Source organism: Mesorhizobium sp. M7A.F.Ca.US.008.03.1.1 (genome assembly GCF_003997495.1).
Taxonomy (GTDB): domain Bacteria; phylum Pseudomonadota; class Alphaproteobacteria; order Rhizobiales; family Rhizobiaceae; genus Mesorhizobium.
The window spans coordinates 47,905-104,600 of the sequence record NZ_RZRU01000008.1 but is presented as its reverse complement, the minus strand read 5'-3'; the positions used below and the strand labels follow the sequence as shown (position 1 = coordinate 104,600).

Here is a 56,696-nt window from a genome sequence, read left to right as displayed (position 1 = left end):
GGCATCCTGTTCGTTCCCGAAGTGCTGCTTTCGGCCAACGCGATGAAGGCCGGCATGTTCATCCTGCGCCCGCTGCTCGCCGCCACCGGCGCGCCCAAGCAGGGCAAGATGGTCATCGGCACCGTCAAGGGCGACATCCACGACATCGGCAAGAACCTCGTCGGCATGATGATGGAGGGTGCCGGCTTCGACGTCATCGATCTCGGCATCAACAATGCGGTCGAGAAATATCTCGATGCGATCGAGCAGCATCAGCCCGACATCATCGGCATGTCGGCACTGCTGACCACGACCATGCCTTACATGAAGGTCGTCATCGACACGATGAAGGAAAAGGGCATCCGCGACGACTATGTCGTGCTGGTCGGCGGCGCGCCGCTGAACGAGGAATTCGGCAAGGCCGTCGGCGCCGACGCTTATTGCCGTGACGCGGCGGTGGCGGTCGAGACCGCCAAGGACTACATGAAGCGCAAGCACAATGTGCGCGCTTCGGCCTGATTGGCCCATTCGGCACGGACAATGAGAAAGCCGCGCCTTGCAGCGCGGCTTTTTTGTTCCCAGATGATGGAGAAGGCCGCGCGGATCAGGGCTTGGTGACGGTGTCTTCGACCGCCTTGGCAGTCGATTTGACGTCCCTGCCGACGCCACGGACGGTGTTCGCGCAAGCCGCAAGGGCCAAGGCGCAGGCAAGGATGGCAATCGGCGTGATGCGTAGCAGTTTCATGGACGGTGTCTCCCTCAATAGATAAATTAGCGCCACAGCAACGAAGGCCGGCTCGACGGGTTCCATGGCCAAGACGCAAAAAACGAAACCGAATCAAGACGACAGGCTGCTCGTTATCGCCTGCGGGATGATTGCGCGCGAAGTTCTGGCCGTCAAGGAACAGCTCGGACTGGATCACCTCGACCTGACCTGCCTGCCGGCGGAATTCCATTTCTATCCGGACCGCATCGCTCCGGCCATGGACAAGGCAATCGAAAAGGCCAAGGCTGAAGGCTACACCAACATCTTCGTCGGCTATGCCGATTGCGGCACCGGCGGCCTGCTCGACCGCATCTGCGAGAAGCATGGCGTCGAGCGCATGGCCGGCCCGCACTGCTTTGCCTTCTACCAGGGCATGGATGCCTACGCGAAAATCGCCGACGACGACATGATGTCGTTCTACATGACGGATTTCCTCTGCCGGCAGTTCGACGCTTTCTTCATGAAGCCGCTCGGCCTCGACAAGCACCCGGAGCTGATCAAGGACTATTTCGGCAACTATGAGAAGCTGATCTATCTGGCCCAGACCAATGATCCGGAGCTCGACAAGGTCGCCGAAAAGGCCGCCCAAATGCTCGGTCTCGTCTACGAACGCCGCGCCACCGGCTATGGCGACCTGACGGCCGGAATGGCGCAGGCGGCTGCCGTCACGAGCTAGGCAGCCCCTCTTCCGCCCGCAGCGCCGCAAGCACATCGGCAAAGCCCGTCTTGCAGACGAAACCCAGCCTGTCCCTCGCCCGCGACGCGTCATAGACGCGGTCGATGGAGGAAAACATCGTCCAGCCCCTTCGCGCGTAAAGTGCTGGAAAATCCGGAAAATAGCGCGCGACGACCGACGGAGCATCGGCGATCAAGGCCGCGCAATCATCCGGGTGGAACGGCGTCAGTGCCGAGACGATGAAAATGTCAAAGCCCAGCTGCGGCGCCTTTTCGAGAGCAAGGATGTGGGCATCGGCCGCGTCTTCCACTGTCAACCGGCGAAACAACAGCTCGTTGGCCTTGGTGTTGGCGTCCGATTGTTCGATCGCATGCGCCATGTCGTCGGCTTCGGGGAAGAAGCGGGCCGTTCGCAGCACCACCACCGGCAGCCCATGCTGGATATGATAGAGACGGCAGAGATGCTCGGCCGAAAGCTTGGTGACGCCGTAGATGTTGCGCGGCTCGGGCGACATCGCCTCCGTCAGCCAGGCAGCTTTCCGAGCACCGCCGCTGAACCCGTCGCGTATCGCTTGCGAAATCATCAGCGAGGTCGTCGACGTGAAGACGAAGCGCTGCACGCCGGCCGCCACCGCCGCGTCGAGCAGGTTCAGCGTGCCTTGCACATTGGTGGCGACGAAATCGCTGTTGGCGCGGTTTTCGATGTTGGGCTTGTGCAGCGCGCCGCTATGGATGATCGCCTCGATCCGGTTGCCGCGGACCGTGTGCAAGACAAGGTCACGGTCGGCGATCGAGCCGACGATGTGGGTCTCCACCGATGGCATGGGATCGAGCCCGATGACGTCGTGCCCAAGCGCGCGCAGACGCGGCGCCAGCGCGCCGCCCAGCCAACCCGACGATCCCGTGAGCAAGATTCGCATTCGTCACACCATGATTTTTGAACGTGACGCTGTTAAGCACGGATGACAGGCGCCAGCGACCCGATAAGTTATGCACCAGGTGGCAGCGGCGCTGTCCCAGACATCAACCGGGAGGCCTCCGATGACACTTCGCCCGCTGCTCGCCCTTGTCGGCCTGCTCTGCTGCACTCTCCCCGCGCTCGCCGATGGGCAGGTGCAGAAACTCATCACCCCAGCCGACAAGACGCGGCTCGACAAATATGGCGAGACCCGCAAGGCAGCCCTTGCCGAGGCGAAGGCAGGCAACCCGTCCGAGGTCAAGCAACTCGATGCCCTGCTGGCAAAGCCGCTGGTGGCTTTTTCCGACAAGGACCTGACCGGCAAATGGCAGTGCCGCACGATCAAGGCCGGCGGACCTTTGCCGCTCGTCATCTATGGCTGGTTCAAGTGCAAGGTGACCGATGACGGTTCCGGCTGGCGGCTGGAAAAGATCAGCGGCTCGCAGCGCACCAAGGGCCGCTTCTTCGACGATGGCGAGAAACGCGCGATCTATCTCGGCTCCTTTTATGTCAACGATGATCCGGCAAAGCCCTATGGCAGCGGCCCGCAAAGCGACCAGGTCGGCTACGCCTTCCGCAATGGCGCCAAGGAATGGCGCATCGAATTCCCGGCGCCCTACTACGAATCGAAGCTCGATATCATCGAATTCAAGCGCTGACGGTGTATCGATGAGATGATCACCAAGGATTAACCCGGACACCCTAGCATCCCGTCCATTGTCGAGAACGGGTTGCTTGGAGGGGGCAGGATCCATGGCAGCAGGAAGATCCAGTACACGTCCGATCGTGGTCGTCACCGGAGGCGGCCAGCATGTCTGGGCTATGATCAATGCAATCGCCGATCGCGTTGGTCCTGTCAGCGTCGTCCTCGAAACCCCTGAATCCAAAAAGCAATTGCTGCGCGGCCGGGCTCGCCGCCAGGGCTGGATCTCCGCCATGGGCCAGCTTGGCACGATGGTGCTGAGCAGGTTGGGCAAGCGATTCCTGGCCGGCCATAGCGCGCGATTGATTGCCGAGGAGCAGCTGGAGGTTGAGCCGCGACCAGGCCAGGAGATCATCCAGGTAGCCTCGGCCAATGGGCTTGAGTGCCTGCAGGCGATCCAGAAGATCCGGCCAGGCGTTGTGCTGCTCAACGGTTGCCGACTAATCTCGGCTGAGATGTTGAGCAAAATGCCCTGCCCGGTGCTCAACTACCATGCGGGCATCACGCCGAAATATCGCGGCATGAATGGCGGCTATTGGGCTCTGGTATCAGGCGATGCGCAGAATTTCGGCACGACTGTCCACCTCGTCGACGCTGGCGTCGACACTGGTGGCGTGCTGAAGCAAGCGCGCGGCAGATCGAAAAAAGGCGACACCATCTCAAGTCACGCGCTACGCCAGACGGCGTTCTCGCGCGACATCTGCGTCGAGGCGGTCAGCGATGCTCTGGCTGGAAAACTCACGACGATCGATCCCGGCCTGCCTTCGAAACTGTGGTATCATCCGACGATCTGGTTCTACGTCTGGACGGGCCTCAGAACCGGCATCTGGTAGCGCGTTTTTCGTCCCGGACGGCATGCCGCGCGCCAGCTTTTCCGACGCGTCGAGCCTGCTGCCGGCGGACGCCGCAAACGAATAAACGCACCTTTCATTTTACGACATTGAAATGCGTCGCTTTTGAATGCGCGCGCGTCGTCCCATAACAAGCGGCCCCACTGCGCTTGCGGCAATGCTCGATACTTCGAGGAGTGAGAATTCATGGCCGACCTGATCGTCGTCTACTGGCGCGATATTCCCGCCCAGATCATCGTCAAGAAGGGCCGGCAGAACGCCAAGCGTGAACTGCCGCTGCGCTTCACCGAGGCGATCGACATGTGCGCCATGCGCACCGGCGCCGGCGGCACCGACGACTATCTGGCCGAATGGCGCAAGGCCGATCCCATTCCGGTCGGCGACGACCTCGAGGCCGAGGTCGAGAAGGCTTTTCAGGACATCGACACGAAATATGACCGTGAGCGGCTGGTCGCGCTGGTCAAGGCGGGCGGCAAAGAAAATGTCTGAAACCATTCCTGCCAAGGATGGCCAGAGGGTTGTCCAGCCAGTTACCCAGGCCACTCTGGTCAAGAAGGCAGCGCCGAAATCCGACTACAAACCGGCCGACGTGTCGCCGCAGCGGCGCGTGCAGCGTTCCTTTGCGGTCCGGCTTTGGTCGATCAGGCATTCGCGCCTGCTCGAATGGTTCTACGCCAAATTCGCCGATATGTTCCTGCTCCTCCATCCGCTGTGGAAGGGCATAGGCTACGGCCGCGTCGAAGGACCGATCAAATTTGTCGAGAAGCGCGTCAAGGGCTTCATGTTCGACTGCCGCATGTGCGGCCAGTGCATCTTGTCGTCGACCGGCATGTCTTGCCCGATGAACTGCCCCAAGCAATTGCGCAACGGCCCTTGCGGCGGCGTCCGCGCCAACGGCAATTGCGAGGTCGAGCCCGATATGCCCTGCGTCTGGGTCAAGGCCTGGGAAGGCTCGCAGAACATGGTGCACAGCGACAGGATCCTGACTGTACAGAAGCCGGTCGACCAGTCGCTGCGCGAAACCTCGGCCTGGCTGCGGGTGACCGCACAGGCGGCCACCGCGCGCGAAGCGGCCGCTGCCGCCAAGAATGAGACGGCCAACACCGGAGCGTCGGCATGATCGGCCGCCAGCGCGACGAGAACCCGGCCGGCATCCACCTGCCGCTCGAACCCCTGCCCGGCCACACCTCGCGCGGTCGGCTGGAGCGCGTACTGCGGCGCGGCGAGTTCGCGGTGACGACGGAGCTCAACCCACCCGATAGTGCCGATCCCGAGGACGTTTACAACCGGGCGAAGATTTTCGACGGCTGGGTCGACGCCATCAACGCCGTCGACGCATCGGGCGCCAATTGCCACATGTCGTCGGTCGGCATCTGTGCGCTTTTGACCCGCATGGGCTATGCACCGATCATGCAGATCGCCTGCCGCGACAAGAACCGGATCGCCATCCAGGGCGACGTGCTGGGTGGTGCCGCCATGGGCGTCGCCAACATGCTGTGCCTGACCGGCGACGGCGTGCAGGCCGGCGACCAGCCCGGCGCCAAGCCGGTGTTCGACCTCGACTGCATGTCCCTCCTGGAAACCTGCCGCATCATGCGCGACAACGGCAAGTTCCTGTCCGGCCGCAAGCTGACGACGCCGCCGCAGCTTTTCCTGGGTGCCGCGATCAATCCGTTCGCGCCGCCGATCGATTTCCGTCCGCATCGGCTGGGCAAGAAGATCGCCGCCGGCGCGCAATTCGTACAGAGCCAGTATTGCTTCGACGTGCCGATGTTCCGCACCTACATGCAGAAGGTGCGCGACCTCGGCTACACCGAAAAATGCTTCATCCTGGTCGGCGTCGGCCCGCTCGCCTCGGCCAAGACGGCCAAATGGATCCGCTCGAACGTGCCGGGCATCCATATTCCCGATTCTGTCATCAAGCGGCTGGAAGGCGCCCAGGACCAGAAAAAGGAAGGCAAGCAGCTCTGCATCGACATCATCAACGAGGTGAAGGAAATATCCGGCGTTTCCGGCGTTCACGTGATGGCCTACCGGCAGGAAGAATATGTTGCCGAGATCGTCGATGAATCGGGCGTGCTGAAGGGCCGCCAGCCATGGAAACGTGAGATCCGCCGCGACGATCAGCTTGTCGCCGACCGGCTCGACAGCATCTTGCACGACGACATCACCGAAACGCAGGTGGACATGGTGAAGACTGCGCACTGACGGCGCGGACGGCCACCCATTCGCTTGAACGAAAACAGACAACGATATAAAGAAATCTTTATATCACGGCGGAGAGAATTCATGACCCGTACCATCGTCGCTTCGGCGACACGAGAAATCATCATCGGCTTCGACCAGCCGTTCTGCGTGATCGGTGAACGCATCAACCCGACCGGCCGCAAGAAGCTGGCCGCCGAGATGATCGCGGGCAATTTCGAGACCGTCATCAGGGACGCATTGGAGCAGGCAGCCTGCGGCGCCACCATGCTCGACGTCAACGCCGGCGTCACCTCGGTCAATCCGAACGAGACCGAACCCGGCCTTTTGGTGCAGACGCTGGAGATCGTGCAAGGGCTGGTCGATCTGCCGCTGTCGATCGACAGTTCCGTCACCGCCGCGATCGAAGCCGCACTGAAGGTTGCCAAGGGCCGCCCGCTGGTCAACTCCGTCACCGGCGAGGAAGAAAAGCTCGAAGCCATCCTGCCGCTGGTCAAGAAGTACAACGTGCCTGTCGTCGCCATCTCCAACGACGAGACCGGTATTTCGATGGACCCGGACGTGCGCTTTGCCGTCGCCAAGAAGATCGTGCAGCGCTGCGCCGATTTCGGCATTCCGGCGCATGACGTCGTCGTCGACCCGCTGGTGATGCCGATCGGCGCGCTCGGCGACGCCGGTCGCCAGGTGTTCGCGCTGCTGCGCCGCCTGCGCGAGGAGCTCAAGGTCAACACAACCTGCGGCCTGTCCAACATCTCGTTCGGCCTGCCGCACCGCCACGGCATCAACGCCGCCTTCATCCCGATGGTGATCGGCGCCGGAATGACATCAGCCATCATGAACCCGGTGCGTCCGCAGGAAATGGAAGCCGTGCGCGGCGCCAATGTGCTGAACGGCACCGACGAGAACTGCACCAACTGGATCCGCACCTACAAGGACTACAAGCCGGCCGAAGGCGGCCAGGCGGTCGCCGCCCCGACGCAAGTCAACGCGCCGGGCGACGGCGCCAACAATGGCGGTCGCCGCCGTGGCGGCCGTGAAGCCCGGATGGGCCGAGGATAAGCGCGCAATCGTGAATTCACCTGCCAACATCACCGATCCGCTCGTGCTGTTCATGCCGTCCGGCAAGCGCGGGCGTTTTCCAGTCGGAACGCCCGTGCTCGATGCCGCGCGCCAGCTCGGCGTCTATGTCGAAAGTGTGTGTGGCGGACGTGCCACCTGTGGGCGCTGCCAGATCGAGGTGCAGGAAGGCAATTTTGCCAAGCACAAGATCACCTCCTCCAACGACCACATTACGCCCAAGGGCGCCAAGGAAGAGCGCTATGAGCGCGTCCGCGGCCTGCCCGAACGGCGCCGCCTCTCCTGCTCGGCGCAGATCCTCGGCGACCTCGTCATCGACGTGCCGCAGGACACGGTTATCAACGCGCAGACCATCCGCAAGGATGCCGACACGAGAGTGATCGCCCGCGATGCGGCGATCCGCATGTGCTATGTCGAGATCGAAGAACCCGACATGCACAAGCCGCTGGGCGATCTCGACCGCCTGAAGATCGCGCTGATGCACGATTGGGGCCTGAAAAGCCTCGATTTCGATTTTTATCTGCTGCCGCAGGTGCAAGGCATCCTGCGCAAGGGCAACTGGACCGCGACCGCCGCCATCTACAAGGATGCCGACAGCGAGACAGCGCGCGTCGTGGCGCTGTGGCCCGGCCTCAAGAACGAAGCCTATGGGCTGGCTTGCGACATCGGCTCGACCACCATTGCCATGCATCTGGTGTCGCTGCTGTCGGGCCGCGTCGCAGCCTCGTCGGGTACGTCGAACCCGCAGATCCGCTTCGGCGAGGATCTGATGAGTCGCGTCTCCTATGTGATGATGAACCCGGACGGCCGCGAAGGCATGACGGTCGCCGTGCGTGAGGCGATCTCGGGTCTCGTCGACAAGGTCTGCGCCGAAGGCAATGTGCAGCGCAACGACATCCTGGACAGCGTCTTCGTCGGCAATCCGATCATGCATCATCTGTTCCTCGGCATCGATCCGACCGAGCTTGGCGGCGCGCCCTTTGCTCTGGCCGTCTCAGGTGCGGTGCACATCAAGGCATCCGACATCGGCCTGAAGCTCAACCAGGGCGCCAGGCTCTACATGCTGCCTTGCATCGCCGGCCATGTCGGAGCGGACGCGGCGGCGGTGACGCTGTCGGAAGGCCCGCATCGCCAGGACGAGATGATGCTGATCGTCGATGTCGGCACCAATGCAGAGATCGTACTCGGCAATCGCCAGCGGGTGGTTGCGGCCTCCTCGCCCACCGGCCCTGCCTTCGAGGGTGCCGAAATCTCCGGCGGCCAGCGGGCAGCACCCGGCGCCATCGAGCGCGTGCGCATCGATCCCGATACGCTGGAGCCGAAATACCGCGTCATCGGCTCTGAGCTGTGGTCCGACGAGCCGGGCTTCCTGGAAAGCGTCCAGGCAACCGGCGTCACCGGCATCTGCGGTTCCGGCATCATCGAAGTGGTGGCGGAGATGTATCTCGCCGGCATCATTTCCGAAGACGGCGTCATCGACGGCGGACTTTCGGCCCGCTCGCCGCGCGTCACCGCCAACGGCCGCACCTTCTCCTATGTGCTGAAGGAAGGCTCCGCCGCATTGACGGAAGATGGGCCGAAGATCACCATCACCCAGACCGACGTGCGCGCCATCCAGCTTGCCAAGGCAGCGCTTTATGCCGGCACCAAGCTGTTGATGGAAAAGCAGAATACCGAGCATGTCGACCGCATTCATTTCGCCGGCGCCTTCGGCTCCTTCATCGATCCGAAATACGCCATGGTGCTCGGCCTGATCCCGGATTGCGACCTCGACAAGGTCTCGGCCGTCGGCAACGCCGCCGGTGCCGGCGCCCGTATGGCGCTGCTCAATCGCGGCTATCGCCGCGAGATCGAGGACACGGTCAGCAAGATCGAGAAGATCGAGACGGCGCTGGAACCGAAATTCCAGGAGCATTTCGTCTACGCCATGGCGCTGCCCAACAAGGTCGATCCGTTCCCGAAGCTGTCGGCGGCGGTGAAATTGCCGCCGCGCAAGACGGTCAGCGAGGACGGCGTCGTCGGTGACGCCACCCCGCGCCGGCGTTCGCGCGAAGGCCACGAGGGGCGGCGGCGCGGCCGGGAATAGGCGGCCGCGCTCGAGCCGCCGTCTTTCCAAACTCGTTTGCATGCAAATGTTTCCGCATCGCTTGATCCGGAAACAAAAACGCTGTTTTCGTGAAATTGGCCAGATACATGGCAGGCGCATTCAACCGGCATCGAACGGCAGGCAGGAAATATCTTTCAGCCGCCGCAACGCTCCAGGGAGACAACGATGTCAATGCTCGAAAGCCTCGGCCGCTATGGCACGGCCATCAAGAATGCTCACGACCGCAGCAAGGCGCGGCGCCTGCTGAACAGTCTGCCGCCTGAAATCCAGAAGGATATTGGTTGGCCGGTATCGCCGCGATCCAGCGAAAAGGCAGCGCTCATCAACACCATCTGGAGCGCCGCACGCTGATGACCTTCGCCGACAAATGCAAATTGCTCGGCATGCGCCAGGGATCTCGCATGTCCCCGGCGACGAGCAACCGGCTGCGTGCCGCACTTTTACCGCGTCGCTGACCACCACGGCGCGGATCACACCGCCGTGTAGACACGGGCGTAAATCTTGACATTTTCAGCCACGGCACGATCTTCCAATTTAGGGGGTTCTCTTAGTCGGCTTTGGCCGAAGTTCGTGTATCCGCATGCCAAGCTTGAAAAGCCATGTCGTGTCTTTTGTCCTGCGGCACAGCCGTAAGCAGGCATTTGCCAGTCCGGAAAATCTGCAGCGCTGGATCGCGGCCGCGCGCAAGACCGAGAACCACCGGCCGCCCGCCTCGCTGTATCAGCGTCTCGACATCCAGACACATACCGTGGACGGCTTTCCTGTCTACGAAATCGCCCCCAGAGCCGACGAGCAGAAGCGGATTCTCTACTTGCACGGCGGCGCCTATGTCTTTGAAATCACGCCCTATCATTGGCACCTGATCGCCGACATGGCGGATCGATTGGGCTACGCAATCACGGTGCCGATCTATCCAATCGCCCCCGAACACGATTTCCATGCCATGTTCGGAATGGTTGGCGATGTCTACCGGCAGATGCTCGCCGAGACGGAGGCCGAAGACATCGTCTTCATGGGCGATTCCGCCGGCGGCAATATGGCTGTGGTCCTGACCATGATGGCCGCCGAAGAAGGACTGTCCCTGCCGTCGCGGCATGTGCTCATTTCGCCGGGTCTTGACGTGTCGCTTACCAATCCCGCAGTGTTCGAGGCGGAACGCAACGACCCTTGGCTGGGCATAGCTGGCGGACGAGAGGCAATTCGTCTGTACAGTGCCGGCATCGATCCCAGCGACTGGCATATCAGCCCGGTCTATGGAGATCTGTCAGTGCTGCCAAGAACACTGCTTTTGACCGGCTCGCGCGATCTTTTGACTCCCGACAATCTGATCTTCGCCGAAAAAGCCCGCGCCGCCGGCGTTGAAATCGATCTTGTCTATGAGGAAGGCATGTTCCACGTCTGGCCGCTGATCGACATGCCGGAAGCGCGGCGCGCCCGCGAGCGCATCGTCGAATTTCTCGGGGAGAGCCGGATCGTGCAAGACACGAGAATAAGGACTGAAGAGCGCCCCGCCGAAGCGGCGGAGTAGCTCTATATTATCATCCTTACCAGCCGGTCAGAACTTGCCGGTTTCCCGGAAGACTTCGAAAGTCGCGCGAATGTGGTCGGCAACGGCCTTGACCGGGGCGCTGGCGTCCGGCGCCACCACCATCGCCAGATTGTAGGTCCCAATGTCGGGCATGCCGTCCTTCGGGCAGAGTTCGACCATGTCATTGCCGAGGAACGACTTCGGCAACGGCGCCACGGCGAGATCGGACATGATCGCGGCGCGCTGGCCGGCCGTGTGCGCACTCATATAGGCGATGCGGTAGTTGCGGCCCTCCCGGCCAAGCGCATCGAGCGCTCCGGCGCGCCAGGCGCAGCCCTCTTCCCAAAGCGACACCGGCAACGGCTCGCGCAGATGCGCGCAGCCGCCCTTGGCGCCGGCCCAGACGATCGGCTCGGTCAGCAGCACCTCGGCGCCGAGCGCGCTGGTCTTGTAGGAATTGGTCAACAGCGTGATGTCGAGCGCCCGGTCGTCCATGCGCCGGCGCAAATTGCTGCTCTGGTCGATGGTGACGTCAACGGCGATCGACGGATGCGACTGCGCAAAACGCTTCAGCACATGCGGCAGCACGCGCTCGCCGTAATCGTCCGGCGAACCAAGTCGCACCACACCGACAATCTCGGGAATGATGAACTTCGACACCACCTCGCGGTTGATCGACAGCAGCCGGCGGGCATAGCCGAGCAGCATTTCGCCGTCCGTGGTCAGCGACACCGAACGGGCGTCGCGGGCGAACACCGAGCGGCCGAGAATATCCTCCAGCTTCTTGATCTGCATGGAGACGGCCGACGGCGTGCGGTAGACGGCATTGGCTGCGGTGGTAAAGCTGCCGGTCTCGGCAATCGCGACGAAAGTGCGCAAAACGTCGAGATCGAGCAGCGGCAGCGGATGATTGAGCGGGGCGTTCATGGGAACCGACCTTCAATTTTTCTGATACAAAGCATCATTCCATTTCGTTTGATTGAACATCAGATTGGGAGGATAGTCAACTCCATCGAGGCAGGTTGCTGCCACAAGCAGCCATGAAACGACCCCGACACAGACCTGCATTCGACACGAAATGAAGTTGAAACAGACCCGACGTAACCAACTCGCCACCAAAGGAGAATGAAATGTCTATCCTGTCGTCCCTCGGTCGCATCGCGACCGAATTCAGCGCGGCCCGCGCCCGCTATCAGACCGAGCGCGCCATCCGCTCCCTGCCGATCGAACTGCAGAAGGATATCGGCTGGCCTGAAGCGTCCGACACCAAGACCGGTACTCGCAATGGCATCGGATCCTGGGCTGGAGCAAAGTAGATCGTGTGTACCATGTGCTGAAGGCCTGCCGCGCAGCCCGCCCGGCAGGCCTTCTCTGTTTCATTTGTATTCAAATGAGTTTTTGGAGCCATGTCGCCGGCGCATGACGCATATGAGAAAGCCGCATAGCAGCTCCTGCTTCCAATTAATGCCTTGTAAACAATCGTAAATTTTGGGCACCTTGCCCAAATCTGTCGCAATCGATGTCGCATTTCATATCAAGCGCTTCGCTTTTGCGATTTAGTTTCTGCTTACACAAACCTATATCAGCGCCAGCAAACGAGCTGCCCCACTCCATCAAGCGAAGGCGACCCGTCTGAGCAACAAATGGAGATGATTATGAAGCTTTTTGCACGCCTCTTTGCCCGCCGCGAAATGAACCTGACCACCGCTCTCGAGCGTCAGCGTCTTGCCAACACCATGCCCGGCCAGACCGGCGCCATGAATGCGGCGCGCCTTGGCTTCGTCGCCTGAAGATTTTTAGAGGCAGCGCATCCCTGCCGCTGCTTTAAAACCGTAACGCCGCCTGGCTCCAGCCAAGGCGGCGTTTTTGTGCTGCGCGCAGGCCGTACGTTGCCCGTCCCTTGAACAGTTGGTGCCACTTCCAGGGCTGGCTGCACGCCGATTGCCCATTTGCGACCCATGTCGCAAATTTAATCTTGTCGTAGCGGCGTAGCCGATTGACAGACATGGTTTTTCCTGATGTCGCTATGCTATTCGCGACATCCTGTTCGCGCCATGGCTGTGAGGTTCCCTTGAACGCCGTAAAGCATCCGATCAAGCGATCGTTTGTATTCTTCCTTATTCCCGATTTCACCATGATCGCTTTTGCGACCGCGCTCGACCCGCTGCGCTCGGCCAATCGCATGCTCGGCTACGAGGCCTATCGCTGGCGCCTCGCCAGCATCGACGGCAAGCCGGTGCGCGCCTCGAACGGGGTCGAATGCGCGGTCAACACCTCGCTCGAGGATGAGCGCAAGAAGATGGCAGGCCCCGACCGGCCGAACATGGCCATCGTCTGCAGCGGCATCAATGTCGAGCGCTACCAGAACAAGTCCGCCTTCGCCTGGCTGCGCGAGGAATACAATCGCGGCGTCGCGGTCGGCGGCTTGTGCACCGGCGCGCATATCCTCGCCGCCGCCGGCCTGCTGTCCAACAAGCGCTGCGCCATCCACTGGGAGAACCTGCCGGGCTTTTCCGAGGCGTTCCCGAAGGCCAATGTCTTTGCCGACCTCTTCGAGATCGACCAGAACATCTACACCTGCGCCGGCGGCACCGCCGCACTCGACATGATGCTAAAGCTGATCGGCGACGACTTTGACGAGAACCTCGTCAACCGCGTCTGTGAGCAGGTGCTGACCGACCGCGTGCGCAGCCCCACCGACCGCCAGCGCCTGCCGCTACGCGCCCGCCTCGGCGTCCAGAACTCGAAAGTGCTGACCATCATCGAACTGATGGAGGGCAATCTGTCGGAGCCGCTGTCACTGATCGAGATCGCCGACCATGTCGACCTGTCGCGCCGCCAGATCGAGCGGCTGTTCCGCACCGAGATGGGCCGCTCCCCTGCCCGCTACTATCTGGAAATCCGGCTCGACCGCGCCAGGCATCTCTTGATCCAGTCCTCGATGCCGGTGGTCGAGGTGGCGGTCGCCTGCGGCTTCGTCTCGGCCTCGCATTTCTCCAAATGTTACCGCGAGCTCTACGCCCGCTCACCGCAGCAGGAGCGCGTCGACCGCAAGCAGCTGCTGGCGGCCTGATCCGATACGCAACCGTTCTGCGCTCCGCCGCGCCGCCTGAACCTCAGTAGTCGTCGCAGGTGCATTCCGCCGAGGAGATACGGTCGTTCCAGTCACTGCCGCCCAAATTGCGGATCCTGCGCGTGATCTCGATCGAGCGGCCGCCCATCCGAGAATCCTCATAGGCCACGAGCGTGCAGCCGCGGCGAACGATCACCGACGACACACGGTCATTCCAGAACTGGCCGCCACGAAAATTCACGGAGTCCTCAGCACCCATGCCGATGGACCGCCCGCGAAAATTCCCGTTCTCGAACATGATGCAGGCAGCCTGGTCGTTGTATTGGGCGCTGGCGACGTCGGCATAAAGCACGGACGCGACTGCGGTCAGGATGGCAAGATGTCTCATCGGTGTTTCCTCGGTTCGGCCGCGCTCCTGGCTGGGTCACGCGCGCTGCCCAGTTTGCCACTGCTTCGGTCGCGGAGGCAAGCCTGGAGCGTAAGCCCGAACAGATGGGCAGCGGGCAAGAATGGAGCCGGTTTGGCCAAAGATCACGCTCAACGGGAAGAGCTTTAGCGGCTGTCGAACATCCAGCTGCGGTTCCGCCACATTTTCTCGCCGACCAGACAGTCGGTGGTGGATCTCTCCTGCGCCAATATCACCGGCGGATGCGCGGCTTCTTCCGCCGCCCATTGCGGCGAGGCCGGGCCGGCGAGTTCCAGCACCAGCTTGCGACGGATGGCTTCGGGAAACTGCGTCCAGTCATTGACCGGGATCATGAAGGCTCCGGGACCACCGATGACGCAGTCGCTGTAGTAGCGATCGAGATTATTGACGTCATAGGCGCCCGAAAAACCGCCTCGCGTCATCAGCGGCAGGCCGTTGATGACGATGCCTTGCTTGATTAGATCGTCGCGGGTCAGATTGACCGGCGCACCCTGGTTGTTGGGGCCGTCGCCCGAAATGTCGATGACCCGCTTCGTGCCCTGGTAGCCGCTTTCGGCGAACAGGTCGTTGCCGAACTCCAGCGCTCCGGAGATCGAGGTGCGCCGCGCGCTGTTGGGCGGTTGCGCCGACAATTGCGCAACCACGCGCTCCGCGTCGGTGCGGCTGGCGATTACTGTCCACGGCACGATGACGCGCTGCCAGCTGGTGCCGGCCCATTCGACATAGGTGACGGCGATCTTGCCATAAGCACCGTCGGCAATGGCCTGAAGCACATTGTCGTGTGTCAGTGCCGCTGCGTAGCCGTGACGCTGGATCTCGAGTTCGTCCGGAGACATCGACAGCGAGACATCGACGGCCAGCACCAACTCGACGTCGACCGGCACGTCCGCGAGGGATACTGGCGTCAGCCAAAGCGTCAGCGCCAGCGCGGCGCAGCATGAAAGGAAATGTCTTGCGCAGGCAAAAGCAGACATGCCGCAAGGCTAAGCGAAAACAGCCTGTTTAAAAAGAGAAAAGCCGACGGCCAGGCTTTTGCCTTCATGCCCTTTGCGCCGGCGCGCAATCAGCTGCGCGGCTTCAAATTCTCCGGATCATAGAGCGGCTTGTAGCCGACGGCCGCCACTTCGACCGGATAGGTCTCACCGAAATACTCGATCGTGAGCTTGCGGCCTTCCTGGGCGTACGCCCACGGCAGGTAGGCGAGACCGATGTTCTTGCCGATGGTCGGACCGTAGGCCATCGAGGTGGTGAAGGACCGCCGGCCGAGTTCGTCGACCAGCGTCTCGCCGGTCTTCGGGTCCATCACCGGCATCGTGCCGACCGGATAACGGGCAACGCCTTTCGCATCGACGTTTTCGGTCATCACCAGCGTGCAAAGCATGGCCGGCTGGTGCTGGCGGGCGCGGTATTCGACGTGCTTGGCCTTACCGCAGAAATCGTTCTCCTTGACCTTTGGACGAGCGAGATCCGCCTCGAGCAGATTGTATTCGGTCAGAAGGTCGGCGTTCTGTAGGCGCAGGCTCTTTTCCATGCGGCGCGTGTTGGCATAGGTCTCGACGCCGAAAGGCATCACGCCGGTCGAGCGCAGCGCGTCCCAGACAGCGAGACCGTCCTCGTAGCGCATATGCAGTTCCCAGCCCTGCTCGCCGACATAGGAGATGCGGAAAGCGGTGACGTCCTTGCCGCCGATCCTGACTGGCTTGATCGTCGCGAAGGGGAAATTCTCATGCGACAACCCATCAGGATTCTCGACCTCCTTCTGCAGGGTCGCCCGGGCGTTCGGACCCCAGATGCCGATGGTGACATACTTCTCGGTCACATCGGTGATGATGACATCAAAGCCTTTGTCCTGCGCCGTGCGGCGCATGTACTGGAAGTCGCGCGGGCCGGCATCCGCCCCGTCGATCAAACGACAGCGGTCGGCCATGCGGATGACGGTAAAGTCGGCCCGCACCATGCCTTCCTCGTCGAGGAAGTGGGTGTAGATGCCCTTGCCGATGTTGTTGTCGCCGCCGATCTTGGCCGCGCACAGCCATTCCAGCAGCGCGACATGGTCCGGACCTTCGATATCGTACATGGCGAAGTGCGACAGGTTGACGATGCCGCAATCCTCGCTCATCGCGAGATGTTCGGCATTGGACACGCGCCAGAAATGGCGGTTGTCCCACTCGTTTGCGCGCACCGGCACCCGGTTGCCATACTTCTCCAAAAGGTGCTCGTTGGCGGCATAACCATGCGCGCGCTCCCAGCCGCCCAGCTCCATGAAATAGCCGCCGAGCTCCTTCTCGCGCTCCCAGAACGGCGAACGCCTGATGTTGCGGGCCTTGGAGAACGGCTCGCGCGGATGCACCGCCGGATTGTAGACCTTCATCGCCGTCTCGGTGCAGCGATCCCAGATGAACTGCTCCTTGGTCTGGTGCGGATAGAAGCGCGCATAGTCGATAGCGTGGTGGTCGATTTCCGTGCGGCCGTCGGTCATCCAATCGGCGATGAGCTTGCCCATACCGGGACCATCCTTGACCCAGATGGCGACGGCATACCACAGGCCCCGCACCTTCTGGCTTTCGCCCATGGACGGGCCGCCATCGGCCGTCACCTGGAGAAGCCCGTTGAAGGAATGGCTCTCGTTGTAGCCGAGTTCGCCGAGGATCGGCGTCAACTCCATGGCGCGTTCGAGCGGGGCCAGGATCTGTTCCATGTCGAGGTCGCGCTGCGAGGGTGAAAGCCGCGCCTGGTCCTTCTCCAAGAGGTCGCGTGGATGGCAAAGGCGCGGGTTGGTCTCTTCGTAATAGCCCCATTCGATCTGCCCGCCCTCGGCGGTCTTGGGATCGCCGGTGTCGCGCATATAGGCCGAATTGCCCTGGTCGCGTAGCAGCGGCCAGCCGATCTCCTTGCCGGTGCCGGCGAACTCGTTGTAGGGGCCGAAGAAGGTCAGCGGATGGTCGATCGGCATGACCGGCAGGTCTTCGCCCACCATTTCCGCGATCAGCCGGCCCCAGATCCCGGCGCAGACGACGACATAGTCGGCCTCGATGGTGCCGCGGTCCGTCATCACGCCTGATATGCGGCCGTCCTTGACGACAAGCGACCGGGCCGATGTGTTGGCGAAGGATTTGAGCTTGCCCGACGCTTCCGCCTGGTCGACCAGCTTGCCGGCGACCGTCTGCGAGCGCGGGATGACCAAGCCGGCATCAGGATCCCACAGGCCGCCCTGCACAATCGCTTCTTCGATCAGCGGAAATTTTTCCTTGATCTCGGCCGGCTCGATCAGGCGGGCGCGCGTGCCAAACGCCTTGGCCGAGGCGATCTTGCGCTTGATCTCCTCCATGCGGCTGTCATCGCCGACACGCGCGACCTCGAGGCCGCCGATACGCGCGTAATGGCCCATCTTCTCGTAGAAATCGATGGAGTAGAGCGTCGTCCAGCAGGACAGGAAATCGTGGCTGGTCGTGTAGCAGAAGTCGGAGGCGTGTGCCGTCGAGCCGATGTCGGTCGGGATGCCCGACTTGTCGATGCCGACAATGTCATCCCATCCGCGCTCGATCAGGTGATGGGCTATCGATGCGCCGACAATACCGCCGAGGCCAATGATGACGACCTTCGCCTTTTTCGGAAACTCTGCCATTGCCCGCGACTCCAAAGCGTTTTGCGGGCGGACTATAGGGCGGAGCGGCAGCAGGATTGAAGCCTGTTTGCGACATTGGCAAAAAGCCGAGCGACCAGACGGCAGAATGCTTCACACCGGGCGCCGGGACGGTTCGCTTTTCGGTGGGCTAACTCAGGCGAAGGCCCAGACATCCTCGGCCTGGAACCCCACCTGATAGCCTGCCGTCTTGAGCTTGACCACGACCTGGCCGATCTCGGCTGCCGGCAGCGCGCCGACCTCGACCTTGATCATGCCGGGGCGGTAGCGCTTGAGGTCAAGCTGTTCGAAGACGATCCAGTCGGCGCCCTCGCAATCGACGAGGAAGGCGTCGATATGGGTGATGCCGTTGCGGTCGAGCAGCGTCTGCAAGGTCTCGGATGGCACCTCGATGTCCCTGAGATGCGGCGCGAACTTGTTGAAGTTGGCGTCGGCCTCGCCCCAGGCATTCTTGCCCGACATCAGATTGGTGTCGGTAACCGACGAGCAGCCGATGAATTCGATCGGCAGCGTGCCGGCCTCGAGCGCGGCGGCATCGAAGGTATGGACGGTGATCGTCCCCCTGGTCTTTGTCACCGCCACCGGCTCGATGATGAACCGGCCGGTGTCGGGATAATTGGCGCGCAGTCTCTCCTGGTTGTACGGGATCGGCTCGACAAGCATGGCCCGTGCACCGGGAATCCGGTGTAGCCACGGTGTCACATCGTCGAACAGCGCGCCGTCGCAGGCGCCGACATTGACCATCTGGAACGGTCGCCCTGCCCCACCGAAGCGCGCCTTCAGCGCCGCCTTGGCCAGGAATTTCGTGCCGCGCAGCGACGGGCCGCGATCGAGAACGCCCTTGGGAAGACCAAGCGACAAGGCAACGCGCGCCAGGCTGGATAGCGAACTCATGACTTGTCTCCGGGAATGATTTGCATGGCAGCGCGATTCTGGCCGCGAGCTACGGCTGCCCACAGCGCCATGAACGGCGTCGCCAGCAGCAGGAATGGCGGGATCAGATGGGGGAAATAGATCCGGGTGTCGTGGATCGGGAAGACGGTGAACTTCGCCAGCGCACCGAGCACCAGCGCCGCAAACAGGATGCCGGCGCGGCGATCGAGGCGGAAGCCCGCGCGGGCGGCGGCAAACCAGCCGGCCAGTGCCAACACCGACACGCCGACCCAGCTGTTCAGGCTGACGGCGCGCAGCAGCGAGGTAGCAAACGCCCTGAGATAGGCCGTGACCGAGAATGGCGGCTCGAACCCATCCATATTGTAGTGCTGCTCGATGCTGGAGAACCACAGATGCGGCCACCAGCCGGGATGATGGGCCCAGTGCGAGATGGCGAAATAGGCGACGAAAGAAGCCGCGAAACCGGCCAGCGCGCCCCATGTCCACTGCCGGTACGCGACCAGCAGCACAGCGAAAATTGCAAGGAAAACAATATTGTCCGGCCGCACCATGAAAGCGAGGAAGAGCAGGATCGCGGTCGCCATCTCGCGGCCGCGAACATAGGCATAGAGCCCGCCAAGCAACAGCGCCGATGTGAGCAGATCCGGCGTCGAGGCACGCGCCGCATCGCCGAAATCGGCCATGATCAGCACCGCGCCGACCGCCGGCGCTAAAGCCAGTGCCTTTTCCGAGCGCAGCCAGAGCAGCGTGATCGCGCCGAACAGCAGCACCGAAAACACCTGCACCAGCCGCATCGCCTCGACCGGCGACATCACCGCGCTCAGTGTCGACAGGATCTCGGCATAGAGGAATTTGATCCGGTACATGCCGAGCAGCGAGTGGAAGTCGGCGGCATTCTCCGCCATGTGGCTGCGGAAGCCGCCGCCATCATCGGTCAGCGCCTTGTAGTCGCCAGCTGAAACGCCTGATTTGACGGTGTTGTAGGCGTAGTCATGCAGCGCCTGCGCATCGGGATAGGTGCCTTCCTCCGATATAGCGAGATAGGGCAGCATGTCCCAGTTGGCGTCGGGCATCACCCATGCCGTGAACCCCGTAAAAAGGATATAGAGGGCAAAGGCCGCCGCGCCGATCGGTGCCGCCAGCCGCGCATAAGTCCCCTCGCCCCACGCCAGGCCGGCCCCGGTGAGCCGGTCGAGTAGGTTGTCTGGTGCGGGCGACCTGGTCAGCATTGTCGAACTCGGCGAGCTTCGTTTCTAACGGACTTGGCTTTTGACGAAGTCCTTCACGATTCCCACGATGCCGCGCGACAGCAGGCTGTCGAAGGCATTGACGAAGCGGTCGACATGCTCGCGCTGGCAGATCAACGGCGGCTCCAGCCGGATGACGTTGCGGTTGTATTCGGTGAAGGCGACCAGCACGTCGTAGTCGCGCAAAAGCAGCGCCCCGACAAAGCCCGACAGCGAGCCCTTCAGCTTGTCGTCGAGCACGCTGACGATCGGCCGCAGCACCATCGGCAAGGTCTGCGAGAAGTCGTGGAACTCCAGGCCGACCATAAAACCCTTGCCGCGCACATCCTTGATGATCTTCGGGTACTTTTCCCTGAGCGTCTGCAGGCGCTGCAGCAAATAGTCGCCGGTGACGGCGGCATTGTCGATCAGCCCCTCGTCGTAGAGCACGTTGAGCCCCTCGATCGAGGTGACGCAGGCCTCGCCCATGCCGCCGAAGGTGGCCATGGCATGGATCATCGCCGTTTTCGGCGTGCCATAGGCCTTCATGTAGACCTCGCGCCGCGCGATCATGGCTCCCACCGCCGCCTTGCCGGCGCCAAGCGACTTGGCCAGCGCGGTTACATCGGGAATGACGCCGTAATGCTCGAAGGCGTAGAATCGGCCCGAACGGCCGTAGCCGCACTGCACTTCGTCGGCGACCCACAGCACGCCATACTGGTCGCACAACGCGCGCAGCTTCTGCCAATATTCGGCAGGCGCCTGGATGATGCCGCCGCCGCCCTGGATGGTTTCCAGCACGATGACGCCGACCTCCGGGTCGGAACGGAACAGGCGCTCGACCGCCTCGATGTCGGCAAACGGGATGCGGACCGTGTTTTCGGCCACCTTGAAGTCGGCCCGGTAGAGCTGGCCGTCGGTGATACCCAGCACGCCCTTGGTCTTGCCGTGGAAGGAATTCTCGGCATAGACGATCTTCGGTCGCTTCGGACCGGCGGCGCGCTCGGCGAGCTTAACCGCCGCTTCCATCGCTTCCGAGCCGGACGAACCCAGAAACACCATGTCGAGATCGCCGGGCGAGCATTTGGCGATGTTGTGCGCAAGTGCCGCCGCATATTGCGACATGAAGGCGATGGCGATTTCCTGGCGCTTCTCCTCCTGGAACTTCTTGCGTGCTTCCAGAATGCGCGGATGGTTGTGGCCGAAGGCCAGCGAACCGAAGCCACCGAAGAAATCGAGGATCTTGCGGCCGTTCTGGTCGATGTAGAACATGCCTTCGGCGCGCTCGATCTTGATCTTGTGGAAGCCGAGCAGCTTCATGAAATGCAGCTGGCCGGGGTTGAGATGCGCCTTGAACAGATCGGTCATGCGGGCGACGTCCATCGCCTTGGCCTGCTCGACGCTGATCAGGTCGGGCTTGGCGATAGTGGCGGGCGACAGCGCCGGCGCGCTGACCATGGTGCGCAAATTGATCTGTTCGGGCTTGGCCATGACGGTCATTTCGATCTCCTGTCTGCGCGCACGACCAGGATCGGGCGCAACGAAAGCTGTTTTGCGAGCCGCTATTCGGCGGGCACATGTGTGGTGGCGACTGCGTAACCGGCCTTCTTGGCGCGGTACTCGCTATAGGCAGCGATCAGCATGTCCTCGTCGCGATATTGCGGAACCCAGTCGAGCTGACGCCCGGCCTTGGACACGTCGAGCACGCACTCCTCGTCGGCGATCAGATACTGTTCCGGGTCCATGATCGGCATGTTCATCAGGTCGAGCAGGTCGAGCGTGCGCTTGACCGCCCAGCCCGGTGTCGGGATCAGGATCGATTTCGAGCCGGCATGCCTAATCAGATCGCCGAGCAGCTTCTTGACCGGCGGCGGATTGAGCGAACCGAGATTATAGGCCTCGTTTGGCACGCCGGCCTTCCAGGCCGCGCGGGCGGCCTCGGCGCAGTCGAACACCGAGATGAACTGATAGGGATTCCTGCCCGAACCGATCATCGGCACCGGAAAATTCCAGTCGATCAGCTTGAACAGTTTTTCCAGGATGCCGAGCCGGCCGGGACCGATGATCAGGCGCGGGCGAAACAGCGAGATCGACATGCCGCGCTTGCGCCATTCGGCGGCAAGCTCCTCTGTCTTCTGCTTCGACCAGCCATATTCGCCCAGCGGCGCGACCGGATGTTCTTCGGTCATCGGCTGCGTAACCGTGTGGCCGTAAATCATGTCGGTCGTGTAGTGGACGAGTTTTGACGCACCGGCTCCGTCCATGGCCTGCATGATGTGCTCGGTGCCGTGGAAATTCACAGGGAAGAAAAAATCGTGCCGCTTGGCGCGCACCTGGATCGGCGACAGCATCTTGGCCGACAAATTGTAGACCATGTCGTCGGCCTCCAGCCCAACCGCGGCGACCGAGGCCGGATCGGTGACGTCGCATTGGATAAAGCGGACGCCGCGGTAATGCGGCAGGTCGCTTTTGACGATGTCGGCGACGACAACCTCTTCACCATCGGCCACGAGCTTCGGGGCAAGATGGCGGCCGACGAAACCGTCGCCGCCGAAAATCACATGTCTCATCGAACGATCTCGTTTGCTTGGATCTTGTCGGGTGTGATGGAAGCGGTCTGGTCCTCATGCCCTCGCCCACTCTGCGCGATCAGCACCGTGCCGACGCAGATGAAGGCGATGCCGGCGATGCGCCAGCCATTGAGATCCTCGCGGAAGACGAAATAGGCGAAGATCGCGACGGCGACATAGGCGAGGCTGAGGAACGGATAAGCGAAGGAGAGCTCGACCTTGGACAGCACGTAGAGGTGCGAGGCCATCGAGATGACGAAGGTGCAGAGGCCCAGGAACACCCAGGGGCTGAAGACGATCTGTAGCAGCTTGACGAGCGGATTGCCCCCCTCGAACGAGATCGGCCCGAGCGACATCATGCCTTGCTTCAGCATCAGCTGTGCAGCAGCATTGGTCATGACCGTAAAGAGAATGAAGACGATGTATTTCATGTGTTCCAAGCCACCCCTTCACGCTTCCTATTACAAACCCGCAAACATTTGGTGAAGTCCCAACAATATTTTGAGTGAATCGTATTATTAACCATCAATTAGCCAAGAATTATTCGAATTTTATCTATTCGGCCGCCTCGACCGAGTCTCGTCACGCATCCAATCTCTTCGCAGTGCGCGCCCAGAAGTCAGACATGAAGGCGTGGTCTCGGAGCGCTTCCAGCCGCTGCCATTCGGGAAAGGACGAAGCGAAGATTTCGGCCCCCATGCGGGCGTCCTTGTACGGATTGACCGCGCCGCCGGCCTCGACCGTGATGCGGTCGAGTTCCCGCAGCAGTGTCAGCGTCGCGGCGCCCTTGTTGGGGAAATCCAGTGTCAGCGTGTAGCCGGGACGCGGAAACGACAGCAGCGCCGGCGAGCGGATGGAGCCAAAGCGTTTCAGCACGGTGAGGAACGAGCCCTGCCCGGCTTTCCTTGCAGCCGCAAGCAATGCCGGCACGGCCTCGCGCGCCGTCTCTTCCGGCATCCCGCTCTGGTGCTGGAAAAGCCCTTTCGGCCCATAAAGCCGGTTCCAGTTGCGCACGCCGTCGAGCGGGAAGAAGAAGCCCTGATATCCGGCCCGGCGCGGCACCGTTGCCCGGCTCTTCCTCCACCTGTAGGCAGCGTTGAAGGCGGTCAGGAACGGCCGGCTGAGCACATTGAACGGCGGCTGGACCGGCACCGAGAAATTGCCGCCGACGCGCGAGGCGGCATGCGAGCCGTGCTCGGCGTGATTGCCCGACAACAGCAGGCCGCGACCGCTGTTGCGGCCGCCGGCCAACTGGTCGATCCAGGCGACCGCATATTCGTTGGCCTGATCGGCAGCCTCGGCCAGGTCGAAGAATTCGCCAAGATCGCGAAACGGCGTCGCCTTTTCGACGATGTCGAGGGAATGCACCCGCATCAGCCGGATCGAGGCCGACAGGATGAGACCGGTCAGGCCCATGCCGCCGATCGTCGCCGCAAACAGCCGCGCATTGTCTGTCGCCGAGCAGCGATGGGTCCTTCCATCGGACCTGAGCAGCGTGAAGCTCTCGACATGGCAGCCGAAGGTGCCGCGCCGGTGATGGTTCTTGCCATGCACGTCATTGGCGATGGCGCCGCCGAGCGTGACGAATTGCGTGCCTGGCACAACGGCGGGGAAGAAGCCGTAAGGGGCGGCGTGGGCGATGATGTCGGACAACAGCACGCCGGCATCCGCCTCGAGAACACCGGTTTCGGCGTTGAAGGCGTGGATCCGGTTCAGCGATCGCATATCGACGACCGCTCCGGCCTGGTTCTGGCAGGAATCGCCGTAGGAGCGGCCATTACCATAGGCAAGCAGCGACGCCGGCTTGGCCTGACCGCCCTTCAGCAGCGCGATCGCCTCGTCGGCACCGATGGCGCGCGGCGCCGGCGGTGTGGCAAGGCCGAAGCTTGGGAACCGCTCGATGGCCATGCCTACCAGCCCCCGATGACCAGCATCACCGCACCGATCAGCACCACGATCTGGCTGCGCCAGTCGCGGATGATGAACACGACTGGATCGTCATGCATCTCGTTGCGGCGCGCCAGGATCCAGACGCGCATGGTGAGATAAAGCACGATCGGCGCCAGCGGCCAGATCAGCCATGGATGCGGATAGAGTTCCCGCACCGCGACACTGTCCATGTAGAGTGCCAGTACCAGCGCCGAGGAAAAGGCCGAGGCCATGCCGGCCTGGGCGACGATCTCCTGGTCTTCGGTGCGATAGCCGCGACCGGCAATGCGCTCGCCAGGCGGGATGGCGGTGGTGCGCAATTCGACGAAGCGCTTCACCAGCGCCAGCGACAGGAAGAAGAAGATAGAGAAGGCCAATAGCCAAAACGAGACGTCGACGCCGGTCGCCGCCGCGCCGGCCAGGACGCGGATCGTGTAGAGGCCGGCGAGCGTCAGCACATCGACCAGCAGCATGCGTTTGAACGACAGCGAATAGGCAGTGGTGACGACCATGTAGCCGCCGAGCACAGCCAAGAATTCGGGCGACAGAAACAGCCCGGTGCCGATGCCGATCGCCAGAAGCACCGCGATCGCGCCAAGTCCGAACGGGATCGACAGCGCACCGCTGGCGAACGGCCTGTTGCGCTTGGTGAGGTGTTTGCGGTCGAGCGCGAGGTCGAAGAAATCGTTGAGGATGTAGATGGCCGATGCCACCGCGCTGAACGAGACGAATGCCAGCAGGCATTCCCAGATCATGTCGGTGTTGAAATATTCATGCGAGAGCACCATCGGCACAGCGATCAGCGAATTCTTCAGCCACTGATGCACGCGCAGCATCTTGACGATGGTCCGCAAAGTCGGCTTCGGCACCGGCACCGTCTCGGCGCCACGTGCCGCTTGCCAGCGCGCGGCATGGCGGTCGGGCGCGACGACAATCGCGTTACGTGCGGCATCGAAGACCTGGAGGTCATGGCGGCTGTTGCCGGCATAGTCGAAACCGCCATCGCCATAGGCTGCGATCAGCGAGGCGCGCTTCCTGCCCGAGGTGAGATTGGCGAGACCATCGGTGGCCAGCACCTGGTCGAAAATGCCGAGATGGGCCGCGATGGCGTCGGCGAACTTGCGCGGCGTACCGGTCGCCAGCACGATCTTGCGGCCTTCGGCGTGCTCGGTCCGGAGACGGCAAAGCAGCACCTCGCGATAGGGCAGCGATGCCGGATCGATGTCGATGCGTTGCGCGATCGCCTGCTTCAGCCGCGCCGGTCCGCCTGCAATCCAGAACGGTACGAGGAGGATATAGAGCGGGTTCTTCTTGAGAAGGATGAACAGCCCTTCCCACAACAGGTCGGTCGCGATCAGCGTGCCGTCCAGATCGACCGCAAGCGGTATTGCGTTCCTGTCCGACCGCGCATCCATGTCCGTCTCGCCCTGCCCGCGTAGAGTTGCGCGCCGCTTTTCGGCGTCTTGAGAGGCTGGTATAGCGGGCGATGGCGTAGCGAACGTTAAAACGCACGGTTGCAGACGGCTGCCATGGCGGTATTTCCGGCGTCATTGTTAAACAACCGCTACCGGAAACGATAAAAGGCCGGGCAAATGCCCGGCCTCTGCAATCATGACGCTATTACTTGATGCGGGCGACACCGCCCGAGATCTCGACGGTTTCCGAACCGGTCAGGGCTTCGAGGTCGCCATTGGGCAAGGTGACGAAGCAGCCATTCGGGCAGAACTCAACCGTTTCGCCACCGGCCAGCGCAAGGTCGGTCTTGCTGCCGCCCTCCGTCACGACCAGCGTGCGGGTCTCGGCGTCCTTGTTGACCGCGCTCGCGGCATGGACCGAACCGATGGCGGCGACCAGGGCGACGGCAGCGACGAGAGACTTCCACATGGTGCAATATCGGTGTTCCCACCGCCTCTGTTGCATTTCGCAAGGCATTTTCGCCTTGCATGGAGCTTATATGAGATGAAAGCTGAACCGCAACTGAATGCCCCATTCATGCCGCAATCGATTCCGGCAGGATTGGGGTCGACGGAGTCCGAGCCTAGTCCGGATCCGGTTTCTTGGTTTTGCGGGACTTGACCAGTCGCTTCTTCTCCGCCTCGGCTTCGGCCCTTATCTGCTCCTGTTCGGCGAAGTCGGCCTCGATCTTGTCGTCGTCTGTCGGCCAGGCCTTGGGCTTGTGGGCCTCGACCACGGCGCGCGGCGTCGAGGGGATCTCGATGTGTTCGCTGCTGAATTTTTCGAGGACGGCAAAACGGATGTCGTTCTGCGCGATGTTGCCGTTCATCACATCGGCCAGGAACACGCGGATCTCGAATTCCAGGGCGGCAGGGCCGAAATTGGAAAACAGCACGAAGGGTTCGGGGTTCTTCAGCACCATCGGGTGGCTGCGGGCGATCTCCAGCAGGACGGCATGAACCTGCTTGACGTCGCTGCCATAGGCGACGCCGACCTTGATGTCGACGCGGCCGAGCTTGTTGCGGTGCGTCCAGTTGCCGACGGCGTTGTTGATCAGGTTGGAATTGGGCAGGATCACCGATTGCCGCTGGAAGGTTTCGATCTCGGTGGCGCGCACGCTGATCTTCTTGACCGTTCCGCTGACATCGCCGGCGACGATCCAGTCGCCGACCTTGAACGGCCGCTCGGCCAAAAGGATCAGGCCGGAGACGAAATTGGACACCACATTCTGCAGGCCAAAACCGATACCGAGGGAAAGAGCGCCGGCGACCAGCGCCAGGCTGGACAGGTCGATGCCCGCCGCCGAGATGCCGACCAGGGCCGCGAGCGCGACGCCGGCATAGCCGACCGCCAGCCTGATCGAGTTGCGCACGCCGGTATCGACCTTGCCACGCGCCATCACGGAACCGTCGAGCCAGCCCTGGAACCAGCGCGTCAGGAAATAGCCTATGACGAAGACGACGATGCCGGAGAGGATGCCGGTGACCGAGATCGTCACCGAGCCGATGTTGATCCCGGTTGCGAGCTTGTAGGCCCAAGCCTGGATATCGCCGGGCTGGAAACCCCACATCAGCAGGATCAGCGGCAGGAAGACCAGCACGATCATCACATTGATGGCGACGCTGACGACAAGGCCGAGCTGGTCGAGTGCGGTGTCCTCGTAGCTCGAATTGTCCGACAGCCAGCGCCCGACAGACGTGTTGGCGAAAGCGCCCTCCTCGCCGATCGCCCGCGCCGACAGGAAGCCGATATAGGCGGTGATTAGCGCGGTGCCGGTGACGACCACCTGCAGCGAGACGAACAGGGCAAGGCCGATGTAACCGAGCAGCGCGGCGACGATGGTGAAAAGACCGAGCGCAAGCGCTGTATAGCGCAGCCATGCCGGCCACGGCCGCCAGCTTCCGTCACGCGCCCTGAACGGCCTCAGCATCGCCATTAGGATCAGGATGATGCCGACGATGATGGTGGCGCCGAAACTGCGGGCGATGGTCAGCGACAGCGGCGAGCCCATCTTGTCGTTGATCACCGACAGGAAATAGTTGACGCCGATGACCACGGCCATGGCGGTCGTCAGCCGCACCAGCCAGCGTGCCGGACCTGTCTCGACTGGGATAAGGCGCCAATTCGGCAGCCGCGGCTCGAGCGCCGCATTGGTCAACCGGTTGACGCAGAACACCACCCCGATGACGGCCGCGAGCGCATTCAGGAAGAGGCCGATGTCACCGCGCAACACATTGTAATAATTGAAAAAGAACACTGTAGAGGCCAGAAACACGCCGACCGCCAGCGTCGGCAGCAAGGTCGACCAGAAGGCAACCGACAGACGACTGAGATAGGACGGGTCTTCATTGGAAGGGTCGGCTTCGAACACACGCCCGAACAGGCGCCTGCCGCCGACCAGCAGCACCAGCGCCAGCCCGAGCGCCACGAAGGTTGCCGCCAGGATGGCCTGGAACTTGAACTTGAAGGCGAAGCTCAGCCAGGACGACACCGCCTTGTAGAAATTGCCGAATTCGTCCCTGGCGTCCGAGAAGACCTGCGGGCTCAGTGCATCGGACAGCACATAGCGCTTGGTGAGCACATTGCGGAACAGCTCGCTGCGCATGTTGCCGATCTTGTCGATCAGCCCGCTGATACGGATCGAAAGCGATTGGGCTTGCGCAATGACGGCGTTGATCTCCGCCTTTTCCGACACCAGCGCCTCGCGTTCGCCGCTGACGATGTCGGGCTCCGGCGGCTGACCTGCCGCAGGTGCCGCGCCAAGCTGCTCGAGACGGCCGTTGATCTCGCCAAGACGCGTGCGGAAGGCCAGTGCGCTGTTCAGCGATTGCCGCGACAACTCCTCGAGCTGCAAGCGGATATCGACGAGGCTGCTATCCTCCTCGGCGTCCTGCTGGATCTGCTTCTCGAAATTGTCGGTCTTGGTCGTCAGCGCCTGGATGATCTTCTGCTGGTCGGCGACCAGTCCGGCAGGCGCCTGGCCAAGCCCCTGTGCCACCGCATCGAACGACAGCGGCGCCGAGACGGCAAGCGTGAGGATCAAAATGAGACGAAGCAATCGGAAAAGCATGATTTGTTGGCGACTCATCGGCGGCAAAGGCAAATTGAAAGCCTGCTCTTGATAAAGACGGCCCTATCATGGGGCAAGCCGTCGTATCGCGAGCCCACCCGATCATTGGCCTCAACCGATCACTCACTCCGATTGATCCCATCCCAAGCGTCGGCCAGTCGAAAGGCGATGGCGCAATATTGGCTTTGCGGATGCGGCCTGCTCTATAGTCTGCCGCATCGCCCGAACCGGATGACATCATGGCAGAGTACTCGGCCTTTTCGCTGCTCGCGAACGCGCTCAAGGGAAACAAGGACTGGAAACCGGCATGGCGCAAGCCTGACCCGAAGGCGTCCTATGACGTCATCATCATCGGTGGCGGCGGTCACGGGCTGGCGACCGCCTATTATCTTGCCAAGGAACACGGCATCACCAATGTCGCCGTTGTGGAAAAGGGTTGGCTCGGCTCCGGCAATGTCGGCCGCAACACCACGGCCGTGCGCTCGAACTATCTGCTGCCGGCCAACACCCGCTTCTACGAACACTCGATGAAGTTGTGGGAGAACCTGTCTCACGAGCTCAACTACAATGTCATGTTCTCGCAGCGCGGCTGTCTGAACCTGGCGCACACGCCGGCCCAGTTCGACGACTATGCAAGGCGCGGCAACGCCATGCGCCATCTCGGCGTCGACGCGGAATTGATGACACCGGCCGAAATCAAACGTCTGATCCCGGCGCTCGATATCTCCCACAGCGCCCGCTTTCCGGTCGTCGGCGGCCTGATGCAGCGCCGCGCCGGCACCGCTCGCCACGATGCTGTGGCCTGGGGCTATGCGCGTGGCGCCGACCGTCGCGGCGTCGACATCATCGAGAATTGCGAGGTCACCGGCTTCCTGCGCGATGGCGACCGTATATCAGGCGTCGCCACTTCGCGCGGCGACATCCGCGCCAGGAAGGTGGCCGTGGCGGTCGCCGGCAGCACCGGACGCGTCATGCAGATGGCAGGCATCGAGACGATGCCGATCGAGAGCCATGTGCTGCAGGCCTTCGTGACGGAATCGCTGAAACCCTTCATCGACACGGTCGTCACCTTCGGCATGGGCCATTTCTACATGTCGCAGTCGGACAAGGGCGGCCTCATCTATGGCGGCGACATCGACGGCTACAACAGCTACGCCCAGCGCGGCAATTTGCCTGTCGTCGACGAGGTGATGAGCGAAATGCTGGCGCTGTTTCCGGGCCTCGCGCGCGTGCGCATGCTGCGCTCCTGGGGCGGTGTCTGCGACATGTCGATGGACGGCTCGCCGATCATCACCACCGGTCCCCTGCCCGGCATGTATCTCAACTGCGGCTGGTGCTATGGCGGCTTCAAGGCGACGCCGGCTTCCGGCTGGTGCTTTGCCTGGACCATCGCCAAGGACCAGCCGCACGACCTCAACGCCCCCTTCACGCTCGACCGCTTCCACCGCGGCTTGGTGATCGACGACAAGGGCCAGGGTGCAAACCCGCGGCTGCATTAGGCAATAGGTAGAGTCCAATGTTGATCACTTGCCCCTATTGCGGCCCGCGTGACGTCATCGAGTTCACCTATCAGGGTGACGGCAATCGTGAGCGTCCCGACCCCGCCTCGCAGAATTTCGAGGCGTGGAATGCCTATGTCTATGACAGGCTGAACCCGGCCGGGGATCACAACGAGATCTGGCAGCATTCCGGCGGTTGCCGCACGCATCTCAAGGTCGTGCGCAACACGCTGACGCATGAGATTTCCAGCGTCGCCTTCATGCGGGGCGATCATGGGCGCGGCGATCATGGCTCGGCCGCGCGCCGCAAGGCTGAGGACAAGTCATGAGCCCGCGCCGCACCGACACTGGCGGCCGCGTCGATCGGCTGAAAACCATCCGCTTCACCTTCGATGGCGCGCCCTACACCGGCCATGCCGGCGACACGCTGGCGTCAGCCCTGCTGGCCAAGGGCGTCACGCTGTACGGACGTTCGTTCAAATACCACCGCCCGCGCGGCCTGCTCACCGCAGGCGTCGAGGAACCCAACGCCCTGGTGACGGTGCTGAAGGGCAAGGTCCGCGAGCCCAACATTCCGGCGACCATGGTCGAGATCCATGACGGGCTGGTCGCCATCAGCCAGAACCGCTTTCCCTCGCTTGCCTGGGACATCAATGCCGTCAACCAGCTTGGCGGCAAGATCCTGTCGGCCGGCTTCTACTACAAGACCTTCATGGGACCGGTGTTCGGTCCGCTCAAAGGCACGCGCTTCTGGATGTTCTGCGAACACTTCATCCGCCGCGCAGCCGGTCTCGGCAGTGCCGGATCGGCGAAAGACCCGGCCCGCTACGAGCGCATGAATGCCTTTTGCGACGTGCTGGTGGTCGGCTCAGGGCCGGCCGGCCTGATGGCCGCCAAGGCCGCCGCCGATCAGGGTGCGCGCGTCATGCTGGCCGATCTCGAGCCGCTTTTCGGCGGCTCGGCTAACTGGTCCGATGAAACCATCGATGGCGCGCCTGCCGCCGATTGGGCGCGCCGCACCGTCGCCCAACTCGCAGGCCGCGACAATGTCCGGCTTCTGCCGCGCACCACGGTGTGGGGCTACTACGACAACAACACGCTTGCCGCGCTCGAACGGGTCAGCGACCACAAGGAGCAGCCCGGCAAGGGCGAACCGCGCCATCGCTATTGGGCGATCCGCGCCAAATCCGTGGTCTTGGCCACCGGCGCGTTCGAGCGGCCACTCGTCTTCCCGGGCAATGACAGGCCAGGCGTGATGCTGGCGCATGCCGCCGAGCGCTATGCCAATGAATTCGGCGTGCTGCCGGGCGAGCGGATCGCGCTGTTCACCAACAATGACAGCGCCTATCGGGCGGCCGTCGCCTTGAAGAAGGCCGGTGCCGCGGTCGTCGCCATCGCCGATGTCAGGCCGGAACTTTCGCCGGAGATGCGCAAGCTGGCCGCGGAAGCCGAGGCCGAGATCTTCGCCGGCCATGCCGTCGTTGCCACCGAAGGCGGCAAGGCGCTGTCCGGTCTCAAGTTGCAGCGCTTCGACATGACCAACGGCACGCTCATCGGCGATCCACGCAGCATCCATGCCGATTGCCTGCTGATGTCGGGCGGCTGGTCGCCGACCATCCATCTGGCCAGCCAGGCCGGTGCCAAGGCGGAATGGAACGCCGCGCGGCAAGCTTTCCTCCCGCCAAAGCCAACACAGAGCTGGATCGGCGCCGGCGCCTTCACCGGCAGTTTTTCGACGCTCGAAGCGCTCGCCGAAGGACGCGCCGCCGGCCTCGCCGCCGCCGGCGGGCAGAGCACCCAGTCCATGCTGCCGACCGTCGAAGCAGTGCCTGGCGATCCCGATCCCGCCCCGGTGTTCGAGATCAGAGCCAAGGGCAAGAGCTTTGTCGATTTCCAGCACGACGTCACGGCTGAGGACGTGCGGCTGGCACACCGGGAAGGCTTCGTCTCGGTCGAGCATCTCAAGCGCTACACCACGCTCGGCATGGCGACCGACCAGGGCAAGAGCTCCAACGTGCCTGGCCTTGCCATCATGGCCGAAGCGCTGGGCAAGCCGATCCCAGAGGTCGGCACGACACGCTTCCGGCCGCCCTTTGCGCCGGTGTCGATCGGCTCGCTGGCGGCGGAGCGCTTCGGCGACCTGAAGCCCGAGCGGCTGACGCCGATGCATGACTGGCATCTGGCCAACGGTGCGACGATGTATTCCGCCGGCCTCTGGTATCGCCCGATGATATACGGGCTTTCAGGCGAAACGGTCGAGCAGGCCTATGTGCGCGAGGCCAAGGCGACGCGCGAACGCGCAGGGATCGTCGATGTCTCAACACTGGGCAAGATTGCCGTGCAAGGCCCCGACGCCGCCCTATTCCTCGACCGCGTATACACCAACATGTTTTCGACACTGGCCGTCGGCAAGGCGCGCTATGGCCTGATGCTGCGCGAAGACGGCCTCGCCTTCGATGACGGCACCACATGGCGGCTCGGCGAGCAGGACTTTCTGATGACCACCACCACGGCCAACGCCGGCAAGGTGATGCAGCATCTGGAATATTTCCTCGACGTGATCTGGCCGGAGCTGAAGGTCCACGTCACCTCGGTGACCGACGAATGGGCGGGTGCCGCGATCGGCGGGCCGAAGGCCAGGGAGATCCTCGCCACATGTGTCACCGGCACATCGGTCGACAACGCCACCCTGCCCTTCATGGGCATTGTGCGCGGAGAGATAGCAGGCGTGCCGGTGATGATCTGCCGCCTGTCCTTCTCCGGTGAAATGGCCTTCGAGGTCTATTCCGGCGCCGGCTACGGCACCCATGTCTGGGAAGCGCTTGTTGAAGCCGGCAAGCCGTTCGGGCTGGTCACCTACGGGCTCGAGGCACTGGGCACCATGCGCATCGAAAAGGGCCATGTCACCGGCGCCGAGATCGACGGCCGCACCACCGCGCGCGACTTGCATCTCGACTGGATGCTGTCGAAGAAGAAGCCGTTCATCGGCTCGGCGATGATGGACCGCGAAGGCCTGATCGCGTCGGACCGGCTGGAGCTGGTCGGCCTGATCGCCCTCGACAACCGGCCGCTCAATGGCGGCGCCCACATCGTCGAGGAGGTTGACGAAGCCAATCCGCACGGCTCCATCGGCCATATCACCGCCTGCTGCTATTCGCCGGCGCTCGGCAAACATATCGCGCTGGCGCTGGTCAAGGGCGGCAAGGCACGGCAAGGCACGCGCGCTCATGTCTCGGATTCCTTGCGCAACCGATTCGGGCCGGTCGAGATCGTCTCCAACCACTTCTTCGATCCGGACGGGAGCCGCATGCATGGTTGAGCCCCAATCACCCGAGCCCTTGTCGCCGCTTGAGCCCGAATTTCATGTGGGCTCGCACGGCAATTTCGAGCACGGTGTCGAGATCATCCTGACCGAGACGAGGCCGGGCTCGATCGTGCAGCTCGCCGCCTGGCCCGGCGAGGAGAAGAAGCTGATCGCTGCCATCCGCACCGTCACCGGGCTTGCGCTGCCCGATGGCGCCGGCGGCGGAGTGAGCGACGGGGTGAAGTCGGTGTTCGGCTTCGCGCCGGGGAAGTTCACCGTTGCCGACGAGGCCGAAGGGTTGGCCGCTGCCTTTGCCAAGGTGGTGACCCCGGCCATCGGCACGGTGACCGACCTCTCGCACGGCCGCACCGCCATTCGCATTGCCGGGCCGAAGGCCGAATGGGTGCTGGCGAAATTCTTCGCCATCGACTTTTCGCTGCCGGCCTTCCCTGTCGGCGCAGGCCGCTCGACCGCTCACCACGACGTCTTCGCCCAGATCCAGCGCACCAGTGCCGACCAGTTCGACATCTATGTCTTCCGCTCGTTTGCACGCTCGTTCTGGAAGGCGCTCTGCCACGCCAGCGAGGAAGTCGGCTACGAGGTGCAATAGGCCTGCGGCCATATCGCTGCGTTGCCTGCATCTGGCATCAACGCCAGCCGCTTCTGCCGCTAGAGAATCAGGCCGCAGGCGCCCATCGTGCGAAAACGTGGCCGCCCAACCGGCCCAGGGATATGAAAATCCCTTCTTCAAGAGTCGGCACATTCGTTTGGTTCGAACATCTCCATGACCGCAGAACTATCCGCCAGCGCCTCGGATCGCGCCGATGTGCCGGCCAGAGCCCTGCTCCTGCTGCCGCTGACGGTTGCCTGCGGCGTGTTCATGACCAGCCTCGACCAGAATGTCGTGGTGACCGCACTGCCGGGTATCAGCGAAAGTCTCGGCCGTCCGCCCAGTGAGCTCGGCTTGCTCATCACCGTCTATGTCGCCAGCCTGATCATCTCGATGCCGCTTGGCGGCTGGGCCGCCGACCGCTTCGGCCTGCGCAACGTCTACTGCTTTGCCTTGCTGGTGTTCGCTGCCTCGTCGGCGCTGTGCGGACTGTCCGACAACATCTGGACGCTGGTTGGTGCGCGTGCGCTGCAAGGCTTTGGCGGCGCCTTGATGGGCACGCTCGGCCAGGTCGTCATCCTGTCGACCTTTCCGCGCAGCCGAACGCTGAAGATCAACATGTACATCTCGCTGGCCGGCCAGTCCGGACCGCTGGTCGGTCCGCTCGTCGGCGGCGCGCTGACCACCTACATTTCCTGGCGCTGGATCTTCTTCATCAACGTGCCGTTTGCGCTGGCTGCGGCAATTCTTGCTGCCTCGCTGTTTCCGACGATGACCAAGCCCGTGCGCACGCCGTTCGATTTTCCGGGCTTCCTGCTGGTCGGCAGCGGCATGGTCCTGCTGGTCTTCGGCATGGATTCGCTGGCCGCCAAGGACGCCGCGGGCGGCATCATCGCCGCCGAACTGGCGCTGGCGCTCGTCATCCTGACCATCGCCTCGTTCTACTGCCTGCGTGTGCGCAATCCGCTGCTCGATCTCAAGCTTTTGCGCATCCGCACCTTCCGCATTTCGTTCCTGACCGGCGGCGGGCTGGATACGATCGGGCTCAGCTCGGTGGTGTTTCTGCTGCCCTTGATGTTCCAGCTCGGCTTCGGCATGAGCGCGGTTCAGGCGGGATCGCTGACTTTTGTCGCCGCGGTCGGCTCGGTGGCGATGCGGTTCTTCATGCCGCGCGTCCTCAACCGTTTCGGCTTCCGCCGCGTGCTGGTCTACAACACGCCCATCGTCGCCGCCCTGGTTGCCGGCTTCGCGCTGATGCAGGCGACGACGCCAGTGTGGATCGTGCTCACCTACATCTTCGTCTTCGGCGTCTTCCGCTCCGCGCAATGGGCCTCGACCGGCAATCTCGCCTATTCCGACATCGCGCCCGAGCAGCTCGCCCGCTTCAGCGCGCTCTATTACATATTGTGGCAGCTGGCGGTCGCGATCAGCGTCGGCCTGGCCGCCGCTGCACTGTCGTTTCTGGCCGGCGGCGGTCCGGCCGTCGCCGACGACTTCCGCATCCTGTTCGTGATCGAGGGCGTCATCACGCTCTGTGCACTGCTTGCCTACCTCAAGCTGACACCGCAGGACGGCGCCCATGTCAGCGGCCACGGTGCCCAGATGAATACGGAATGAGGCTGGCTGGCCTATTCGCTGAACGTCACCCACTCTTCCAGCGGCACGCGGTCGGTGCGGAAGGCGTTTTCAGGTTTTGACGTATCTTCATAACCAAGCGCCATGCCGCAGACGACGATCTCTTCGTCCGGAATGTCGAGCACCGGCCTGATCTGCCGGTGATAGGGCGCGAAGGCCGCCTGCGGACAGGTGTGCAGACCCCTCCCCCTAGCTGCGACCATGATGTTCTGCAGGAACATGCCGTAGTCGATCCACGAGCCCTGGTTGAGGCGGCGGTCGATGGTGAAGATCATGCCGACCGGGGCATCGAAGAAGACGAAGTTGCGGTCGTGCTGGGCGCGCATCTTGTCGACCTCGCGGCGACCGATCCCGAGCGCGCCATAGAGGCCGAAACCGTTGGCGCGGCGGCGGGTCAGATACGGCTCGAAGAACTGCGTGGGATAATACCGGTACTCGTCCCAATCAGCTTTTTCGGCGCGAATGCCGGAATTGAGAATGGCGTCTGATATCCGCTGTTTGCTCTCGCCCTTGGTGACATAGACCTTCCATGGCTGCATGTTGGTGCCGGATGGAGCGCGCGCCGCAACCTCCAGAATGGCGCGGATGGTGTCGTCGTCGACCATGTCGGGCAGGAATGCGCGCACCGAACGGCGCGACAGGATCGCCTCGTCGACAATCTCGGCATCGCCCGCAATTCGGGGGTTATTTTCCAGCATGGGCCGTCCCTTACCCTTTGTCTCGATCGGACGTCCCCACTCGCCGCTCTCGGCGGAGCCTTTGCATGAACCGTCAAAATCGCGCAAGCAAATCTTGTGCATCCGTGAAAATCTACTTGATTTTTTCATGAGCTTGATTTCTCATGAAATTTGACGGTATTTTTTCATGAAGAGAGCGTTTTGCCTTCGACTACCGCAAGAACATTGCAGGGACCTGACGAACGCGTGCTGGCCGGCGATATCAGGGCCCTGCGCAAGGCGCGCGGGCTGACACTCGCGGAGATCGGCCTGAAGCTTGGCCGTTCGGTCGGCTGGGTCAGCCAGGTCGAGCGTGGCCTGTCGACGCCATCGCTCGGTGACCTCAGAGCCTTCGCCGAACTGTTCGGGGTGCCGATCAGCCTGTTCTTCAGCCATGACGTGCCTGTCGAAAGCGAGCGTGGCGTGGTCGTGCGCGCCGGCAGGCGCCGCACGCTTGGCACAAGCGAATCCGGCTTGGTGGAGGAGCTTCTGTCGCCCGATCTCGGCGGTAGCTTCGAGATGGTGCGTTCGGTCTTCGCGCCGGGCGCGGAACTGAAGGCCGAGGCGCAGCGACCGACCGAGGAAGCCGGATACGTCGCGTCCGGACTGTTCGACATCGAGATCGGAGGTGTCTGGCATCGGCTTGGCGAGGGCGACTCCTTTCGCTTCGAAGGCAAGCCCTACCGCTGGCGCAATCCGGGTGCCGAGCCTGCAATTATCATCTGGGTGGTTTCACCACCCGTCTATTGAGTTCAAGTTTGGAGAAGAACATGGCGGGTTTGCCGAGCACGGCGCGCGTGGTGATCATCGGAGGCGGCGCCGTCGGCACCTCCGCGCTCTATCACCTCGCCAAGGCGGGCTGGACCGATTGCGTGCTGCTCGAAAAGAACGAGCTGACCTCCGGCTCGACCTGGCATGCCGCCGGCAACGTGCCGACCTTCTCCTCGTCCTGGTCGCTGATGAACATGCAGCGCTATTCGACCGAGCTTTATCGCGGACTGGCCGACGCGGTCGACTATCCCATGAACTATCACGTCACCGGCTCGCTGCGCCTTGCCCACTCGGTCGAGCGCATGCAGGAATTCCAGCGCGCCAAGGGCATGGGCCTCTACCAGGGTATGGACATCGACATTGTCGGCGTCGACGAGATCCAGCGTCGCTATCCCTTCATCGAGACGCATGAGCTAAAAGGCGCGCTCTACGATCCGAGCGACGGCGACATCGATCCGGCGCAGCTCACCCAGGCGCTTGCCAAGGGCGCGCGCGACATGGGCGCCAGGATCATCCGCTTCTGCCCGGTCACAGGCGTGCGCCGCGAGAACGACGAGTGGGTGGTCGAGACAGCACAGGGCGAGATTCGCTGCGAGATCGTCGTCAACGCCGCCGGCTACCGCGCCGCCGAAGTCGGCCGGATGTTCGGCCGCGACGTGCCGATGATGGTGATGAGCCATCAGTACATTTTGTTCGAGGAAATCCCCGAGCTGGCGGCATGGTCGAAGGAGCAAGGCAAGAAACTGCCGCTGCTGCGCGACGTCGACACCTCCTACTATCTGCGCCAGGAGAAGAATGGCATGAATCTCGGCCCCTATGAGCGCAATTGCCGCGCGCATTGGGCCACCCACAACGACCCGATGCCGGAGGATTTTTCCTTCCAGCTGTTCCCTGACGATCTCGACCGGTTGGAACATTATCTGGCCGACGCCGTCGCCCGCGTGCCGATCCTGGGCACCGCCGGCCTGTCCAAGGTGATCAACGGGCCGATACCCTACACGCCGGACGGCAATCCGTTGATCGGTCCGATGCCCGGCGTTCCCAATGCCTACGAGGCCTGCGTCTTCACCTTCGGCATTGCCCAGGGCGGCGGCGCCGGCAAGGTGCTGGCCGAATGGGTGACAGAGGGCCAGACCGAATGGGACATGTGGTCATGCGACCCGCGCCGCTTCACCTCCTTTGCCGCGGCGCCGGACTATTGCGTCGCCAAGGGCATGGAGATCTACGGCAACGAATACGCCATCCAGTTCCCGCGCCATGCCTGGCCGGAAGGGCGCGACCGCAAGCTGTCGCCGATCCACGATCGCATCAAGGCGCTCGGCGGCCGCTTCGACGCCTATAATGGCTGGGAGCGCGCTACCTGGTATGCGCAAGACGGCGATGATGTTTCAGAGGAAGCGACACTGACCTTCCGCCGCGAAGGACCGTGGCACCGTCGCGTGCGCGAGGAGTGCCTGGCCGTGCGCGACGCCGCCGGCATCCTGGACCTGCCGGGCTTCTCGCGCTTCAACCTGGAAGGCCCGGGTGCCGCCGAATGGCTGAGCCTGCAGGTCACCGGGCTGGTGCCGAAGCCAGGCCGCATCGGCCTCGTCTATTTCGCCGACGACAAGGGCCGCATCGTCACCGAAATGTCCGTGGTGCGCCACGACGAGAATGTGATGACGCTGATCACCGCCGCGGTCGCGCAATGGCACGATTTCGAGTGGCTGAAATCGCGCATGCCCAAGGACGCACCGTTCAAGCTGATCGACCGGACCGAGGAATTCTCGACCCAGATCCTGGCAGGCCCGAACTCGCGAAAAATCCTCGCTGATGTCTGCGAAGCCGACCTCACTCTGCCATGGCTGACGCATCAGGAGACAAAGATCGCCGGTCGCTGGGCCAAACTCGTGCGCGTCTCCTTCGCCGGCGAACTCGGCTGGGAAATCCACACCAGGATCGACGACACATCAGCCATCTTCAATGCCATCTGCGCGGCAGGCCAGCAGCACGGACTGAAGCCGTTCGGCATGTACGCGCTGGATTCGCTCAGGCTCGAAAAAGGCTACCGTACCTGGAAGGGCGATCTGTCGACCGACTATTCGATCCTGCAGGGCGGGCTCGAACGCTTCGTCAAATGGGACAAGCCCGACTTTCGCGGCAAGGCGGCACTGCTGAACGAAAAGCAGCAAGGCGTGAAGAAGCGCTTCGTCACGCTGGTCGTCGAGAACCCCGGCGACTGCGACGCCCCTTCAGTGTCGACGCTGTGGCACGACGGCAAGATCGTCGGCGAGACGACGTCAGGCGGCTGGGGTCATCGGATCGACAAATCAATCGCACTCGGCATGCTGCGCGCCGACCTGGCCGAACCAGGTACATCAGTCGAGATCGAAATCTTCGGTGACCGCTTTCAGGCGATCGTGCAGAAGGATGAACCGCTGTGGGATCCGAAGAACGAAAGGCTGCGCGCATGAAGAAAATCATCCTCACCGATGGCGGGATGGGCCAGGAACTGGTCCGCCGCAGCAAATCCGATCCGACGCCGCTATGGTCGGCCAGGGTGCTGATCGACGAGCCGGATCTGGTGCGCGACCTGCACGCGGAATTCATCCGTGCCGGCGCACGAATCATCACCATCAACACCTATTCTGCGACACCCGAACGGCTGGCGCGCGAGGGTGCGGAAGACCTCTTCAAGCCATTACAGAAGCGCGGCATCGAATTGGCCAGGCAGGCCCGCGACGAGGCCGGCGATGCAGCCATCGCCGGCTGCCTGTCGCCGCTTTTCGGCAGCTATGCACCGGCGCTGACCATTTCCTTCGAGGAGACGCTCGATATTTACCGCCGCATCGTTGCCGAGCAGGCCGATGGCGTCGACCTGTTCCTGTGTGAAACCATGGCGTCGGCGGACGAAGCCCGCGCGGCGGTCACCGCGGCATCGGAAAGCGGCAAGCCGGTATGGGTGTCGTGGACGCTGGCCGATCACGGCAAGCCGCGCCTGCGCAGCGGCGAGGCAATAACAACCGCGGCGAGCGTGCTCGATGGCCTGCCGGTCGCCGCGCGGCTGGTCAACTGCTGCCGGCCGGAAGCGATCGCCGCGGCTTTGCCTGAACTGATCGACCTCGGCGGCCCGGTCGGCGCCTACGCCAATGGCTTCACTTCAACCGAAGCACTCAAGCACGGTGGCACCGTCGATGTGCTGCACGCTCGTCACGACCTTGGCCCGCATGCTTATGCCGACCAGGCGATCGGCTGGGTGGAGGCTGGGGCAAGCATCGTTGGCGGCTGCTGCGAAGTCGGACCTCCGCACATCGCCGCTCTGCGCGACCGGCTCGAACAGGCCGGCTACGAAATTTCGGGAGTTTTGCATGCCTAGACCATCATCGCGCATTTCCGGCATCGTGCCTTCGGGCAAGGACGGCTGGGAAGTCCATTTCGCCGCCTGGACGCGCAAGGAGGCCGGCGAAGACATCATCATGCTGTCGGTCGGCGACCATGATTTCGATACGCCTTTGCAGACCATCGAAGCCTGCGTGACCGCGGTTCGCGGCAGCAATCACCACTACACCCCGCTTCCTGGCCTGCCGCGCCTGCGCACGGCGATGGCGGCAGCTTCGAGCGCCTGCACCGGCGTCGAGACGTCGCCGGATCAGGTGATCGCCACGCCGGGCGGCCAGGCCGCACTCTACGCGGCGGTGCAGGGCGTGCTCGACCAGGGCGATCACGCCATCGTCGTGGCGCCCTACTATGCCACCTATCCCAACACGTTCAGCGCCGCAGGCGCTGATTTCACCGTCGTCGAGACACCGGCCGAGGATGGCTTCCAGCCACGTGCCGACATGATCCGCGCGGCAATCCGGCCGAACACGCGCGCCATCCTGATCAACACGCCGAACAATCCGACCGGTGCGGTCTATTCGCGCGAGAGGCTGGAGCAGTTGGCAGAAGTCTGCCGGGAGCACGACCTCTGGCTGCTGTCGGACGAAGTCTACTGGACGCTCGGCGGCGGCGAGCACGTCTCGCCGCGCTCGCTGCCAGGGATGGCCGAGCGTACGCTGGTCATCAATTCGATGTCCAAGAGCCACGGCATGACCGGCTGGCGCATGGGCTGGCTGACGGGACCGGAGAAGATGATCACGCTCATGATCAATCTCAATCTGGTGACGACCTACGGCCTGCCGGCCTTCATCTCGATCGCTTGTTCCGAGGCGCTGGAGAACCGTTACGGCGTCAGTGAGATCGCCGAACGTTACGCGGCACGCCGCACCGTCTTGCTCGACGCCATGCGGGGCATGAACGATGTCACCGTGCGCGGGTCGGAGGGCGGCATGTATGTCATGCTCGACATATCGGCGGTCGAACCGGATGACGAGAAATTCGCCTGGGCCCTGCTCGACAACGAAAAGGTTGGCGTGATGCCCGGCTCCAGCTTCGGCGAGGCCGCCGCAGGCCACATTCGCATCAGCCTCTGCCAGCCCGAACCCGTGCTGCGGGAAGCTGCACTTCGTCTGCGCCGCTTTGCTTCCAGCTACGGTCGCGAGGCAGCATGACCGCCAAGGCAGTTCCCGCCAAAGCAAGAGCGGTCATCATCGGTGGCGGCGTTTCCGGCTGCTCGGTCGCCTATCACCTGGCCAAGCTCGGCTGGACCGATATCGTGCTTCTCGAACGCAAGCAGCTGACGTCGGGCACGACATGGCATGCCGCCGGCCTGATCGGCCAGCTGCGCGGTTCGCAGAACATGACGCGGCTGGCGAAATATTCCGCCGACCTCTACGTCAAGCTGGAAGCCGAGACCGAGGTCGGCACCGGCATGCGCCAGGTCGGATCGATCACCGTGGCGCTGACCGAGGAGCGCAAGCACGAGATTTACAGGCAGGCATCGCTCGCCCGTGCCTTCGATGTCGACGTGCGCGAGATTTCGCCCAGGGAAGTCAGCGAGATGTACCCGCATCTCAATGTTTCCGATGTCGTCGGCGCCGTGCATCTGCCGCTCGACGGCCAGTGCGACCCCGCCAATATCGCCATGGCATTGGCCAAGGGCGCGCGCCAGCGCGGAGCGACCATCATGGAAAATGTGAAGGTCACCAAGGTCCACAGCAAGGCCGGCCGTGTCACCGGCGTGTCCTGGGCGCAGGGCGAGGACCAGGGCATGATCGAAGCCGACATCGTCATCAATTGCGCCGGCATGTGGGCCCGCGAACTGGGCGCGCGGAACGGCGTCACCATCCCGCTGCATGCCTGCGAACATTTCTACCTCGTCACCGAACCGATTCCTGGCCTCAGCCGTTTGCCGGTGCTGCGCGTGCCCGATGAGTGCGCCTACTACAAGGAGGACGCCGGCAAGATGATGCTCGGCGCCTTCGAACCGGTGGCGAAGCCGTGGGGCATGGAAGGCATTCGCGAGGATTTCTGCTTCGACCAGTTGCCCGAGGATATGGACCATTTCGAGCCGATCCTCGAAATGGGCGTCAACCGCATGCCGATGCTGGCGACCGCCGGCATCCACACCTTCTTCAACGGCCCCGAAAGCTTCACCCCGGACGACCGCTACTATCTCGGCGAGGCGCCGGAACTGTCCGGCTACTGGATGGCCACCGGCTACAATTCGATCGGCATCGTCTCCTCCGGCGGCGCCGGCATGGCGCTGGCGCAGTGGATCAATGATGGCGAAGCACCCTTCGACCTGTGGGAAGTCGACATCCGCCGCGCCCAGCCGTTCCAGAAGAACCGCCGCTATCTCAAGGAGCGTGTCTCCGAAACGCTCGGCCTGCTCTATGCCGACCATTTCCCCTACCGGCAGATGGCAACCTCCAGAAACATCAGGCGGTCGCCGCTCCATGAGCATCTCAAAGCACGTGGCGCCGTGTTCGGCGAAGTCGCTGGCTGGGAGCGCGCCAACTGGTTTGCACGAGAGGGCCAGGAGCGCGAATACCGCTATTCCTGGAAGCGCCAGAACTGGTTCGACAACCAGCGCGAAGAACACCTGGCGGTCAGGAATGGCGTCGGCCTGTTCGACATGACCTCCTTCGGCAAGATCCGCGTCGAGGGCCGCGACGCCTGCGCTTTCCTGCAGAAGCTCTGCGCCAACGACATGGACGTCGCGCCGGGCAAGATCGTCTACACCCAGATGCTCAACCGGCGCGGCGGCATAGAGAGCGATCTCACGGTCTCGCGGTTGTCCGAGACGGCGTTCTTCCTGGTCGTCCCAGGCGCCACGCTGCAGCGCGATCTGGCTTGGCTGCGCAAATACGTCGCCGACGAGTTCGTCGTCATCACCGACGTGACGGCGGCCGAAAGCGTGCTCTGCCTGATGGGCCCGGACGCGAGAAAGCTGATCCAGAAGGTCAGCCCGAACGATTTCTCCAATGAGAAAAATCCGTTCGGCACGTTCCAGGAAATCGAGATCGGCATGGGCCTGGCCCGCGCCCACCGCGTCACCTATGTCGGCGAGCTCGGCTGGGAACTCTATGTCTCGACTGATCAGGCCGCCCATGTCTTCGAGGCGATCGACGAGGCAGGTGCGGATGTCGGCCTGAAACTCTGCGGCCTGCACACGCTGGATTCCTGCCGCATCGAAAAAGCCTTTCGGCATTTCGGCCACGATATCACCGATGAGGACAATGTGCTGGAAGCCGGCCTTGGCTTCGCTGTGAAGACGGCCAAGGACGGCTTCATCGGCCGTGATGCCGTGCTGCGCAAGAAGGAGACCGGATTGAACCGCCGACTCGTTCAGTTCCGTCTGAAGGATCCGGAGCCCCTGCTCTTCCACAACGAGGCGATCCTGCGCGACGGCAAGATCGTCGGCCCGATCACATCTGGCAATTACGGCCATCACCTCGGCGGCGCGGTCGGGCTGGGCTATGTGCCATGCCAGGGCGAGAGCGAAGCGGATGTGCTGGCTTCATCCTACGAAATCGAGATCGCCGGCGAGCGTTTTGCGGCGGAAGCCTCGCTGAAGCCGATGTACGACCCGAAGTCGGAACGGACGAGGATGTAGCTCTTCCTTCTCCCCGTTCACGGGGAGAAGGTGGCCCGAAGGGCCGGATGAGGGGCGGCGCCAAGATCGGCAAGGTTCGCGCTGCCCCTCATCTGCCTGCCGGCATCTTCTCCCCGTAAAACGGGGAGAAGGAAGCTAATTTCAAAACCGCTCCAGCTTCCCTCGCACCTTCGCCAAAAACGCCACCCTTGTCGCCGGCGTCGAGGAATCCATCAGATAGTGCGCCAGGAAGAATGTCCGGCAGCGCGTCGCGCACAGTGCGCGCATGCCGCGCAAAAGGGTCTTGCGTCCCGGCTGGCCGACGACGACGCTCCACCAGGTCGGCGCGCCGCAGGTGGTGATGACGCCGACCTTGGTCACATGTGTCATCAGCGATTTGATCCTGCCCTTGCCCGCCGGCAGCTTGAAGGCGACGTCCGTCGCCCACACTCGGTCGAGCCAGCCCTTCAGCATCGCCGGCAGTCCGTACCACCAGGTCGGATAGACAAACAGGATCGCTTCGGCCCAGTTGAGCAGTTCGAAATGCGGCTTCAGCGCCGGGTCCAGCGGCGCCTGGTCATTGTAGGAGCGTCGCTCGTCGCAACCCATCACCGGGTCGAACTTCTCGGCATAGAGGTCGAGCAGCCGCACTTCCCAACCTCGTCGCTTCAGCACGTCGATGGCAGTGTCGCGGATGGCGGCGCAAAAACTCTCCGGCACCGGATGGCAGTAGACCACCAGCGCGCGCATCAGAAGGCATCCATGCTGGCCGCGACCTTGGCCATGAAGGTCTTGCGCGTGCTGTCGGTCGACAGATTCATCGAATAATGCGCATGATAGCTCACCGGCGCGCCTGGTTTGACGGTGGCGCGCAGCATGCGCTTGATCAATTTGCGCGGCGGATCGCCCATCAGCATGGCGCGGAACCGGCTGCCGCCATAGGTGGTCACCGCCGCGACCTTGCGTATGTTGTGCAGCGACGGCTGCGCCTTGCCGTCGACCAATTTGAACGACACGCCGGGCAGGAAGACGCGATCGAAAAAGCCTTTCAGTATCGCTGGAAAGCCATAGTTCCAGACCGGATAGGAAAGCACCAGCGCATCGGCGCGCAGCAGGCGCTCGACATAAGGCGCAACCGCGTCGGCGGGGCCACGCTGATTGTGATAGTCCAGCCGCTCCTGGCGGGTCAGCCGCGGATCGAAGTCCTCGGCATGGAGATCGCAGTCGTCGACCGTATGGCCCGCCACCGTCAGGCGCTCGACGATCATCCGGTGCAGGCCGGCATTGAAGCTGGTCTCGACCGGATGCGCGTAGAGGACGAGGATGTTCATCATCCCACCTTCTGCAGCCCCTTGAACAAAAAAGTCCGCCCCGAACGGTAATCATAATCCGGGTTCTCCCAGGCGATCATCTTGCCGGGGTTGAGCAGGCCCTGCGGATCGGTCTCGCGCTTGAAGGCAAGCTGCACGGCATCCGTCTGCTTCATGCCGCCCTCTTCCAGCGTGTAGCGGTGCGGGTTGAAGATCGGGCAGCCGTTCGCCTCATGCAGGCGCACGATCTCGTCGAGCCTTGCTTCAGTGGTGAACTTCACCAAGGGCAGGCCGAAGCAGGTGATGTTGCCGTCCAGCCGCACGAATTCCAGATGCGAGAAAACCTCGCCCGGAAACATCTTGTCCATCTTCTCGACCAGCGCCAACTGGTTGGGAAAGGGATAGAGCGACTGCAGATAGGTGATCGAGGGATCGACGCGCAGTGCCCTCAGCGTCGTGTGGTTCCAGGCCAGCTCATAGGCCGGCGGCAGGCCCTTCTTCTCGTCCGGCGTCGCCGTGGCGGCATTGTAGATCACGTCGCCACCGGCCCGGCCGGTGAAGGCCAGGAAAGCGTCCAGCCCGTGCCGCGCCACCATGACGACGCAGATGCTTTGCCCATCGCTGAGGAATTTCTGGTGCCGCTTGAAATAGAGCTGCGGCACGGGTGCCGCTATCGGCGTGATCAGCTTGGTCAGGATGCCGTCCTGGCAGGCCAGCGCATTGCCATAGCGAGCCGCATCCATGAAAGCGTCGAAGCCGACGATGACGTCGATCCATTCATAAGCCGCGGTCAGCGGCATCTCGACTTCCGATATGATGCCGTTGGTGCCGTAGGCGTGGGTGACTTTGTGCAGGTCCTCGCCGGTGAGCTCGAGCGCTTTCGGCTCGGCTTCCATCGTCACCACGCGCAGGCGCAGCACATTGCCGAAATCGCGCAACCCGCCGAAATTGATCGAGCCGACGCCGCCCGAACCGCCGGCGATGAAGCCGCCGATCGAAGCGGTGTTGTAGGTGGAGGGCAATAGCCGGAGTTCCTGCCCGGAATGCGCCCGCGTTGCCTTGTCGATATCGGCCAGGATGGCCCCCGGTCCGGTCACGACGCGACCCGGGGCGATCGACTTGATCTCGTTCATCTCGGCAAGGTTGAGCACGACGCCGCCGGAGAGCGGCATCGCCTGGCCGTAATTGCCGGTGCCGCTGCCGCGCGGTGTCACCGGCACGCCATGGCGATGACAGGCGGCAAGCACGCGGATCAGTTCGGCCTCGTTCTTCGGCGTCACGATCAGGTCGCCGGTGACATGGTCTAACTGCTGCTTCAGCACCGGGCTGTACCAGTAGAAGTCGCGGCTCTTCTGCTGGACGATGGCCGGATTGTCGTCGATCTTCAGGCCTTCGAGATCGCGTTTGAGCGCCGAAACGTCCATCATTCCACCATCAGTTCGTCGAGTTCGGCGTAGTCCGGCAATTGCCGGTCGATCGCCTTGCCGCCACGCACGACGATGCGATCCGATTCGGGCCGCGACAGCAATTCCGTCCAGCTTCGGCCTTTGAACACGATGATATCGGCATCGCCGCCGGCCGCCAGCGCGCCGAAGCCATCAAGCCGCATCGCCTTGGCCGGCGTCGCGGTGACCGCTTGCGGCCAGTCGGCAACCGGATGATCGAAGTGCAGGATGCGCGTCGCCATGCGGTAGACCTCCAGCATGTCGAGATCGCCATAGGCATAGAAGGGATCACGCGTGTTGTCGGAAGCAACTGCGACGGGAATGCCCCTCGCCTTCATCTCGTGCAGCAGCGTCACGCCACGCCAGCGCGGCGTCGTGCCGTCGCCGCGCCGATCCTGCAGATAGAGATTGCACATCGGCAACGACACAACGGCGAGCCCGGCTTTCGCCACCTTGTCCAGCGTGTCGAGCACATCGAGGTCGGGCTGGCGCGCAAGCGAGCAGCAATGGCCGACGAGGATCTTGCCTTCGAAACCGTTCCAGAGAGCAGCCTCGGCGATCTTCTTCAGCGATATGGCGGAGATATCATCGGTCTCGTCGGCATGGAAATCGAGATCGAGGCCATGTTTGATGGCTTGCGCGAAGACATGGTCGAGCAGTTCTTCGAGGTCCGGCACCATATAGGTGACGACACCGAGCACGCCCTTTGCCGCGGCAACCCTCTTTGCCAGCCTGTCGAACCACTTTTTGTCACGCACGCCTTCGATGCCGAGCAAACAGGCGCCCTGCAACTCGATACGGCCGCGCCATTCCTCGCGCATTGCCTCGAACACCGGCCAGGAGATTTCCTCCTGCGGCGCGACGCTGTCGATGTGGGTGCGCAGCGCCCGGGTGCCATGCGCGTAGGCGCAGCGCAGTGAAAAATCCATCCGCCGTGCCAAATCCTCGGCGCTCCAGCGTGCCGCACGATCGGCACCGGCGGCATTCAGCGCGCCCATGAAGGTGCCGTCGGGATTGGGTTTTCGCGGCCAGATATGGCCCTTGTCGATATGCGTGTGGCAATCGACGAAGCATGGCAGCACGATGCGGCCGCCAAGATCGATGGCATCGGCACGTGCCTTCGATTTGCCATGCGCTGCAATGCTGGCGATCTTGCCGTCGGCGACGGCAATGTTGGCCAGCGTGAAACCGTCATTATCGTAAGTCGCAGTAAGGCCCGACGTCAGTGATTGATGAATACGGACGTTAGCGAGCTGATAAGAGCCAGAGGCTGGTATCAAGGCCTACCCCCCTCTGTCCTGCCGGACATCTCCCCCTCAAGGGGGGAGATTGGCAGATTCGTTCGAACCGCCTCTCTTTCGGCATTCACAATTGGCGAAAGCAAAACACACAGCCGATCTCCCCCCTTGTGGGGGAGATGTCCTGCCGGACAGAGAGGGGTGTTTCGCACCAACCTTTCAGTCACCTAGCGCTCCTGCTTCAGTGCGCTTTCGTGCCAGCGCCGCAAAATGAGATGCGAAATCAGCGACAGCACGAGGAAGATCAGGATGCCGGTGAGCGAGATCAGGAACAGCGCCGCAAACAGCCGCGGCGCGTTGAGCCGGTAGCCGGCCTCGATGATGCGCGAGGCAAGGCCCGACGACTGGCCGGTGGTGCCGGCGACGAACTCGGCCACCACGGCGCCGATCAGCGACAGGCCGCCGGCTATCTTCACCCCGCCGAGGAAATAGGGCATCGCCGCCGGCAGCCTGAGATAGCGCAACTGCTGCCAGCGCGTCGCGCCATTGAGCTTGAACATGTCGCGCAGATTGCGGTCGACGGAGTTGAGGCCAAGCGTGGTGTTGGACAGGATCGGAAAGAAGGCGACGATCCAGGCGCACAGCAGAAGCTTGGTCGTCTGGTCGTTCACATAGATATTGATCAGCGGAAAGATCGCCACGATCGGCGTCACCTGCAGCACGATGGCGAAGGGGAAGAACGACATCTCCACCCATTTCGATTGCGCGAACAGCACCGCCAGCCCGACCCCGCCGACAACCGCCAGGGCCAGGCTGAGGAAGGTAATGCGCAAGGTGACCAGCAGTGAGGAGAACAGCAGGCCGGCATCGTTGTAGAGCGTCCACAGCACCACGCCGGGGCGCGGCAGGATGTATTGCGGAATCGCGTTCCAGACGCAGATGCGATCCCACAGCCAGATCGCCAGGATCATGATCGCCAGCGGCAGCACCCAGCGGCCGATCCGTTCGAACCGCTCCTGGCGCACGCGGCGTGCTTCCTCGGGGTCGAGTTCGAGCACGCGCTCGTCAATGGCCGTCATGATGCGCGCCTGCTGTTGAATTGATGGCCTTGACCAGCACATCGGAGGCCTGACGGCACAATGCCGCATAGTCGGGCGAGGTGCGAAACGCCTCGTCACGCGGATAGGAAGCCTCGATGGCGAGTTCGTCGAACACCCTCCCCGGCCGCGCCGCCATGACGACCACGCGGTTGGAGAGGAACACGCTTTCAAAGACGCTGTGGGTGACGAAGACCACGTTGAAGCGTTCGTCCTGCCACAGTTCCAAGAGATCGTTGTTGAGCTTGAAGCGGGTGATCTCGTCGAGAGCCGCGAACGGCTCGTCCATCAGCAGCACACGCGGTTTGGTCACCATGGCGCGTGCGATCGAGACGCGCATCTTCATGCCGCCGGACAGTTCGCGCGGCACCGCGTCTTCGAAACCGGTCAGGTGAACCCGCGCCAGCATCTCCGTGATCGCCGGTGTCGCCTTGGCACGCGAAATGCCTTTCAGCCGAAGCGGCAGCCAGACATTGTCGAAAACATTGGCCCAGGGCAGCAGCGTCGGCTCCTGGAAGACAAAGCCGATGTTCGAACGGTCAAGCGAGCCGCCGCCGCGCCAATCGAGCACGCCGGAGGTCGGCGTCGACAGGCCGGCGATCAGCCGCAGCGCCGTCGACTTGCCGCACCCCGACGGCCCGAGCAGGCTGAGGAAATCGCCTTCCCGGATGGTCAGGTTGACGTCGCTGAGCGCCCTCACGCCGTTGGAGAACACCTTGCCGACGCCGCGCAGCGCCAGAAGCGTCGGGGCCGCACCCGACGCAGCCGGCGCTTGCGCCACTTTTTCCCTTATCATGCCGGGACCGGCCTATTTCTTCAGCTCGAGCCCGACGCCTTTGTTGATGAAGGTCAGCGTGTAGGCCTTCTTGATGTCGATGCCGGCTGGCGTGACCTTGGCCTTGACCATCTTGTCGTAGAAACTCTTGATCCGCTCGTCGGTCATGGCGCCGATACCGAGCTTTTCGGTGTCGCCGGAATCGGCAAGGCCGAACTTCTTCATCTGCTCGATCGAGAACGCGATCTGCTCGTCGCTCATGTCGGGGTTGTCTTTCTTGATCAGGTCGTTGGCCGCCTTGTTGTCACCGTAGAGATATTTGTACCAGCCCTTGGCCGAGCCATCGACGAAGCACTGGACCACCTCCGGCTTCTTGTCGATCGTGTCCTGCATCACCTCGATCGTCGTCGAGTAGGTATCCCAGCCATAGTCGGCGAGCAGGAACTGGTTCGGCACGAAGCCGCCCTCCTTCTTGACCGCGAACGGCTCGGAGGTGACGTAGCCCTGCTGGATCGACTTCTTGTTGGCGAGGAAGGGAGCGGTGTTGTAGGTGTAGGGCGCGCGCTTGGAGGCGTCGAAGCCGAGTTCGATGACCATCCACTGGAAGAAGGTCTGCACGCCCTCGTCGCCCAATATGTACTGGTCGGCGTTCTTCAAATCTTCCCATTTGTCGAGCCCCTCGCCGGGGTGGGACATGATGACCTGCGGGTCCTTCTGGAAATCCGCCGCCACCACACGCATCGGAATGCCTTGCTGGACGGCATCGAAAGCCGACAGCAGATTGCCGCCCATATAGAAATCGATCTTGCCGGCGAGCAGCATCGGCCGGCCGCTGACCTGCGGACCGCCCTGCATGATGGTGACGTCGAGGCCGCAGGCGGCATAGGTGCCGTCCGCCACGGACTGGTAATATCCGCCATGTTCCGGCTCGGCCAACCAGTTGGTGCCGAAGGTGACTTTCTCATTCGCAGCAGCACCCAGCGTGCTGGCTGCAAGCAGGGCCACAACCGCCACCGAGATCTTCTGTTTTCCGTACATCGACACCACCCTTTGTTTGCTCCGGCGCGCCACGCGCCAGGCTCGACACCAAAGATTCAAGAAGCAAGACACATGCCACCGGCGTCTGGCGCCGGGACCGCCCGCTTGAAAGACGTTGCCATGCCAAGGGCGGGCGGGTCATGCTGTACGAAAGGCATCGTGCCTATTTTTTGAACGGCTGTCCACAATCGCCCGGGCAACATGCACCGCCATCTTGAAGGTGCAATGGGTCAAGCCTTAGGCTACGGCCAAACCGGAGATTGCCATGTTCAGATTCCTCACCCCGAAGTCGATCAAGCCGCCCTTTGCCCGCTACAGCCACGGCGTCGAGGTGCCGGCTGGCAAGCGGCTGGTGCTGTGCTCGGGTCAGGTCGCCATCACCGCGGACGACCAGATACCCGAAGACGCCGGCGCACAGGCCGAACTCTGCTTTCAAAACATCGCGGCGATTCTCGGCGAAGCCGGCCTGGGTCTCAGGGATATCGTGCGCATCAACGCCTATGTCACCGACCGCGCGCATCTGCGGCCTTATATGGATGTCCGTGACCGGCTGTTTTCCAGCCCCGCGCCGGCCTCGACGCTGATGATCGTTTCCGGCTTTGCGCGCCCCGAATTCAAGGTCGAGGTCGAGGCTATCGCGGCCGGGTGATCGACAGGAAGCCTGTCCCGCGTTAGGTCTGCCCTAACCATTGAAGAGGCATGACATGACCGTAGCCAAAAGACGCGTCTGGTGGGGCGATTACCGGACCACCGAATACGCCTCGATCGACCCGGAGGCGACCATCGCTGTACTGCCGGTGGCGGCGATCGAGCAGCATGGGCCGCATCTGCCTGTCTCGACCGACACCTCGATCATGAACGGCATGCTCGACACGGTCATTTCGCGCCTGCCCGACGATCTCGACATCCGCATCCTGCCGGTCCAGGCAGTGGGCAAATCCAACGAACATCTGCATGCGCCGGGCACCCTCACTCTGCCGGCAACGACACTGGTCGAGGCCTGGACCGAGCTTGGCCTGTCGATCGCGCGCGCCGGCGTGCGCAAGCTGATCGTCGTCAATTCGCATGGCGGCAACGAGGAGATCATGGGCATCGTCACGCGCGAATTGCGCGTGCGTGAAAAGATGCTGGCAGTAAAGACCAGTTGGCAGCGCTTTGGCCGCCCGGCCGGCATGTACACCGAGCTCGAGGATCGTCACGGCATCCATGGCGGCGACGTCGAGACCTCGCTGATGCTGCATTTCCGGCCGGACCTCGTCGACACGGGCAAGGCCGACAATTTCGTTTCCAATGTCGCCAAGGCCGAGAAGGAATTTTCGCTGCTGCGCCACACCGGCACCCACGCGTTTGCCTGGATCGCCAGCGATCTCAACCCGAACGGCGTCGTCGGCGATGCCAGCATCGCGACGGCGGAGAAAGGCCGGCTGACGGCAGACTATCAGGCCGACGGGTTCATCAGCCTGCTCAGGGATGTTCGCAAGGCCAAGCTCGCGGAGTGGTTGACGTAGCTAGCTGTCGATCCTCAGCGCAAAGGGCGTGCCTTCAAAGGCATCCGCACCGCGCCCGATCGATTCGATCGCCTCGATCATGCGGCCGTTGCGATCAAGCAACGCATCTGCCACCGCGATCAGCCGCGGATTGGGTGTCGCCGAGGGCGATAGCGCCCGCAACGTATGCGCCAGTTCGGCCTCGTCACGCTTTGGCGCCAATGCGGCCGCGATGATATAGGCCGAAGCCGTCGAGCGGCTGATGCCGGCATAGCAATGCACGAGCATCGGCCTTGCCCGGTCCCACCGGCGTGCGAAATCGAGCAGGTTGCGCACATGCTCCTCGCCCGGCATGGTCATGCCGTCCTGCGCCACCGCGATGTCGTGCATGACCAGATGCAGATGATTGTCTTTCAATATCGAGGCCGGCCGGACCACCGCCGTTCCGGCGGCAAGCAGCGACAGCATGCGGTCGGCGCCGGTCCTGGCCACCGTTTCGTCGATCTTTGCCAGCGAGCAGACATGGATCATTGTTTTGAACCCTTCGATTGATCCTCGCGCCGCGACGCCCATTCGGCAAGAGCGGTTTCGAGCCGCTGCCATTCCTCCTCATTCCCCGGCAGGCCGGCGCGCAGGACGTCAGGCCGGTCGGCAAAATGGCGAAGCAGGATGCCGCGCCGGCCAAGCGCGGAAAACAGATCGGCGGCATCGGCCAAGCGGAGGAAACGGTACAGTGTGGTGCCGCCCGCGACGGCAATGCCGAAGCGACCGAACAGCGCATCGAGCCGCGCCGATGCACCCGCAAGGGATGATCGCATCGCGTCCTGCCACCTGATGTCGGCAAGCGCGCGGATGCCGTATTCCAGCGCCGGCCCGGCGACGGCCCATGGTCCGAATTGCGTTTCCAGCCGTTCGACAGTCGCTCCGTCGGAGAGAGCAAACCCAAGCCGCAGTCCGGCCAGACCGAAGAACTTGCCGAACGAGCGCAGCACGACGATGCCGCCCTGGCCGACATCGCCCGCGAGGCTGTGCTGACGCGGGCCGACATCCATGAACGCCTCGTCGACGACCAGCAGCCCGCCCTTGGCGTGCAGTCCGGCGGCCAGTGCCAGCAACCGGTCGCGCTCTATGACACGTCCATCCGGATTGTTCGGATTGACGATGATGACGATGTCGGCGACCGCCAACGCTTCGAAATTATCGACCTCCGCCACCTGGTGCCCGGCGATCGCGGCGGCGCGGAGATGTTCGGCGTAGGTCGGGCCCAGCACCAGCGCCTTGCCGGGACTGATCAGCGAGGCGACGCGCGGCAACAGGATCTGCGTGCCCGGCGCCGCCACGACGTTGGCTGGCGACGGCGCACCGTAAGCACTGGCCGCGATCTCTGTCAGGTCGCGCGTGCGCGCGGCTTCCGGCAACCGCGACAGCGAGGTGGCGGGCAGGTCGAAAAGCGGGTAGGAGTGCGGATTGATACCGGTCGAGAGGTCGACGAAAGGCAGCAGGGCGTTGGGGAAAAGCACCCTCGCGCGGCCAAGACTTCCACCATGGTCCACAACCGCCCCATTAAGAAGCTTCATGTCAGTCCTGATCGCTTTCCTGTCATTGGCCGTCGAATTCGCCCTCGGTTACCCCGACTGGCTGTTTCGCGCCGTCGGCCATCCGGTGACGTGGTTCGGCAGGCTGATATCCTTTCTCGACCGCAGGCTCAACCACGCCACTGATCCCGACGCGCTGCGTCGCAAGCGTGGTGTCCAGGCGCTGCTGGTCATCGTGCTGGTGCCGGCGGTGATCGGCCTCAGCGTGCAGATCCTGTTCTGGTTCGTTCCCATGGGTCTGGTCATCACGGCCCTTCTGGCAACGTCGCTTCTGTCGCAGAAGAGCCTCTATGAGCATGTCGAGGCGGTGGCTGACGCCCTCGACACCGGTGGCCTCGCTTTGGCCCGCCTTGCCGTTTCGCGGATCGTCGGCCGCGACCCCGAAACGCTCGACAGGGCCGGTGTCTGCCGCGCGGCGATCGAGAGCCTGGCCGAGAATTTTTCCGACGGCATCGTCGCCCCTGCCTTCTGGACCGGCGTCGGCGGCTTGGCCGGCGGCGCCGCCTACAAGGCCGCCAACACCGCCGATTCGATGATCGGCCACCGCACCCCGCGCCACGAGGCGTTCGGCTGGGCGGCGGCGCGCTTCGACGACTGGATCAACCTGCCGGCGTCGCGGCTGACGGCGCTGCTGATCGTGCTCGCGGCGTTCTTCGTCAAAGGCGCTGATGCGAAAAATGCCTGGCATGCGGTATGGCGCGACGCGAAAAAACACCGCTCGCCCAATGCCGGCTGGCCGGAAGCGGCGATGGCCGGTGCGCTCGGCCTGGCGCTCGCCGGGCCGCGCAGCTACGGCGGCGTGCTGGTCGACGACGTCTTCATGGGCGAAGGCGGCCGCCGCGAAGCCGACAGCCTCGACATCAGGCAGGCGCTGAAACTCTATCGCGTCGCCGACTATCTGCTGATCGCGCTGTTCGGGTTGGTTTCGGTCATCGTTATCGTGGTGTGACCCACTTTACCCTCCCCCTTGTGGGGGATAAGAAGCGTTCAGAACTCGATCCCCTGCTGGGCTTTCACGCCGGCGGAAAAATGGTGCTTGGTCACGCCCATTTCGGTGACGAGGTCAGCGGCCTCGACCAGCGCCGGCTTGGCGTTGCGGCCGGTGACGACGACGTGCAGGCCATCGCGCCGCGCTTTCAGCGCCGCTACCACTCTGTCGAGGTCGAGATAATCGTAGCGCAGGGCAATGTTCAATTCGTCGAGCACCAGCAGGCTGATCGACGGATCGGCCATCAGTTCGAGCACCTTGGACCACGCGGCTTCGGCGGCGGCGATATCACGCTTCAGATCCTGCGTTTCCCAGCTGAACCCCTCGCCCATCGCGTGCCAGACGACGCGGTCTCCGAAGGCAGCAAACGCGTCCTTCTCGCCGGTGTGCCATTTGCCCTTGATGAACTGGACGACACCGACGCGCTTACCGTAGCCGAGCATCCGCAGCGCCAGGCCGAAAGCCGCCGTAGTCTTGCCCTTGCCGGGTCCGGTGTTGACGATCAGCAAGCCCTTCTCGACCGTCTTGCTCGCCACTTCGGCATCCTGCACCGCCTTGCGCTTGGCCATCTTGGCGCGGTGGCGTTCTTCGTCCTTATCGTCGATGTCGGTCATATCATTTCACCTTGAGCGGCAGCCCCGCCACCATCAGCAGCACCGTATCGGCGACGGCGGCGACCTGCTGGTTGAGCCGGCCGGCGGCATCGCGAAACCGACGCGCCAGCGCATTGTCCGGCACGATGCCTTGTCCGACTTCATTGGACACCATGAACCAGGGCCCGCGCGGCCGCGACAGCACCTCCGCCAATCGCCGGCATTCAAGGTCGAAATCGTGTTCGGCCAGCATGTGGTTGGTCAGCCACAGCGTCAGGCAGTCGACAAGCACCGGCCGATCGTCCGGCAAGGCGGCAAGCGTACCGGCGAGGTCGAGCGGAGCGTCGATGGTCGTCCAGCCTTCGCCGCGCCGGGACCGGTGCAGCGCGATGCGCTCGCGCATCTCGTCATCATAGGCTTGCGCCGTGGCGACATAGGTCCAAGGCGGCGGCAAGGCGGTCGCCAAAATTTCGGCGTGCGCGCTCTTTGCGGGGCGCGCCCCCC

General features: G+C 63.0%; 54 protein-coding genes (1 of these 54 running past the window's edge). 27 read left to right on the top strand and 27 right to left on the bottom strand.

All coding sequences use genetic code 11. From position 1 onward, the window contains the following. Positions 1-498, top strand: the 3' portion of a protein-coding gene (locus tag EOA16_RS13215; RefSeq protein ID WP_126069400.1) for a B12-binding domain-containing protein. Its footprint begins 201 nt before the window's first position; the window shows 498 of its 699 coding nt (coding positions 202-699); its start codon lies off the left edge, out of view; it ends in the stop codon at positions 496-498. A gap of 85 nt (positions 499-583) precedes the next feature. Here the strand turns inward: EOA16_RS13215 and EOA16_RS13210 are convergent, their stop codons facing one another. Further along, positions 584-724, bottom strand: coding sequence for an entericidin A/B family lipoprotein (locus EOA16_RS13210; RefSeq protein WP_013531174.1), 141 nt, complete (start codon positions 722-724; stop codon positions 584-586). 64 nt (positions 725-788) lie between these two features. Between EOA16_RS13210 and EOA16_RS13205 the strand changes: the two genes are divergently transcribed. Further along, positions 789-1,421, top strand: a complete 633-nt coding sequence (locus EOA16_RS13205) for a DUF1638 domain-containing protein (protein ID WP_127258529.1) — start codon at positions 789-791, stop codon at positions 1,419-1,421. On the opposite strand, the gene EOA16_RS13200 is transcribed toward EOA16_RS13205, so the two are convergent. Further along, positions 1,411-2,340 carry an NAD(P)-dependent oxidoreductase gene (locus tag EOA16_RS13200; protein WP_127258527.1) on the bottom strand — a complete coding sequence of 310 codons (930 nt, stop codon included), beginning with the start codon at positions 2,338-2,340 and terminating at the stop codon, positions 1,411-1,413. The two genes, EOA16_RS13205 and EOA16_RS13200, sit on opposite strands and share 11 nt — an antisense overlap. Before the next feature lie 121 nt (positions 2,341-2,461). Here EOA16_RS13200 and EOA16_RS13195 point away from each other — a divergent pair, with 121 nt between their 5' ends. The 9 genes from EOA16_RS13195 to EOA16_RS13155 all read left to right on the top strand — a co-directional run bounded on the left by EOA16_RS13195 (position 2,462) and on the right by EOA16_RS13155 (position 10,849). Further along, positions 2,462-3,037 (top strand): DUF4893 domain-containing protein, encoded by a 576-nt coding sequence (locus EOA16_RS13195; RefSeq protein WP_127258525.1) that lies wholly within the window; start codon positions 2,462-2,464, stop codon positions 3,035-3,037. A gap of 94 nt (positions 3,038-3,131) precedes the next feature. Then, entirely contained in the window at positions 3,132-3,914 is a 783-nt protein-coding gene (locus tag EOA16_RS13190) for a formyl transferase (RefSeq protein ID WP_127258523.1), read from the top strand. Between the two features lie 204 nt (positions 3,915-4,118). After that, positions 4,119-4,421, top strand: a complete 303-nt coding sequence (locus EOA16_RS13185; RefSeq protein WP_127258521.1) for a virulence factor — start codon at positions 4,119-4,121, stop codon at positions 4,419-4,421. Then, entirely contained in the window at positions 4,414-5,052 is a 639-nt protein-coding gene (locus tag EOA16_RS13180; protein ID WP_127258519.1) for a methylenetetrahydrofolate reductase C-terminal domain-containing protein, read from the top strand. Before EOA16_RS13185 ends, EOA16_RS13180 begins: the two co-directional genes overlap by 8 nt. Then, on the top strand, positions 5,049-6,140 hold the full coding sequence (locus EOA16_RS13175) for a methylenetetrahydrofolate reductase (RefSeq protein WP_013531168.1): 1,092 nt from the start codon (positions 5,049-5,051) through the stop codon (positions 6,138-6,140). The genes EOA16_RS13180 and EOA16_RS13175 overlap by 4 nt, the downstream gene beginning before the upstream one ends. Before the next feature lie 81 nt (positions 6,141-6,221). Next, positions 6,222-7,196: a methyltetrahydrofolate cobalamin methyltransferase gene (locus tag EOA16_RS13170; protein WP_127258517.1), complete on the top strand. Its 975-nt coding sequence runs from the start codon at positions 6,222-6,224 to the stop codon at positions 7,194-7,196. Further along, positions 7,147-9,300 carry an ASKHA domain-containing protein gene (locus tag EOA16_RS13165; RefSeq protein WP_127258515.1) on the top strand — a complete coding sequence of 718 codons (2,154 nt, stop codon included), beginning with the start codon at positions 7,147-7,149 and terminating at the stop codon, positions 9,298-9,300. Before EOA16_RS13170 ends, EOA16_RS13165 begins: the two co-directional genes overlap by 50 nt. A 186-nt stretch (positions 9,301-9,486) precedes the next feature. Beyond that, positions 9,487-9,672, top strand: coding sequence for a hypothetical protein (locus tag EOA16_RS13160; RefSeq protein WP_127258513.1), 186 nt, complete (start codon positions 9,487-9,489; stop codon positions 9,670-9,672). Positions 9,673-9,901: 229 nt separating this feature from the next. Continuing rightward, positions 9,902-10,849, top strand: coding sequence for an alpha/beta hydrolase (locus tag EOA16_RS13155; RefSeq protein WP_127258512.1), 948 nt, complete (start codon positions 9,902-9,904; stop codon positions 10,847-10,849). 27 nt (positions 10,850-10,876) lie between these two features. Here EOA16_RS13155 and EOA16_RS13150 read toward each other — a convergent pair whose 3' ends face one another. After that, positions 10,877-11,776 carry a LysR substrate-binding domain-containing protein gene (locus EOA16_RS13150; RefSeq protein WP_127258510.1) on the bottom strand — a complete coding sequence of 300 codons (900 nt, stop codon included), beginning with the start codon at positions 11,774-11,776 and terminating at the stop codon, positions 10,877-10,879. 203 nt (positions 11,777-11,979) lie between these two features. Here EOA16_RS13150 and EOA16_RS13145 point away from each other — a divergent pair, with 203 nt between their 5' ends. From EOA16_RS13145 to EOA16_RS13130, 3 genes are all read left to right on the top strand, one after another. Further along, the gene (locus EOA16_RS13145) at positions 11,980-12,165 is read left to right on the top strand and encodes a hypothetical protein (RefSeq protein WP_013531162.1); all 186 of its coding nucleotides are present in this window, start codon (positions 11,980-11,982) and stop codon (positions 12,163-12,165) included. A 339-nt stretch (positions 12,166-12,504) separates the two neighbouring features. Beyond that, entirely contained in the window at positions 12,505-12,639 is a 135-nt protein-coding gene (locus EOA16_RS33510) for a hypothetical protein (RefSeq protein ID WP_013531161.1), read from the top strand. Positions 12,640-12,983: 344 nt separating this feature from the next. Next, a complete protein-coding gene (locus EOA16_RS13130) occupies positions 12,984-13,922 on the top strand; it encodes a GlxA family transcriptional regulator (RefSeq protein ID WP_348625597.1) in 939 nt (312 codons plus the stop codon). A gap of 43 nt (positions 13,923-13,965) precedes the next feature. Here EOA16_RS13130 and EOA16_RS13125 read toward each other — a convergent pair whose 3' ends face one another. The 12 genes from EOA16_RS13125 to EOA16_RS13070 form a co-directional block, all read right to left on the bottom strand. Then, positions 13,966-14,310, bottom strand: a complete 345-nt coding sequence (locus EOA16_RS13125) for a peptidase inhibitor family I36 protein (protein WP_127258507.1) — start codon at positions 14,308-14,310, stop codon at positions 13,966-13,968. Positions 14,311-14,474: 164 nt separating this feature from the next. Beyond that, positions 14,475-15,323 carry a DUF1194 domain-containing protein gene (locus tag EOA16_RS13120; protein WP_127258506.1) on the bottom strand — a complete coding sequence of 283 codons (849 nt, stop codon included), beginning with the start codon at positions 15,321-15,323 and terminating at the stop codon, positions 14,475-14,477. An 89-nt stretch (positions 15,324-15,412) separates the two neighbouring features. Beyond that, the gene (locus tag EOA16_RS13115; RefSeq protein ID WP_127258504.1) at positions 15,413-17,974 is read right to left on the bottom strand and encodes an FAD-dependent oxidoreductase; all 2,562 of its coding nucleotides are present in this window, start codon (positions 17,972-17,974) and stop codon (positions 15,413-15,415) included. Positions 17,975-18,127: 153 nt separating this feature from the next. Beyond that, on the bottom strand, positions 18,128-18,886 hold the full coding sequence (locus EOA16_RS13110; RefSeq protein ID WP_127258502.1) for an FkbM family methyltransferase: 759 nt from the start codon (positions 18,884-18,886) through the stop codon (positions 18,128-18,130). After that, positions 18,883-20,115, bottom strand: coding sequence for a glycosyltransferase 87 family protein (locus EOA16_RS13105; RefSeq protein WP_127258500.1), 1,233 nt, complete (start codon positions 20,113-20,115; stop codon positions 18,883-18,885). The genes EOA16_RS13110 and EOA16_RS13105 overlap by 4 nt, the downstream gene beginning before the upstream one ends. Before the next feature lie 24 nt (positions 20,116-20,139). Next, positions 20,140-21,570 carry an aspartate aminotransferase family protein gene (locus EOA16_RS13100; RefSeq protein ID WP_206517337.1) on the bottom strand — a complete coding sequence of 477 codons (1,431 nt, stop codon included), beginning with the start codon at positions 21,568-21,570 and terminating at the stop codon, positions 20,140-20,142. A 104-nt stretch (positions 21,571-21,674) separates the two neighbouring features. Further along, a complete protein-coding gene (locus EOA16_RS13095; RefSeq protein ID WP_127258497.1) occupies positions 21,675-22,682 on the bottom strand; it encodes an NAD(P)-dependent oxidoreductase in 1,008 nt (335 codons plus the stop codon). Further along, on the bottom strand, positions 22,679-23,113 hold the full coding sequence (locus EOA16_RS13090; protein ID WP_127258815.1) for an EamA family transporter: 435 nt from the start codon (positions 23,111-23,113) through the stop codon (positions 22,679-22,681). The genes EOA16_RS13095 and EOA16_RS13090 overlap by 4 nt, the downstream gene beginning before the upstream one ends. A gap of 151 nt (positions 23,114-23,264) precedes the next feature. Further along, the gene (locus tag EOA16_RS13085; protein ID WP_127258495.1) at positions 23,265-24,590 is read right to left on the bottom strand and encodes an FAD-binding oxidoreductase; all 1,326 of its coding nucleotides are present in this window, start codon (positions 24,588-24,590) and stop codon (positions 23,265-23,267) included. Positions 24,591-24,592: 2 nt separating this feature from the next. Beyond that, on the bottom strand, positions 24,593-26,026 hold the full coding sequence (locus EOA16_RS13080; protein ID WP_127258493.1) for a UbiA family prenyltransferase: 1,434 nt from the start codon (positions 26,024-26,026) through the stop codon (positions 24,593-24,595). A gap of 205 nt (positions 26,027-26,231) precedes the next feature. Further along, positions 26,232-26,495, bottom strand: a complete 264-nt coding sequence (locus EOA16_RS13075; RefSeq protein WP_023812335.1) for a hypothetical protein — start codon at positions 26,493-26,495, stop codon at positions 26,232-26,234. Between the two features lie 154 nt (positions 26,496-26,649). Further along, positions 26,650-29,136 carry a mechanosensitive ion channel family protein gene (locus EOA16_RS13070; RefSeq protein WP_127258491.1) on the bottom strand — a complete coding sequence of 829 codons (2,487 nt, stop codon included), beginning with the start codon at positions 29,134-29,136 and terminating at the stop codon, positions 26,650-26,652. A gap of 239 nt (positions 29,137-29,375) precedes the next feature. On the opposite strand from EOA16_RS13070, the gene EOA16_RS13065 reads away from it, so the two are divergent. The 5 genes from EOA16_RS13065 (at position 29,376) to EOA16_RS13045 (ending at position 36,166) form a co-directional block, all read left to right on the top strand. Further along, positions 29,376-30,635, top strand: a complete 1,260-nt coding sequence (locus EOA16_RS13065; protein WP_127258489.1) for a sarcosine oxidase subunit beta — start codon at positions 29,376-29,378, stop codon at positions 30,633-30,635. A gap of 17 nt (positions 30,636-30,652) precedes the next feature. Beyond that, positions 30,653-30,964 carry a sarcosine oxidase subunit delta gene (locus EOA16_RS13060; RefSeq protein WP_127258487.1) on the top strand — a complete coding sequence of 104 codons (312 nt, stop codon included), beginning with the start codon at positions 30,653-30,655 and terminating at the stop codon, positions 30,962-30,964. Continuing rightward, positions 30,961-33,954, top strand: a complete 2,994-nt coding sequence (locus EOA16_RS13055) for a sarcosine oxidase subunit alpha (protein WP_127258486.1) — start codon at positions 30,961-30,963, stop codon at positions 33,952-33,954. Before EOA16_RS13060 ends, EOA16_RS13055 begins: the two co-directional genes overlap by 4 nt. Then, positions 33,947-34,549 carry a sarcosine oxidase subunit gamma gene (locus EOA16_RS13050; RefSeq protein WP_127258484.1) on the top strand — a complete coding sequence of 201 codons (603 nt, stop codon included), beginning with the start codon at positions 33,947-33,949 and terminating at the stop codon, positions 34,547-34,549. Before EOA16_RS13055 ends, EOA16_RS13050 begins: the two co-directional genes overlap by 8 nt. Positions 34,550-34,723: 174 nt before the next feature. Then, positions 34,724-36,166 carry an MFS transporter gene (locus tag EOA16_RS13045; protein WP_127258482.1) on the top strand — a complete coding sequence of 481 codons (1,443 nt, stop codon included), beginning with the start codon at positions 34,724-34,726 and terminating at the stop codon, positions 36,164-36,166. A gap of 11 nt (positions 36,167-36,177) precedes the next feature. Here EOA16_RS13045 and EOA16_RS13040 read toward each other — a convergent pair whose 3' ends face one another. After that, on the bottom strand, positions 36,178-36,882 hold the full coding sequence (locus EOA16_RS13040; RefSeq protein WP_164754246.1) for a nitroreductase: 705 nt from the start codon (positions 36,880-36,882) through the stop codon (positions 36,178-36,180). A gap of 225 nt (positions 36,883-37,107) precedes the next feature. Between EOA16_RS13040 and EOA16_RS13035 the strand changes: the two genes are divergently transcribed. From EOA16_RS13035 to EOA16_RS13015, 5 genes are read left to right on the top strand one after another with little or no spacing between them, the layout of a single operon-like run. Beyond that, positions 37,108-37,650, top strand: coding sequence for an XRE family transcriptional regulator (locus EOA16_RS13035; protein ID WP_164754263.1), 543 nt, complete (start codon positions 37,108-37,110; stop codon positions 37,648-37,650). Positions 37,651-37,670: 20 nt separating this feature from the next. Continuing rightward, on the top strand, positions 37,671-40,124 hold the full coding sequence (locus EOA16_RS13030; protein ID WP_127258478.1) for an FAD-dependent oxidoreductase: 2,454 nt from the start codon (positions 37,671-37,673) through the stop codon (positions 40,122-40,124). After that, positions 40,121-41,026, top strand: a complete 906-nt coding sequence (locus EOA16_RS13025; RefSeq protein WP_127258476.1) for a homocysteine S-methyltransferase family protein — start codon at positions 40,121-40,123, stop codon at positions 41,024-41,026. The genes EOA16_RS13030 and EOA16_RS13025 overlap by 4 nt, the downstream gene beginning before the upstream one ends. Beyond that, positions 41,019-42,200 carry a pyridoxal phosphate-dependent aminotransferase gene (locus EOA16_RS13020; protein ID WP_127258474.1) on the top strand — a complete coding sequence of 394 codons (1,182 nt, stop codon included), beginning with the start codon at positions 41,019-41,021 and terminating at the stop codon, positions 42,198-42,200. Before EOA16_RS13025 ends, EOA16_RS13020 begins: the two co-directional genes overlap by 8 nt. Next, positions 42,197-44,647 carry an FAD-dependent oxidoreductase gene (locus tag EOA16_RS13015; protein ID WP_127258472.1) on the top strand — a complete coding sequence of 817 codons (2,451 nt, stop codon included), beginning with the start codon at positions 42,197-42,199 and terminating at the stop codon, positions 44,645-44,647. The genes EOA16_RS13020 and EOA16_RS13015 overlap by 4 nt, the downstream gene beginning before the upstream one ends. A 141-nt stretch (positions 44,648-44,788) precedes the next feature. Here EOA16_RS13015 and EOA16_RS13010 read toward each other — a convergent pair whose 3' ends face one another. The 7 genes from EOA16_RS13010 to EOA16_RS12975 form a co-directional block, all read right to left on the bottom strand. Beyond that, positions 44,789-45,376: an NAD(P)H-dependent oxidoreductase gene (locus EOA16_RS13010; protein WP_127258470.1), complete on the bottom strand. Its 588-nt coding sequence runs from the start codon at positions 45,374-45,376 to the stop codon at positions 44,789-44,791. Beyond that, positions 45,376-45,957, bottom strand: coding sequence for an NAD(P)H-dependent oxidoreductase (locus EOA16_RS13005; protein ID WP_164754245.1), 582 nt, complete (start codon positions 45,955-45,957; stop codon positions 45,376-45,378). The genes EOA16_RS13010 and EOA16_RS13005 overlap by 1 nt, the downstream gene beginning before the upstream one ends. Continuing rightward, positions 45,957-47,360, bottom strand: a complete 1,404-nt coding sequence (locus EOA16_RS13000) for an FAD-binding oxidoreductase (protein ID WP_127258811.1) — start codon at positions 47,358-47,360, stop codon at positions 45,957-45,959. Before EOA16_RS13000 ends, EOA16_RS13005 begins: the two co-directional genes overlap by 1 nt. Further along, a complete protein-coding gene (locus EOA16_RS12995; protein ID WP_127258466.1) occupies positions 47,360-48,661 on the bottom strand; it encodes a cytosine deaminase in 1,302 nt (433 codons plus the stop codon). Before EOA16_RS12995 ends, EOA16_RS13000 begins: the two co-directional genes overlap by 1 nt. Positions 48,662-48,846: 185 nt before the next feature. Continuing rightward, positions 48,847-49,698, bottom strand: coding sequence for an ABC transporter permease (locus EOA16_RS12985; RefSeq protein WP_127258464.1), 852 nt, complete (start codon positions 49,696-49,698; stop codon positions 48,847-48,849). Then, positions 49,685-50,512, bottom strand: a complete 828-nt coding sequence (locus EOA16_RS12980; RefSeq protein WP_127258462.1) for an ABC transporter ATP-binding protein — start codon at positions 50,510-50,512, stop codon at positions 49,685-49,687. The genes EOA16_RS12985 and EOA16_RS12980 overlap by 14 nt, the downstream gene beginning before the upstream one ends. A 12-nt stretch (positions 50,513-50,524) precedes the next feature. After that, positions 50,525-51,529 (bottom strand): ABC transporter substrate-binding protein, encoded by a 1,005-nt coding sequence (locus EOA16_RS12975; RefSeq protein ID WP_127258460.1) that lies wholly within the window; start codon positions 51,527-51,529, stop codon positions 50,525-50,527. A gap of 265 nt (positions 51,530-51,794) precedes the next feature. Here EOA16_RS12975 and EOA16_RS12970 point away from each other — a divergent pair, with 265 nt between their 5' ends. Then, positions 51,795-52,178, top strand: coding sequence for a RidA family protein (locus EOA16_RS12970; RefSeq protein WP_127258458.1), 384 nt, complete (start codon positions 51,795-51,797; stop codon positions 52,176-52,178). A 55-nt stretch (positions 52,179-52,233) separates the two neighbouring features. After that, the gene (locus tag EOA16_RS12965; protein WP_127258456.1) at positions 52,234-53,037 is read left to right on the top strand and encodes a creatininase family protein; all 804 of its coding nucleotides are present in this window, start codon (positions 52,234-52,236) and stop codon (positions 53,035-53,037) included. Here the strand turns inward: EOA16_RS12965 and EOA16_RS12960 are convergent, their stop codons facing one another. Continuing rightward, the gene (locus tag EOA16_RS12960; protein ID WP_127258454.1) at positions 53,038-53,547 is read right to left on the bottom strand and encodes a tyrosine phosphatase family protein; all 510 of its coding nucleotides are present in this window, start codon (positions 53,545-53,547) and stop codon (positions 53,038-53,040) included. Further along, entirely contained in the window at positions 53,544-54,593 is a 1,050-nt protein-coding gene (cobD, locus tag EOA16_RS12955; RefSeq protein WP_127258453.1) for a threonine-phosphate decarboxylase CobD, read from the bottom strand. Before cobD ends, EOA16_RS12960 begins: the two co-directional genes overlap by 4 nt. Between cobD and cbiB the strand changes: the two genes are divergently transcribed. Continuing rightward, entirely contained in the window at positions 54,592-55,560 is a 969-nt protein-coding gene (gene cbiB, locus EOA16_RS12950) for an adenosylcobinamide-phosphate synthase CbiB (protein ID WP_127258451.1), read from the top strand. The genes cobD and cbiB overlap by 2 nt on opposite strands. Positions 55,561-55,598: 38 nt before the next feature. Here the strand turns inward: cbiB and cobO are convergent, their stop codons facing one another. Continuing rightward, entirely contained in the window at positions 55,599-56,213 is a 615-nt protein-coding gene (gene cobO / locus EOA16_RS12945; RefSeq protein ID WP_127258449.1) for a cob(I)yrinic acid a,c-diamide adenosyltransferase, read from the bottom strand. 1 nt (position 56,214) lies between these two features. Continuing rightward, a partial coding sequence (gene cobU / locus EOA16_RS12940) for a bifunctional adenosylcobinamide kinase/adenosylcobinamide-phosphate guanylyltransferase (protein WP_164754261.1) occupies positions 56,215-56,696 on the bottom strand: 482 nt, incomplete at its 5' end.

Bases quoted from the DNA above. Each gene is read 5' to 3' on its own strand.
- EOA16_RS13155 (WP_127258512.1), top strand. From the start codon at position 9,902: ATGCCAAGCTTGAAAAGCCATGTCGTGTCTTTTGTCCTGCGGCACAGC.
- EOA16_RS13100 (WP_206517337.1), bottom strand. From the start codon at position 21,570: ATGGTCAGCGCGCCGGCGCTGTCGCCCGCCACTATCGCCAAGCCCGAC.
- EOA16_RS13025 (WP_127258476.1), top strand. From the start codon at position 40,121: ATGAAGAAAATCATCCTCACCGATGGCGGGATGGGCCAGGAACTGGTC.
- cobO (WP_127258449.1), bottom strand. From the start codon at position 56,213: ATGACCGACATCGACGATAAGGACGAAGAACGCCACCGCGCCAAGATG.
- EOA16_RS13195 (WP_127258525.1), top strand. From the start codon at position 2,462: ATGACACTTCGCCCGCTGCTCGCCCTTGTCGGCCTGCTCTGCTGCACT.
- EOA16_RS13010 (WP_127258470.1), bottom strand. From the start codon at position 45,376: ATGCGCGCGCTGGTGGTCTACTGCCATCCGGTGCCGGAGAGTTTTTGC.
- EOA16_RS13030 (WP_127258478.1), top strand. From the start codon at position 37,671: ATGGCGGGTTTGCCGAGCACGGCGCGCGTGGTGATCATCGGAGGCGGC.
- EOA16_RS12965 (WP_127258456.1), top strand. From the start codon at position 52,234: ATGACCGTAGCCAAAAGACGCGTCTGGTGGGGCGATTACCGGACCACC.
- EOA16_RS13065 (WP_127258489.1), top strand. From the start codon at position 29,376: ATGGCAGAGTACTCGGCCTTTTCGCTGCTCGCGAACGCGCTCAAGGGA.
- EOA16_RS13070 (WP_127258491.1), bottom strand. From the start codon at position 29,136: ATGCTTTTCCGATTGCTTCGTCTCATTTTGATCCTCACGCTTGCCGTC.
- EOA16_RS13145 (WP_013531162.1), top strand. From the start codon at position 11,980: ATGTCTATCCTGTCGTCCCTCGGTCGCATCGCGACCGAATTCAGCGCG.
- EOA16_RS13060 (WP_127258487.1), top strand. From the start codon at position 30,653: ATGTTGATCACTTGCCCCTATTGCGGCCCGCGTGACGTCATCGAGTTC.
- EOA16_RS12970 (WP_127258458.1), top strand. From the start codon at position 51,795: ATGTTCAGATTCCTCACCCCGAAGTCGATCAAGCCGCCCTTTGCCCGC.
- EOA16_RS13095 (WP_127258497.1), bottom strand. From the start codon at position 22,682: ATGAGACATGTGATTTTCGGCGGCGACGGTTTCGTCGGCCGCCATCTT.
- EOA16_RS13105 (WP_127258500.1), bottom strand. From the start codon at position 20,115: ATGCTGACCAGGTCGCCCGCACCAGACAACCTACTCGACCGGCTCACC.
- EOA16_RS13090 (WP_127258815.1), bottom strand. From the start codon at position 23,113: ATGAAATACATCGTCTTCATTCTCTTTACGGTCATGACCAATGCTGCT.
- EOA16_RS13130 (WP_348625597.1), top strand. From the start codon at position 12,984: ATGATCGCTTTTGCGACCGCGCTCGACCCGCTGCGCTCGGCCAATCGC.
- cobD (WP_127258453.1), bottom strand. From the start codon at position 54,593: ATGAAGCTTCTTAATGGGGCGGTTGTGGACCATGGTGGAAGTCTTGGC.
- EOA16_RS12975 (WP_127258460.1), bottom strand. From the start codon at position 51,529: ATGTACGGAAAACAGAAGATCTCGGTGGCGGTTGTGGCCCTGCTTGCA.
- EOA16_RS13175 (WP_013531168.1), top strand. From the start codon at position 5,049: ATGATCGGCCGCCAGCGCGACGAGAACCCGGCCGGCATCCACCTGCCG.
- EOA16_RS12985 (WP_127258464.1), bottom strand. From the start codon at position 49,698: ATGACGGCCATTGACGAGCGCGTGCTCGAACTCGACCCCGAGGAAGCA.
- EOA16_RS13075 (WP_023812335.1), bottom strand. From the start codon at position 26,495: ATGTGGAAGTCTCTCGTCGCTGCCGTCGCCCTGGTCGCCGCCATCGGT.
- EOA16_RS13120 (WP_127258506.1), bottom strand. From the start codon at position 15,323: ATGTCTGCTTTTGCCTGCGCAAGACATTTCCTTTCATGCTGCGCCGCG.
- EOA16_RS13180 (WP_127258519.1), top strand. From the start codon at position 4,414: ATGTCTGAAACCATTCCTGCCAAGGATGGCCAGAGGGTTGTCCAGCCA.
- EOA16_RS13080 (WP_127258493.1), bottom strand. From the start codon at position 26,026: ATGGATGCGCGGTCGGACAGGAACGCAATACCGCTTGCGGTCGATCTG.
- EOA16_RS13115 (WP_127258504.1), bottom strand. From the start codon at position 17,974: ATGGCAGAGTTTCCGAAAAAGGCGAAGGTCGTCATCATTGGCCTCGGC.
- EOA16_RS13055 (WP_127258486.1), top strand. From the start codon at position 30,961: ATGAGCCCGCGCCGCACCGACACTGGCGGCCGCGTCGATCGGCTGAAA.
- EOA16_RS13205 (WP_127258529.1), top strand. From the start codon at position 789: ATGGCCAAGACGCAAAAAACGAAACCGAATCAAGACGACAGGCTGCTC.
- EOA16_RS13005 (WP_164754245.1), bottom strand. From the start codon at position 45,957: ATGAACATCCTCGTCCTCTACGCGCATCCGGTCGAGACCAGCTTCAAT.
- EOA16_RS13190 (WP_127258523.1), top strand. From the start codon at position 3,132: ATGGCAGCAGGAAGATCCAGTACACGTCCGATCGTGGTCGTCACCGGA.
- EOA16_RS13040 (WP_164754246.1), bottom strand. From the start codon at position 36,882: ATGCTGGAAAATAACCCCCGAATTGCGGGCGATGCCGAGATTGTCGAC.
- EOA16_RS12980 (WP_127258462.1), bottom strand. From the start codon at position 50,512: ATGATAAGGGAAAAAGTGGCGCAAGCGCCGGCTGCGTCGGGTGCGGCC.
- EOA16_RS13000 (WP_127258811.1), bottom strand. From the start codon at position 47,360: ATGGACGTTTCGGCGCTCAAACGCGATCTCGAAGGCCTGAAGATCGAC.
- EOA16_RS13200 (WP_127258527.1), bottom strand. From the start codon at position 2,340: ATGCGAATCTTGCTCACGGGATCGTCGGGTTGGCTGGGCGGCGCGCTG.
- EOA16_RS13085 (WP_127258495.1), bottom strand. From the start codon at position 24,590: ATGGCCATCGAGCGGTTCCCAAGCTTCGGCCTTGCCACACCGCCGGCG.
- EOA16_RS13150 (WP_127258510.1), bottom strand. From the start codon at position 11,776: ATGAACGCCCCGCTCAATCATCCGCTGCCGCTGCTCGATCTCGACGTT.
- EOA16_RS13020 (WP_127258474.1), top strand. From the start codon at position 41,019: ATGCCTAGACCATCATCGCGCATTTCCGGCATCGTGCCTTCGGGCAAG.
- EOA16_RS13015 (WP_127258472.1), top strand. From the start codon at position 42,197: ATGACCGCCAAGGCAGTTCCCGCCAAAGCAAGAGCGGTCATCATCGGT.
- cbiB (WP_127258451.1), top strand. From the start codon at position 54,592: ATGTCAGTCCTGATCGCTTTCCTGTCATTGGCCGTCGAATTCGCCCTC.
- EOA16_RS33510 (WP_013531161.1), top strand. From the start codon at position 12,505: ATGAAGCTTTTTGCACGCCTCTTTGCCCGCCGCGAAATGAACCTGACC.
- EOA16_RS13110 (WP_127258502.1), bottom strand. From the start codon at position 18,886: ATGAGTTCGCTATCCAGCCTGGCGCGCGTTGCCTTGTCGCTTGGTCTT.
- EOA16_RS13045 (WP_127258482.1), top strand. From the start codon at position 34,724: ATGACCGCAGAACTATCCGCCAGCGCCTCGGATCGCGCCGATGTGCCG.
- EOA16_RS13160 (WP_127258513.1), top strand. From the start codon at position 9,487: ATGTCAATGCTCGAAAGCCTCGGCCGCTATGGCACGGCCATCAAGAAT.
- EOA16_RS13165 (WP_127258515.1), top strand. From the start codon at position 7,147: ATGGCGGTCGCCGCCGTGGCGGCCGTGAAGCCCGGATGGGCCGAGGAT.
- EOA16_RS13170 (WP_127258517.1), top strand. From the start codon at position 6,222: ATGACCCGTACCATCGTCGCTTCGGCGACACGAGAAATCATCATCGGC.
- EOA16_RS12960 (WP_127258454.1), bottom strand. From the start codon at position 53,547: ATGATCCATGTCTGCTCGCTGGCAAAGATCGACGAAACGGTGGCCAGG.
- EOA16_RS13050 (WP_127258484.1), top strand. From the start codon at position 33,947: ATGGTTGAGCCCCAATCACCCGAGCCCTTGTCGCCGCTTGAGCCCGAA.
- EOA16_RS13125 (WP_127258507.1), bottom strand. From the start codon at position 14,310: ATGAGACATCTTGCCATCCTGACCGCAGTCGCGTCCGTGCTTTATGCC.
- EOA16_RS13185 (WP_127258521.1), top strand. From the start codon at position 4,119: ATGGCCGACCTGATCGTCGTCTACTGGCGCGATATTCCCGCCCAGATC.
- EOA16_RS13210 (WP_013531174.1), bottom strand. From the start codon at position 724: ATGAAACTGCTACGCATCACGCCGATTGCCATCCTTGCCTGCGCCTTG.